Below are 57671 nucleotides of genomic sequence, written 5' to 3'. Positions count from 1 at the left end.
ACACGGCAATGCGCATGACACTGCCAGTATGAAAAAAACACTTGAATACGTAATTGAACATGTGCAAAACCTGGATAAAGACGCTATTATTTTACCTGCTTTGGGAAATAATGATTGTATGGCTCATAATACACCGGATGATATGACCTACGAAGTGTTTTATGGGTCAGCGTTAAAGAGGATCGACAAAGACAGTAGCATATACAAAACCTTTAAAAAAGGAGGTTATTATCAATACACCAAAGACGATCTGTCGGTCATTGTGCTTAATACTTTGCTTTTTGCTTCTTTTGTGCACGGACAGGACTCTGCGGCAAAACAAGAACTATGCTGGTTGGGAGCGGCATTACAAAATGCCCTCCAGACAAACCGGAAGGTTTGGATCGTATATCATGTCCCTCCCGGTATCGACAGGTATAATAACAGTCAGTCCTGGCATCAAGCTATCCAGGAAATGTACATTGATACAATAAAGAAATATGCCCCGATTATCAAATTTCAACTGGCCGGGCATACACATATGAACGATTACAGGCTGATCACGCATAACAAAACTATAATTTCTTACATTGATATCGCTCCCGGTCTGAACACGAGAAATGGAAATAATCCCGCATATCAGATTGTAGACTATAATGTACCGGATAAAACCATAAATGAAGTAAAAACCTATTTCACAAATGCTTCCTATCGCGTATGGGATTCTTTCAGCTTCAAAGATTTTAACTTCGATTTTCTGTTGAACTTTAAAGAAAATAACCCCAAAGGAGTAGCCTTCGTCCAGCATTATTCAGCAAATAGCGGCCAGGCGATGTCAAATGGTCATAAAATTATCTGGGACGACGGCTTTGCAGGAGGATCTGTCATCAAGGCCGATTAGTTGGTTGATTTGTTTGACTGGTGCGTCCTTAGAAATATTCTCTTAAATCCAAAATGGTCAAAACAATAATCTAAAAATTCAGGAATAATTTGTTTCGGCAATCCCTTTCGTCCGAAAAAGTCCTCAAACCTTTCCTGTTTTTACACTAATGTAACTCACATCCTACTTTCTTCCAGTTCACTATTGTGAAAAATAATTGCAATAAATTTGCGCAACTCAAAAGTTGCGTATATATTTGCAACCTGAGAGTTGCTCAATTGATAATTAGAAATGAAACAAGACATATTTCAAGCCATAGCCGATCCGACCCGCAGGGCCATTTTAACGTTACTGGCAATTCAGGCGTTGACCCCAAATGCAATGGCGGAAAAATTTGATATGACCCGTCAGGCGGTATCAAAACATATTAAAGTATTGCACGAATGCGAATTAATTAAACCTGAGCATAGCGGAAGGGAGATCTACTATCACTTTAATGCCAAAAAGATGCAGGAATTTGATCATTGGCTGGCACAGTTCAGGCAAAACTGGGAAAATCAATTTAACCAACTCGACCAATTATTAACCACAATTAAAACACAGAAATAATGAACAACGATCTGTTATTTGATTTTAACGTTGACAAAACCACCAAAACGGTTTACATAACCAGGGAATTTAACGCCGGGCAATCCTTGGTATGGGATGCCTTTACTAAAGCCGAGCTACTGGATCAATGGGGTGCACCTGCACCTATGCGCGCCAAAACAAAGTATATGAATTTTGAAGTGGGAGGGCGGCGATTTTACGCGATGATAAGCCCCGACGGGCAGGAGCGGTGGTCGGTTCAGGAATTTACATCTATTACCCCGAAAACCAATTTTAAGATGTACAACGCGTTTTCAGATAAAGATGAAAACCGCGAATTGCCTGGTTCTGAATGGGATTACAATTTCAGCGAACAAAATGGCAAAACCAAAGTACACATCATTATTTTCAATGAATCGTTTGAGCGTTTGGAAAGATTATTGGAGGGCTTCAAAATAGGATTCACCATTACTTTAAAAAATCTGGAAGAATTGTTGACCTCTTTATCACAGAAATCATAAAAAGAAAATTCACACTCACATTAAAATTTAAAAAAAATTATGAAAGCAATTAATCCCTGGATCAACTTCAACGGAAATGCTGAAGAAGCATTTACTTTTTACAAATCAGTTTTTGGCGGCGAGTTTACGAAGATCGTTCGCTTTAAGGACTTGGCGAGCGATGAATTTCAGGTACCGGAAAACGAAGCAAATAAAATAATGCACATTGCTTTACCGCTTGGCAAGCACAATGTATTATTAGCTAATGATGTTCCCGAATTTATGGGGCGTGTAAACGAAAACGAAAACAGATCAAAAATAGTCGTTAATGCTGAAAGCCGCGAAGAAGCGGACAGAATATTTAACGGATTATCAGCTAACGGCGATATTGAAGGGCCGATTGGCGACAGCCCCTGGAGAACTTACGCCGGAATGTTCCGTGACAAATATGGTATTGAATGGATCGTGGAATTTGACCCCAATTATTAAAAATCATAACAGCAGTCAACAGCTCGTGCTTTGAAAATTTTAAGGACGCTATAAAAGACACAATTAAACTTTACGCATTATTGAAAAGCTTGACTATCTGGCTAAAATAAAAAAACCTGCAAATCCAAGATTTGCAGGTTTTTTTAAAGCTTTTGGTAATGTTTCTTGTAGCACGTACGGGAATCGAACCCGTGATTCCTCCGTGAAAGGGAGGCGTCTTAACCCCTTGACCAACGCGCCGTTTACTTTGGGAGTGCAAAGGTAGAACCTCTTGATTTATTTTCCAAAAAAAGGTAAGAAAAAAATAAAAATAAATTTACACCATTTTAGAGTTAAGCAATAATTGGAAATTCATAAGGTTGGAAGTACCTTTGCACCGATTTTTTATTAACAAGCAAAAATCCAACAAATAATCATGAGTAAAGTTAAAGTTGCCATTAATGGTTTCGGGCGCATTGGCCGCCTTGCATTTCGTCAGATCTTCAATATGGAAGGTATTGATGTTGTAGCGATCAATGATCTTACTGAACCAAAAGTTTTAGCACACCTTCTTAAATATGATACTGCCCAAGGCCGTTTTGACCAACAAGTAAGTCATTCTGAAAATGCTATTACTGTTAATGGTCATGAAATTAAAATCTATGCTCAGCGTGATCCTGCTCAGATTCCATGGGGTCAGCATGAAGTAGATGTGGTTTTGGAATGTACAGGTTTCTTTACTGATGCTGAAAAAGCAAAAGCACATATTACTGCCGGGGCAAAACGTGTTGTAATTTCCGCACCGGCTACAGGCGATTTGAAAACAGTTGTTTTCAATGTAAACCACGATATCCTTGATGGTTCTGAAACTGTTATCAGTTGCGCTTCCTGCACTACCAACTGCCTTGCCCCAATGGCTAAAGTATTGCACGATAAATATGAAATCAAAGCAGGTCAGATGACTACGGTTCACGCTTATACAAATGACCAGAATACATTGGATGCACCACATGCGAAAGGTGATTTGCGTCGTGCCCGTGCTGCTGCGGAAAACATTGTTCCAAACTCTACCGGTGCTGCAAAAGCAATCGGTCTGGTTATTCCTGATTTGAAAGGTAAATTGGATGGTGGCGCACAACGTGTTCCTACCGTTACCGGTTCTTTGACAGAATTGAATACTATTCTGGGTGCAAAAGTTACAGCTGAAGAAATCAATGCTGCAATGAAAGCTGCTGCAAACGAATCATTCGGTTATAACGAAGATGAAATCGTATCAAGCGATATTATCGGTACACATTTCGGTTCTTTGTTCGATGCTACACAAACTAAAGTTGTAACTGTCGGCGATTACCAATTGGTTAAAACAGTTAGCTGGTACGATAACGAAATGAGCTATGTTTCTCAGTTAGTTCGTACCGTTAAATACTTTGCAGGTATCATTAAATAAGATTCAACACCTGATTATAATAATAAAGGGCTTCCATCGGAAGCCCTTTATTATTATTTGTATAATTGAATTATTCAAATACCTCATTCAGGATACTGAACGAATGTAATCTGGCATCCAGATCAAACACATTGGTGTTTATCATTAATTCATTGGCTTGCGTATCTTCAAGAAAAGCACTTAATCTTTGACGCAAGGTTTCTTTGCTTCCGGCAAAAGTGTATTTTGTCATTTGTGCCACTGTAGCCTGTGCCTGTAAATCCCATAAGCCATCCATAGAATCGACAGGAGGTTGCAATGGTCTTCTGTTATTGGTTATGATTCCGAGAAACATCTGGTAAATGCTTGTTGCCAGTCTGTTGGCTTCTTTATCCGTATCGGCAGCAATTACATTGATACATGGCATTACGTAAGGCTGTTGCAACTGTTTGGAAGGCTTGAAGTTTTTTCTGTATATTGAAATGGCAGTCATTAAATCGGTAGGTGCAAAATGAGATGCAAAAGCATAGGGTAGGCCAAAGGCCGCAGCTACATAGGCACTGTCTGTGCTTGAACCTAAAATCCATATCGGCACATTGGCGCCTTCTCCCGGAAAAGCCCTTACAAGTGTTTTTTCATTTGTATTCTGAAAATAACTTTGAAGCTCCAGTATATTTGGTGCAAAATCGTAGGGCTTATTAGCGAAATTTTTGCGCAATGCCATTGCTGCAGCCGGGTCTGTACCTGGTGCACGGCCTAATCCAAGCTCAATCCGGTTGGGGTACATTGTTTCCAATGTGCCGAATTGCTCAGCAATTGCCAATGGTGCGTGATTTGGCAGCATAATGCCACCGGAACCAATTCGTAAAGAATTTGTTTTCCCCGCAACATGTCCAATCATGACCGCTGTAGCAGAGCTTGCAATGTGTTGCATATTATGGTGCTCGGCAAGCCATAAACGTTGAAAACCCAGTTTTTCAATATGTTGGGCCACTTCCACCGTTCTTTCTATAGCACTCTGATAATTTCCGCCTGCTGTTACAACCGAAAGGTCTAATGCCGACAATTTTATTTTTCCCATTATCTGATTTTCTTATTTTAATAAGATACAAATATAGTACGGCGACAGCGCGCCAAAATTACTTTTACTCTATTACAGGATAAAGAAATTGCCTTATTAAAAAGCTGTAAGAATATTCATGCATTTAAATTCCTACTTCATTTCCATAATATCCGATTTCGGTAAAAAGCATTGTAATTTCTTTAACTAAAACTTCATGCCAAACAGCCAAATATCAGTTTTTCGTTTAAATCTACTTATCAGCTTTTAAACTGAGTTGAAATATATCCTTTTTTGGCCTTTATTATCTTCTGTTAGTTAAATAGTGGTTGCATCTTTGCATCGAACAACAAACGCAAGAGTACCAGTAAATTTTAACCGAACCAATCAATCAATAATAAATGAGAAAGTTATTAATGCTTGCCACGCTTTTAGTCTCGGGTGTTGCTGCATCTAATGCTCAGACTTCACAGACCGCAAATATAAGCGTCACTGTAAGTGATATTAAAACCATTACTATTAATTCAGGCGCTGCCCCCGGTTTTGCAATCAACTCAGCAGCAAATTTTACTGCAGTTTCAGGTGCTACAGGATTAGCAGCAAGTACTGCAACAAATATCACTGTTGTATCAAGAGGTGCTTATAAAGTAAAAGCGGTTTTGAGCGGCGATCTTACCAATGCTACCGCTACTAACGGAGCAGGAACTATCCCGGGAAACAAATTAGGTATCAGCGTATCTGGAGCAACAACACAATCGGGTGAAACAGCTCCGACAGTCATAAGTGCAAATACTGTTTTCACTGTTGGCGGTGGCACTATTGCCGATATCGTAAAAACTTCGAGTACGGGTAATGCCGGGGGTACTTTAGGTACTACTTTTAATGTCAATTATAAATTAGCAAATTTTCCGGGTGTTATTAACCTGGCAACAGGATCCTTTACTGCAAATGTGGTTTATACCATTGAAGCGAATTAGGTTTTAAATATGGTGATTTTAGAATTAGGTTCATAAGAAAATGTCTGCAAATTTTTGCAGGCATTTTTCTTTTATATGAATTTGAACATTTGATATTGTCTTCGCTACTATTTTACTATCTATAAATATCCGCTTTTGATTATTATGTTATTTTTCGGGAGAATACAGCTCTTAAAAGTTACCGAAACAAAGGATTATCAATTTTTTGTTTAAAAATATTAATTCGTGGATAAACTGAGATCAATTTTATCTTTTTTAATCCATTTCACACAATTATAACGTTTAAGGGAGTTGCATCTTTGCATTACCAAACAACAGCAAGAATTGCGTCAAGCAAAAACCATTGAACTAATTAATAAATCAACAAAAAAATGAAAAAGATCTTAATGCTTGCCACACTGATAGTTTCAGGAGCAGCAGTATCTCAGGCACAAACATCCCAAACTGCAAACCTTAGTGTTACAGTGAGTGATGTAAAAACAATTACTATTAATTCCGGCGCTGCTCCTGCGTTTGCATTAGCTTCTACTGCAGATTACACAGCAGTTTCGGGCGCTACCGGTTTGTCAGCTTCTACGCCTACGAATGTTACTGTCGTGTCAAGAGGCGCTTATAAGGTAAAGGCTACTTTGAGCAATGACCTTACAAACGCAACAGCTACAAACGGTGCAAGTTCCATTCCCGGAAGTAAATTAGGCATCAGCGTATCTGGCGCTACAACCCAATCGGGTGAAACGGCTCCGACTGTTATCAGTACCAATACCGTTTTTACAAATGGCGGCGGAACTATTGCCGATATCATTAAAACTGCAAGTGCAGGAAATGTGGGCGGTACATTAGGAACAACATTTAGCGTTAACTACAAATTGGGTAACTTCCCGGGTGTTATTAACCTTGCTACGGGTTCATTCACCGCAAATGTGGTATATACTATTGAAGCAAACTAAACATTCTTCATAAATTAGGTTTTTTAGGTTCAGTTAAGAAAATGTCTGCGATTCTTTGCAGGCATTTTTTTTATCAGAAAAAATTACATTGTTGTAAATAGATAGCTCAAAGCTTACTTACGTGAATCACAAATTACGAGTATTGGAACAGGGCTCATTCAGGTAAATGTAAATTGCATCTAATGGAACAGTAGTTGAAAATACCATAACGTTTAAGCTTTAATTACATGAAGCGGAGTTAAGTCCGTAAAAAATATATACCTGCCCGAAGTGAGATTTTACCTGACTGAATATGGAAAAAAACAGAATAAACCATAACATATTTTAGTATGGTATATTCTTCTTCGTGTAATATTAAGTTAAAGAGTTGCCAGAATGTTGTAGCAGGTGCTATAAAATAAGAATTGTTATAGCCGTGCCAATGCTTTGTTAAGTACAATTTCATATAATTTGTAAGCAAGTGAAAACCTTTTCCGTAATGTAATGTCAATTGTACAATTTGACTATTTCTAAAAGGGATTATCAGTATTTTGGTTAAATGCTAAAATACACTGATAAAGTAAGATGAAAAGTATCTTTTTTAGTTATGATTTGACTTTTCTCAAAGTAGAAGCCGTTGCATCTTTGCATTATCAAAAAAGAACAAGATTTACCCAGTCTTAAAAAGAATTAACCAACTAACAATAATTAACCAAAACTAAAAACAACAAAAATGAAAAAGTTATTAATTTTATCCGCAATCGTTCTTACAGGCGCCGTAGTTGCTAATGCTCAGCAACCAGGAGTTTTAGATACGAGCAAAACTGCTACTATCGGTGTAAACGTATCTGATGTTAAAACGATAGAAATCCTTTCCGGCGATCACGCAACATTTACGCTTGCTACTGCTGATGACTATAACAATGCTGCAACTGCAACAGGTATCGTACCTGATGTTGAAACACAAATTAAAGTGGTATCGAGAGGCGGTTATAAAGTTAAAGCTGCGCTTCAAGGAAATTTGACTACAACTGCAACAGGAGCAGGTAGAAAAAATATTCCAGGTACAGCATTAGGTATTAAGGTTAATGGTACTCCGGCTGCTTCATCAGGAGAAACTGCTGCAACCCCTAATAATTCATTCAGAACTTTTGCTGATGGTGGCAGTGAGCTTACAGAGCTTGTCGCTTCTCCTGCTGCAACAGGCGGTACAAGAGGTACAACTTTCAACGTAGCTTATTTATTAAGTAGTTTTACAGATGTTGTTAACTTGGCTGTAGGTTCTTTTACAAACACTATGGTTTATACAATCGAAGCTAACTAAGCCGCGGTTTAATTTTCAAGCTCTTTATAAAAAAAAATGCTTGCGGTATAAAGATATCGTGAGCATTTTTTGCAAAAAGGATTCTTAATACAGCTTTTCAGGCTTTATTAAATGAAATGATGTATTTACTGTAAGTTGGCTTGAAGCGTAGATTTGAATTTCAATTCGGAGTTACAGCGATGTTATCTTACTTTAAATGCATCATTACATTTTCCTGAACCATCTTCCGGTTTTCTTTTGTTCATATATTATAGGTATGTCTTTATCAGAAACAGCATACATTTGTCATAGCATTAACAAATAACCTGCCAATAATAGTTTTAGCATCTCTTTCAATGAAAAAGCGTTTATTTTTCCAAATAATAATAATGACGGCAATAATAATATTGCCCCGTTTATTATTTGCTCAGATAAATGAAAGTAAAACTAACATTACGGTTTTTGTTTCTTCCATGCAAAGTTTAGTTATCAATCCTGATACGAGTACTTCTCCCCATAATATTTCGGACAATATTGATAATAACAATAATGTTCAGATTGGACGGATTAACCAGGTAAATGTTTTCAGCCTCGGTAAATTTGTATTGAAAGTAAGCGCAAGAGATGATTTTCACGATATTGACGGTCCGGAAATTCCTGCTTCGTCGGTGTATGTAAGTTCAGGAGCTATTGCACACAGTTCTTACAGTCCTTCGGATTACAGATTTGAAAAGGATGTTAACCTGACTTTGAACAAGCCGAAGGACCTCATTCACGCCCAGACTTCCGGTGCTCTTAATAATTCTTTTGAAATAGAATATTATGCCTCCGGCTTGAGTAACCAGGACGTACATAACGGGAATTTAGACGGGACTGTTGTTTATACCATTGAGGTGGAGTAAGAAAAATAGATTGAACTTTTTCTAATTCTATGAAAAGTTGTTTTTTTTATTTATTTTTCGTGAAATTTACCATTCTCAATAAGCCAAAATTTATGAAAAGTATCCTGTTTAGAATAAGTATTCTATTGGTGACCCTGTTTTTTTCGACGGCAGACGTTTTTGCTCAGGCGGGTATAACTGCATCTCCAAGCAGATTGTTTTTTAGCCCGGGAAATAAATCGGAACAAACAATAACAGTTGTTAATCCGAGCAGTGACAAAAATCTTGAGGTTGGTATTACGCTCAATGACTGGAAATATGACTCTTTGGGAAACAATGTGATATATACCGCAGGCGAATTAGATAACTCCTGTGCAAAATATATTAAAATTCTTCCATCTGCATTTTTCACCTTAGCCCCCGGTGAATCAAAAAATGTGATTATTTCTACAGCCGGCGTTCCGGAAGATGCAAATATTCCTGTAAGGACAGCAATGCTATATCTTACTCAGTTAAATCCGGGTGATGGTAAAAATGAAAACGGCGCTGCTATCAAGGTAACTGTAAGGATGGGTATAAAAATTTACTATTCATCTAAAGTAGGAGCAATACCTGAGCTGGAAATTTCCAATCTTGAAACTAAAGATGAAAATGGTGCAGTAAAAGGGTTGAGATTGAATTTTGATAATACCGGTCAGCTTTGGACAAGCGGCACTATCAAATTTGAATTTCTGAACAAAGGAACCGGTAAAAAGTACAAACTGGACCCTGTTGAGTTTTATACACTACCCGGCGATAAAAGAATTTATGATACGGCGCTTCCGAAAGGAATGGAAAAAGGAAAATATACTACAACCGCTATTATTAACTATGGTCAAAGTGATGAGCTAAAAATTGCTGAGATAGACTTTGATTATTGATATTAAAATTTTTTGAAGAAATGGCTCATAGAAAATCTCTTTATAATGTGTGTTTTTATAAGCCATTTCTTTGCCTTTTACTTTTAGCAGGCTTTGAGAAGGCCGCTACTGCACAATCTGTTCAGGCAAATACCCAAAATTACGTAACCATAAGCGATACATCCCAATTGGTGTATGGTGCAACCTTTCCCGTAGTATTCAAAATTAGTTGCTATGGCGGCGGAGCGGTATTGCCCAACTGGAAAATGACTATCCAGCCATTAACAGCTTATCTGATTCCCGCACAGACATCGAGCGAAGTTGCCCAGTTTGGTCCTGCACCCAACTGGCCCATAAAATATTTCGGAGTAAAATTCAATCCCGGCAATTCACAAAGCTCATGGAGCAATGGTAATTCTACTAATCTGATAGGTGCCGTTTCTTCCACTATTCCGCTTTCAGGATCTGAACTGACACTGGTACAGCAATCTAATTATGCAATGGTAGCAAGTGATTATTTCAGTATGGCTTATGATTTTGTTTTGTTGGGAAACCGTCAGATGCTTTTGTTGCACAGAGATAATTACTCCGTTGTACTAAGAGTCAGGCTATATAACCAGAGCAATACCCTGTTGAGCCAATATGACCTCAACCTGCAATTAGGTATATGGCCTCAGTACAACAGTATTCCCGTAAACGTGCCGCAATACCCTAATCTGATACAATTACAGAACGGCAGCGGTAACGTATCACTTGGTTTTTCTTCCGACCTGTCTTTTTCCCAGGGTGTCGAAGCAACCGTCAGCGATGGATTAAAAGTGTCTTCCAATGACGGCCGTTATGAAATCAAGGTGCAGGCTGCTGCAAATTATTTCAGCAAGTCGGGTGCTTTAACCACCATTCCTGTCAATACTTTAAAACTAACGCCGACCCAGGGCAGTACGGTAATATCGACTTCTACCTATACTCCTGTAAACCTGAGCAGCAGCCAGCAAACGCTTATAACCAATTTAGGCTCAGAAGGGCGTGTTAATTATTATAATCTGAACTACAGCACGAAATATAATTCCAACCAATCGGCATTTATAGGCATAGAGTCGGGGGTCTATACCACTCAGGTCACATTCATAATGAATCCGCTCTGAGTCCTATAAACCTTTTAATTTTACGGCGCCCGGCACCATGTTATCGATTTTTAAGAAGAGGAAATTCAGCATCAAACCCATCTGCATCTTATTTTTTATGATGCTGCATGTTGTTTATGGCTATACCCAGGATTCTCTTGATTCAAAAAAAATAGCAATAAGCATTTCCGAAACAACACTGAAAGTTGATAATAAAGATCTTAAAGATATTACTGTCCATGTTAAAAATTCGGATACGCAACCCTTTAAAGGATATCTTTATCTGCACAGCGCCAAAGGTGCAAAAGTAGCAACAAAAGACAGTGTTCCCGTTAACCTGCAGGCAGGTCAGGAGATTTACGTTCCATCTAAAATTTATGTCAACCAGGGTACGCAGGAAGGCAATATATATGTAGGTATAGCTTTGCGTACTCCGAATCAGATTACAATTGATACCATTACACTCAAGCTTATTCTTGCACCCAGCAGGCTCCTTACCGCAAGTATTGATAACGAAGACATGGTACTTCCGAGAGTGGGCTCTTACCTGAATATCCCTATCAGGATAAATAACCGTGGTAACGTTACGGAAGGAGGTATAATTGTAATTGCTTTTCCATCTGTTTTGAAAGATAAAACCAACCGTTCCATTTATTTCAGGCTCGAGCCTTTTAAAGATACCGTAATTGTTTTTCAACGGAAAGTTTCGCGCAATATGTCGAAGCTCGGCTATATGAACGTGACCATTAACGGCATTTATGATGACGGTAATATATTTGCGACCAACCTGATTACTTTTCAGGATTTGTCAAGCAAAAGAAGCTTTGACCAGAACCTGAACGAAAACAGCATGCACAATAACGTTATTTCGTTGGGTGTCCAGAATGCTTTTGATGCGGGTGAAACCTATAATATACGTGCCAGAGGGTTTTATGATATTAAAGATGGAACAGTAGGGTATAACTTTAACCTGATGAAATATAAGGAAGGTGTCAAAACCCTTACTATCAACGGCACCAACTTGGATTTGACCTATAAGCGCGTAGGTATGCGTGTAGGTAATATTACGCAGGGAGGCGAAATCAGCTTTGCCGGTACAGGCGCAGAAGTTTTTGCCTATGCAGATTCAGCGCATCATAACAAGGTAGTGGCAGGTTATATGGACAAGTCTGTCAATATTTATTCCAGCGACGGGCAGACAAGTTACGGCAGGTCCGCATGGGCGGGTTATAAATATGAAAAACAGACCCTTACCAGTTTTACCTCTTTCACGCATGATGTGGATGAAGCTGCAAACATTAATAATGATCTGGTAGTAAGCAATCTTTCCTGGAAATCAAGCGAGCATTTTTCTGCTGATGCGAAAGCTGCTGTAGCCAACAGTACTTCTACCATTGGCAATAACCTGTCGTACAAGTCCATGTCTGGTGCATTCAATTACTACGCTTATTTCTTTAAAAAGCTGAATCTTACAGGTAACAACTCTTATGCAACAGCCTATTATCCGGGTACAAGGCGGGGTACTTTATATTTAAATGAAGCAGCCTTTTTACGTCTTGATAAATCTACCATCAGCACTTCTGTTGTTTATTCAAATGCATCACCAAAATACTTGAATCAGGCTAACCTGATAAACAGTGAAAACACCAATACCACACTTGATCTTACTTATGGATTGACAATGGGTGCATTCGGCTTTTCACTTACACCTGAATATTATACCGAAAGAGGCAACTGGTTTTATAACAATGTTATTCAGGAAGGAACAATGACCGCAGAGCGTATGTCTGCGCTTATTACTTTCAACCCCGTGAAAATGCAGCAAAATCTTTTCTTAAAAACAGATGTCGGCCTTTATAAAACAGGATTCAGCAATGAGAAGAAAATGCAATTCAGAAGTATGCTCTCTTACAGCTACAGGAGTTTCAGGCTGACCGGCAACCTTCAGCAGGGCAACTTTTATCTGGGAGAAGCCTTTCAGGAGCATTTTGCCACTTACAATTCATTCAGGCTAAATATTGCGCCTTCCATGACTGCTTTTCTTTTCAATAGGGCTTTAAGAGTAGATGGCGGCATTGCTTATAACAAAGATTATTATTCCAAAAGCTTTCTGATGAACTTTAACCTGCTGTTTAATCTGGGGCCGATGGCATTCTATTCAAACGTGCAGTATAATATTTATGGTAATTCGCATTATTACAGGAATATTCAATTTGGTGTCAATTATTATCTGCCTGAAAGCCAGCCCGGAAAAAATATCAATAAAGGCAAGATTGAATTGTTCTTATTCTACGATCTGAATATGAACGGCAATTACGATAAAGGCGATTCCCTGGCTTCCGGTATTGTCGTACACATCGGCAAGGCTATTATGATGTCGGGTGGAGACGGGAAACTAACGTACAACAAGCTACCTCCCGGCAATTATTCGGTTTTTATGCCTACCCAAAACGGATGGTACGGCCACGATTTGTTTATTCCGCTTAAAGAAAAAGAAAGCAAATCTTTCTACATAGCATTAAGCCAGACGGGTACCGTGCATGGAAATATTAATTATCAGTTTGATTCTACCTACAGTATTTCGATGACAAAGGATAAAGCCTGGCAAAGTATAGTAGCAACAAATAAAGACGGACAAAGATTTGAAACCAAAACAGACGAAAATGGTGATTATAATCTTTATCTGCCTGTAGGTACTTATACGATTAATGTTGAAAATCTTCCCAATCAGGTTGAATTGCTGTTGAAAAACAATAATGTGCAACCGCTTCAGGTTGAATCTGGCAAAATCATAAATGGTGTTGACTTTATCCTCAAGGTCAAGCAGCGAAAGGTGGAAATCAAGAAGTTCGGTAAGCAGAAGTAGCGGCTTACTCTAATAAGTTTTTACCAATGCCATTACCTTAAGGATTGACTATGTTTAAAACTTGTTTTCTATCTTATTCTTTCAACACAATCTTTATCTGACACTGGTTGTCTATGTATCTATGTGGTTTAATTAAACACGACTTATCCCGCCTGGCGGGATAGGCACATAGCATTAAGGTCTGTAAAAGAAAAAAGCAGTTCAGGATAGCAAAGCTTTGAAGCTTAGATTAATGACGTTGAGTTTTTACCGCTGATTTCAATTGCTTATTTTCTCTGTCATTTTCCTGCAGGCATCTATATCCTTCCCGATATATGAAATGTGATTGTCCGGGCGTAATAAGATATAAAATTCAGTATTGTTTCCAAAAAGCGTGGCAGGAATTTCATTGAAGGCATGAAATGTCATTTTGATAGGAGCATCTTTCAATGGATTCTGAATATCTTTTTTCCCGAAAAACAGTAATTTGAAAACGGGCTCTGTCAGATAACTGAATATGTGTTTGCCATCGGCAAACACAAAGTAATGCATCCGGTCGCCGGCCCTTACTTTTTCGACAGCGCTTTCTAAAGTCAGGTAACTTTCAGGATAAGCAATGCCTGTTTGTGATAGCAATGGAAAAATCCGCTGTTTTATAAACCTGCTTTTTGAAAGTACGGAAAGGAACAAGGGAAAGAAAGCAAGCCTGATGGTGTTCCAGAAAGGATTAACGCCCGATATCACATCAAACATCCTGTCGGTGGTTTGCAGCAGATGTTTTGCATTCCCGCAGCGTTCGGTATTATAGGTTTTTAATACATTGTCATTTACCTCACCTGTTAATGTGTAAGCAATTTTCCATGCTAAATTGTAAGCATCTTGTATCCCAGTGTTCATGCCCTGTCCGCCTGCAGGCGTATGAATATGTGCCGCATCTCCCGCCACAAAGCATCGTTTGTCCATAAAAGCATCTGCCATGCGGCTGTGCACTTTATAAGTTGAAAACCATCTTAGTTCCGTAAACTCTATCGGAGAAACGATTTCTTTCGTAATAAGCGGCTTTATGTCTTCAAAAGTATATTCGGCTTTAGTCTGCTGATGTTCCGGTACAATACCCACAATACGATAATGTCCCGCACCTTCCATCGGAAAAAAAAGTACAAACCCCTTCTTTATCATATACATGTACAGGTTATCTTCATTAATTACCGTACTGGAAAGCACTACATCCGCTACATAAAACAATTTGGGTTTTGTACTTCCCGAAAATGTGAGGTTCAGCTGATGCCGTACTACACTGCCTGCGCCGTCACAACCCACCAGATAATCAGCCTCTATTTCTTGTGCTCTGCCGCTGCTATCTTTATAATAAACCAGCACCTTGTCTGCTTGCTGGTCAAAATATATCACTTCCGATTTCCATTGCACCTGTTTTCCTTTCTGAGAAAGATATGCTGCCAAGAGATGTTCAGTTTTACTTTGTTCAAGCGAAAGTGCAAAAGGAAACCTGCTCACGCCTTCGCCCAGATCCTTGAGGTCTATGGCCGCTTTGCGTTTGCCTTTATAGAATAGATTCATGCCGGTCGTTTCACGGCCTAGTTTCATAGCTTCTTCAATAATGCCAAGCTCCTCAAATATTTCAAGGCTACGCGCCTGTACCACTACCGCTTTGGATAGATGAGTGGTCGCTTCATTCCTTTCAAGTATTATAAAATCAATATTGTGCCTTATTAGCTGGGCAGCCAGGCTCAAGCCCGTAGGCCCAGCACCTGCTATCACTACCTGCGTTTTATGGATTGATGAATGTTCCATCAGTTGATTTTCTTTTAATAACCTTTAACGGAGCCATTTGTTCTTTTCTATATCCTTTCGCTTGTAAAGTGGTGAAATTAATAGTTGGTTTGGCTTATTTGAATGAATTGGAAACAGAGGCAACCAATGGATTGTAAATAAGCGAATCGCTTTGTTGGTATTCCATTATTGCAAAAGCAAAAGCTTCCTTTAACAAGATTGTCTTTCGGTAAAAAATTTTATTGTTCTTCAGGCCTGAAATAACATATAGCTTTTTGCCGAGTTTTTGATAAGTGATATCGCTGCCGGTAGTGTCAAGTTCTTGTATGTCGTTTTTAAATTGATCCGAAAGACTTATTTCGTCGCCATCAGGCGTTTCATTTCTTCTGCCAAATACAGTTAAAACCACAACATTTTTATTGTCCATAAAATCATTGCCATCACCGCTCTGGCTTTCAGATTGCATTTCAAGTATATCCTTCGGGTAATCGATGCAAAAGCCAAAACGGCTATTGCAATATTGCCCAAAACTGTGTTGAGTATTATTGTTATTGTCCGAAGCAATAGATTCGGTTTGAGCGGGTGTTTGCTGATTACACGAAAGGAGCAGCAACAAAGGCCCCAAAACTAAAACACACAAAAGCCTTTTTATCGGGTTTAAAATCATGGTGTTAAATATTCAAATCAGAATTGCTGCTTACATCGTTTTCTTCTTTATTTTAATAATTGTTTCCTGAAGCTTATCCGGCTCGGTATTGAATACGGTATGTCCCGATTTTTTCATCCAGTAAAGATCTTTTTGAGGGGCTTTGAAATAATCGTAATAGTCTTTCACCAGATTATGCGATTCGTATTTATCCGCATTTCCTTCAATAAAGTAAACCGGGCAATCATAAGTTTTTGAATGGTCGAACATGCTTACTCTCACAGACTCTTTCCATAACCGGAACCATATATTCATCCAATTATAGTAATTGGTTTTGAAGTCGTCTTTGCGCGCAAATTCAACATCGTTCTTAATAAACAGCCATTTTTGGAAAGTGAATAAATCCTTTGTTGTTTCCAGCGGCAGGTTTATTTGATTTATTTCATTCAAAGCGGTTGAATCGCCTGTATTTTTTGCCCAGTCTTTCAGCATATGCAGTGTTAATACTTCAGCTTTGCCTTCGTCTACAATCGGGCTGATGCCTACATAGGCATACAGCAGTTCCGGATGGTTTCGTGCAATGTCGAAGCCAAGTACAGAACCCCAGGAATGTGAAACCAGATACAGCTTTTGGCGGTTATATTGATGCAGTATATACTGAATTATCTGTTCCGCATCGCTTATCATTAAGTCAACACTTAAGGGTTGGTTTCCTGCATTTAGCTTTGCAGTTTCTCCCGTCTGCCGCTGATCCCAGTTGATTACTATAAATTCATCTTTCAGCTTGTCTGTAAAGCTTTCAGCGCTTTCTGCTAAAGACGTTCCGGGGCCGCCATGTAGCAATAACAGTATGGGCTGTGCACTGTTATTTCCTTTTATGCTTATAAACTGTTTTATACCATTGATTTCCGCTACTTCCGTCGTGTCAATCTTTTGCTTTGTATTGTCGTTGCCGCTCTGACTTTTAGAAATAAAAGGAAAGAGCAGGAGCATCAGGGCTATTAGTATTACTTTTTTCATCCGGTTGATTAAAGTGTTAATCATAAAGATATCCGATAAGAGTGTAAAGAAGCATTGAAGTTAATAATTATTGGCTGTAATGACATTGAATGCTTCCTTTATAATCAGAAACCTTTGGAAAACAGTGTATTGGAATGATGTTTGAATGCTTGGTAAATAATATATGAAAATATATCTATTGTACTTTGAAAAGAGATATAACCGCCTTATATTTATCCCGTAAAAAAATCAATAACCAATTCACCAACTAATGAAACAATTCAAAGTACTACTGTTCGTAGCGCTGCTGATGCCTTTTTTGACCACGGCACAACAAACCACGCAGCCAAAACTTCAAACAAAAACCTTATCGTCTGCCATTGTACGGGGCGTAAGCTTCGACACTTTTAAAGCTGTTTCGGCATTAACCGATACCAGCCTGAAAACCATAGCCGCCGTTGCCTGGCAACTCTGGAAAATGGAACAATGGGCTACACTGGAAACCTTGTTCAAGGTAAACAACCTGAATGGCGGATGGCCGCCCAATAATGGCGCTGTTTATTCAAAAATAGTAACGCTCGACTCAGGAGTGCTTGTTGACCGCTATGGCGGCAAGGTTGTTGACGGCGTGTTTACCGATCAATGGGGAAGATTTGTGGCTCCGGCGGGTGAACCGTTTAAGGATCGTTCATTGCAAGATACTGCAAGGACATATCCTTACCATGTTTACAGGATTATAAAAACAATTCCGAATGTAAATGAAGGCACCGCTATTCCATGGTTTGGACAGGTTGGGCTGGGTCTTCAATATCAATTGCCTTATACCATCAACGATTTGGTACAAAATGGTTACCTTCAGAATATACCGGACGTAACACAGCCACGGTAGTTATTGATTTATGATTACAAAATATGCCATTGAAAAATCGCTGCTCTTTGACGGCTTCGAAGGGGAAGCCCTGGCAGGTTCGTTTGAATTGAATACCCACATCGAAGCAGGCGGCCCTGTACGGATAGCTGATTTTGCCGGTAACAGATTTGAAGACCTGAAAGGCACTATTGATAGTGCTGATTATAAAGCTATTTTAAAGACCGGCAATTTTACCATTGATGAAGGTTTCCTACATTTGCTGAAGGGGAGCAGCGGTTTAGGATTATTTTTCTGTAAAAGAAATGATGCCATTCTTGTTTTTGCTTTTGGCGAAACGCAACCCATGCGCTATAAACTTTATTTGGAAGGTGTTTGGGTAGTTGTATGATAATAATGGCTTAGAATAAGCTATTGATTTTTATCTGAATAAATTAATAATCAATTAGTTATCTACTTTGTTTTTATATATGAAAATATGTAAGCTCCATGTGGAAGTTTATGGATGATTATACCTCGGCCGGAACAATCATTCTGTTGCTTCTATATTGTTCTGACAGACATATTACAAAGCTAATGTTTTTGTACAAACGCTTCGCAAAATCCCCTTAGAGAGACTATGTGGGAATATGAAATCCTTTACGATAGATAATGTGAAGATGTACCAAAGCAGCCTTTTACATTCAGCGAACAGAAGGTTGCCGCAGTAGAAACAATTAATCAAAGCAACCTTTCGATTCGTAATTTTCAAGGAATTTGACAATATATTCAATTACGATGAATTGAAAGAAAAAAAGTACCTGTATCTCTCGCCAAATTTTGTATATGTCGTCAATGGTCTATATACCGCATGTCAATGTATTGTATTTCGATTGCGGGCAGGTTTGCCTTCATCCTCCATTGTTTTACATTTATCCTCAGCGCATTATGTAATTGGCATCTATAACCTGTTACTTGCGGCCGATAGCGTATGTATTTGCACTCATGCTATCTTTATTTAACATCACTGACCTGTTGGTGGTTTTTGCATAATTATAACAGTATAATCAATAGAATAATTAAATGCTTCTTTTACATATAGATGAAAACATTCAATATTCATAACTACACAACTATGTTGTTTTGTTGACTTTAAACAATGTGTTTGTAAATCCATAATTCACAATTTTCTACAAAATGAAACGCCTTTTTAATCTTAATTAAACTTACTATTTAATAAATATGATATTTTCAGTTATGTTATAATGTTTAGCTAATTTATTGAATTATTTATTTGCTTTATGTGATTTTTAATACAAGTATCTTACAAACATTTCAGAATCGTTTCCATTATAGTTTCAAATCTTTTCTAACTAAAAAAACTAACGATTATGAAAAAAATTACATTACTCGTAGCGGCTTTCATCTTGTTTATCGGAGTAACATTCAGCCAGACTCCCCAATTGGTAAACTATCAGGCAGTAGTAAGAAATGCGGCCGGAAACCCGGTTACCAACCAGACGGTATCATTGAGGTTTACCATCCATGACGGCACCAGTACCGGAACGGTGCTTTACCAGGAAACACAATCTTTATCGACTAATGCATTAGGGCTTGTGAACATACAGATAGGAGGCGGAACACCTGTAACAGGAACTTTTAATACAATAAACTGGGGCACCAATAATAAGTACCTGCAGGTAGAAGCTGATATTACGGGAGGAACGACCTACCAATCTCTTGCAAATGTTCAGCTGGTAAGTGTGCCTTATGCATTGAATGCACTGACAAGCAACGACAACAGATGGAGTATTACGGGCAGCAATATTGTGAACAATAACACAGGCAATGTGGGTATAGGCGGAACGCCCAATACAAGCGCCAAGCTGGATGTTTCTTCCACAAATACGGGTATACTGATTCCGCGTATTACATTCACCAACAGGCCTGCTACTCCTGCAACTGGTTTATTGATTTATCAGACAGATAATACATCGGGCTTCTATTATTATAACGGCACTGCCTGGGTAAGGGTTGCAAACAGTACGGATATAAGCAGTACCGGAGCCATCCTTCCTTTTGCATCAGGTTTACCTGTTGTGGTAACTACTGTTGCGGGGGGGCTTGCCGGTACAGGATCTTTAGTAGGCTTCGGCAGTTCTGCTACGGGTGTAAGCCTTTTAGGTACTACTATTGATTTGACCGGAGCAGGTGGTACTTTACTCAATTTTGCTTTTGTAGCTCCAAGGTCGGGAACCATCAGCTCCATGACTGCACACTTCAGCCTTACTGCCGCTGTATCTTTATTAGGTACCAGCGTTAATATCAATGCCCAATTATACAGTGCGCCATCAGGAAGCAATACATTTTCACCTGTTCCGGGAGCAGTTGTAACGCTTGCTCCGGGATTATCCGGCGTGAGCCTGGCAATAGGCACTACTGCAACAGGAATTACAACAGGATTGAGCATACCTGTGGTTGCAGGCAACCGTTATCTTTTAGTTTTTTCATCTACCGCTTCCGGACTCAATTTGGTTAATACAATAGCGGGTTATGCCAGCGCAGGTATTAACATTAACTAACCGGTACCGGGATTTTCTAACCTGAAAAACTAAAATATTATGAAAAATTCGTCCATATTTATACAATTGCCGGCTTTACTCTTTGCATTATGTTTTTCAATGCAGCAAGGAATGTGTCAGTCAGTTGATCAGTATATCATTGCTTCTGCGGGAGCTACGACTATGCTTTCAGGCGGTAACAGCCTAACTTTCACAACCGGTGAGGCAATCATAACCACTGCAGGGAGCAATCCTATAATGTCACAGGGCTTCAATCAGCCTTCGCTGAATATCGTGCCTTTACCTGTGCAAATGACTTTCAGCGGCAAAGCGGAAGAAAATGCCAACTTGCTTTTATGGGAAACATACCATGAGGAAAACAATAATTACTTTGCTCTTGAGCGCAGCATTGATGGTATAAAGTTTGTTACCATAACCAGGGTTGCTACCAAAGCACCCGGTGGCAACAGCGCAGGCAAGATTTCTTATTCCTATACTGATGAAGCTTATGCAAACGGTATTAATTATTACAGGCTGAAGCAGGTAGATATCAACGGGAAATTTGTGTATTCTCCTGTAGTTAAATTAAACAATTCAAGGGCTTCGCTTGCATTTTCGGTATCGCCTAATCCTGCAATAAATATCATTCAGATTTTGGTGCCGGAACCGGGAACAATATCTGTCATTGATATAAACGGGAAGGTGTTATTGAAAGAGGATATGCAATCGGCAGGCAACCTTGATATAAGCAGCATCAGCTCAGGAGCCTATTTTATAAACTTCCGGGGAATAACGACAAATGCTTCTTTAAGGTTTGTAAAAAAATAGTATTTCCCTCTATGTTATAAATCATTGCTTTTCATAAATCCATAACGGTAGCAGCATGTCATATTTATGATATGCTGCTTTTTTTTAGCGATGGATTGCAGGTAGGGTGCAAACCGGTATTATAACTTAATATCATTGCCAATATTCATCAGGGTGTTGCGTCGGAACAACTTGTCGGGTCGCCGATATTCCGATACATTTTACCGAATATCTTTTCAGGCAGAAGGCCTGCCAATATACATTTGCGTATCATTTAACCAACAATATGGTACATCCGATTTCATCTCTCATTAAAAATTCCCGCTTTGCAGTCGAAGCTACAGGGCTTATCAAACACTTCGGTGATAATAAAGCGGTGGACGGCGTAAGCCTCAACATTGAAGCAGGCTGCATTTATGGCGTGCTCGGTCCTAACGGAGCCGGAAAAACCACTACAATAAGTATGCTTTCCACTTTGCTGCGGCCTGATGGCGGCCATGCCTCTGTTTTCGGCTACGATACGGTACGCGACGCACATATTGTACGTCAGCTAATCGGATTAACAGGCCAATATGCATCGGTAGATGAAAAGCTCTCCGCTACGGAAAATCTCTATCTTTTTTCCCGCCTGTTGGGTTTAAGCAAAAAGGATGCAAGGAAAAAATCGGCGGATTTACTGGAATCATTTGACCTTATGGAAGCTGCGAAGCGTCCGCTGTCTAAATTTTCGGGTGGTATGCGTCGCCGTCTTGACCTTGCTGCGAGTCTTATTGCTCAGCCGCCGTTAATTTTTCTGGATGAACCTACTACGGGACTTGACCCGAGGACACGCCTGCAAATGTGGGACACGATTCGGCAACTGGTAGCTTCAGGTTCTACCGTATTGCTTACTACGCAATACCTGGAAGAGGCTGACCAGCTTGCCGATCGCATAGCCGTAATAGACAGTGGGCAGGTCATTGCAGAAGGCACGCCCGCCGAACTGAAAGCGTCCATAGGTATTGCAGCATTAGAGCTTCAGTTACGTTCGCGGGATGATGCCGGAACTGCAGATGATATCATCCGACAGATACTTGGAATCGATTGCCATATATCTCCCGAAGGCAGGATTACCGCACCGCTGGCCGATCCAGACTTAATCACGGATATATTGATGGCGTTCCGCACGCATCAGATTGAACTGGTGGAAGTAAGTGTAAAATCGCCAACGCTCGATGAAGTATTTATGGCCATTACAGGCAAAGAGAAACAAAAACCAATCAATGCATAATTCAGAATATCATGGAAATAAATACAATTGCTGCACAGCAACTAAATAAAAGGCCTACTGTAGCACAAACCATTCAGCAGTCATTGACGATGGCTTACCGGGGTTTACTGAAAGTACGCTACACACCGGAGCAACTGGTAGATGTGACAGTGCAGCCCATCCTCTTCACGCTTATGTTCACCTATCTGTTTGGCGGCGCCATCTCTGGCAATGTACACAATTATCTGCCTATCATTATTCCGGGCATTCTTGCCCAATCTATTCTCACCGGCACCGTTACCATTGGTGTACAGTTCCGCGAAGACATGGGAAAAGGTGTATTTGACCGGTTCAGGTCTTTGCCAATCGCACGTATTGCGCCCCTCGCCGGGGCTTTGCTTGCCGATACCATAAGGTATGCCCTGGTAACGATCCTTACTTTTACTATGGGATATCTGATGGGATACCATCCATTGGCGGGCATAAAAGGCATCATGCTGGTAAGTGTATTGGTCATCTGTTTTGCATGGTGTGTAAGCTGGATATTTGCATTGGCAGGCGTGATAGGCAGGAGCGCATCATCCGTTCAGGGCATCTCAATGATGATTCTTTTTCCGCTTACTTTCCTTTCAAACGCATTTGTACCTGCAAACACTTTACCATCCGGATTACAATGGTTCGTAAAGTTCAATCCTGTATCGCATCTGGTTACAGCTATCCGGGAATTGCTTAATCAGAATGTGATTGGAATGGATTTCTGGCTTACGATAGCCGGAGGATTAATAATCCTGATGATATTTATTCCTTTAACCGTAAAGGCCTATATGCGGAAAGCTTAATTACTCGGTAGTTATGAAAAGGGCTGTCAGATTTAAATCTGACAGCCCTTTTTTACATCGGGAATATTATTCACTTAGTCACAGGCAGCTTAGCAAACAGCGATAGAAAAATTGTTCTTATGGTTGGCTTTAACTGTTTCAAATAAGGTCCGTAAGTAGTTATACGTAAGTATTTTTTCGTAATTACATATCTAATTTTTCAGTATTTCTACTCTTGTATTCAAATTCATGTCATAATACCTTTGCTTAAATATTGAAGCATTAATATACAAATTTATTAATAAACCTACAGCTATGAAAACAACATGCTATTTCTTTCTGATGTTGATTTTTGGAGCAAGTTATACGACTTATGCTCAAAGCGATTTTTGGGTGCTTGTAGGTACTTCCGAGAATTATCATTCTCTCAATTTAGGAAGTGCGGGATTGAACCGAGATTTAAATTCACTTACAAGACGCAATGACATTACTGTTGACTATAATGGATTTAGTTACGGAACCTTAAAGTTAGATATGGGTATAAAACATTGGTTTTTGGGAGTTGCATGGACTTATGACTTATCTCCTTATCCGGAAATGGATAATTCTTATTATGAAGGCATAAATACCGGAACCTATGCGGTGCCGGATAATGTCAATATATCATTAAATAGAGATCAATTAGAAGGCAGGCTCGGATTTGGTCATTTTGCAGGAGATGACATGGATGATGCCTTTTTGGGTTACGGGATTTTTTTATTTATGGGAAGTCAGAGTTCAACTATAGAAATAAACAATTATACAAAACACGACTTCTCGTATAAAGATATTTACGTAAAAGAAGGAAGCCTTTTTAATGATTTTACAACTCAACGATTGGTATATGGTGTTGGGTTAACTGCATTTTTCACATTAGGAACCGGCCCCACTTCTGTGGGTTTAGGAATAGAGATTAAATATTCTCATTGTAATAATGGTAAATGGAAAACAAATGACAGCAATGTTTCATGGTCTCAATCTGGTTATAACGTATTTACTATAAACTTCTGTCCTCAAATATATCATAATTTGGATCAATAGAGCGTATTCAAGCATGTTTGCTTATTCTTCATAAATATTTTTTTCATCAATTTTTACATTTTATTTTAAAACAACAAAACATGAAAAGATTAATCTATGTTTCATTGGCAGTGTTTAGCCTGCTATTTATTACTTTGCAGGCAATGCAACCTGCATCTGCTTCAGCAAGCCTTAAAACTACGCATAACCATGCAGATGAAAAATGTAACAGGTGTAATGGAAGCGGGAGTTGCTCTACTTGTTCGGGGACTGGTAAAATTCAGTGTAGCACGTGCGGTGGTAGTGGTACAATTACAAATAGCGATGGAACTTCCAGAACCTGTTCCAGTTGTAGTGGTAACGGAGGCTGGTCCTGCTCATCATGTAACGGCTCAGGAAAATGTTCTGCCTGCAATGGAACCGGCGTTATATAAAGTAATATAGTTCCGGATATTTAAACTTTAAGCTGACCGATAAAGATCCTTTCGAATACGCCGAATTGCGATGAGTTCCGCTACAGTATCATCACTATAACCTTCGAGTAATATCAGTGTATTGTCATCAGTATTGCTTTGATGAATTTAATAAATAAATTCCCTTTTCCTTCTTTGGTTTTTAAGGTAACATCTTATCATAGCAGATGACAAAATTATAGAATTGAGAACTGCTCATTCGACAAGAAAAACCTTAATAGAAAGAGGCCGGCTTTTTAGCCGGCCTCTTTCTATTAATAAATCTACGTGTGTTTTCAATTTGATATTAACAAGTAGAACGGACGTTGACTTTCTTAATATCCAACGGTGTAAAACTTCTCATGGAAACTACTGTTTCTTAATCAAACATTCTCAACCCCAATAAACCTTCAACTCTATTCACTGTAAAGACTGATTAATCATATTAAATCGTATACACCCCCACAAGTCCTGAAAGGACGACATAGAAAAAGATAGGGTGAACCCTATGTTAAGAACAACGTAGAAAAGGAATATAAAATTGTAATTCTATATTATAAATGCTTGGCTAATTTAATGCTTTGACCATTAGATAATCTGATTATGTAAATACCCGGAACCAATGATGCAATATTTACCTGTGTTTGTTTTGTATTCAATATTCCTTCCTGAGCAGCCTTACCATCTGAAGTATATATAATATAGTTTACGGGTAAGGGGCTGTTACCTGCATCAACTGTAAAACTATTACCTGTCACAGGATTGGGGTATATGCTATAACCGCTATTTATTCCCTCTGTCACTACTTTTGCAACCTCGCTGTAGGTAGGTTCTTCATTAGTGTAAGTTGTTTTCAAGCGATAATAAACATCAGCCGCTCCCATAGCAAAGGCGTCATTAAAGTTATAGCTGCTGTTTCCCTTGCCGGTTGCTTTCACAGTACCAATAGTTTTGAACTCGATGCCATCAATGCTTTTTTGTACATTAAAGCTAACGGTATTAAGTTCGCTTGCTGTTTTCCAATCAACGGAAACCATGCCATTTTTTGCTGTTGCATTAAAACTTATCAGTTCAAGCGGAAGCGGGGTTGTGCTGATTTTGCTGATTGTACTGTTACCTGTGTTTGCAGTGTATATATTTCCGCTGGCATCAAGAGCTATACTGTATGGAGTAGCCAAAGATGATAAAGTCCATGTCTGTAGAATAGCACCTGCGCTGCTTATTTTTTGAACAGTGCTGTTGTTAATATTGGCTGAATAAACATTTCCTGATGCATCGGTCACTATTGCATACGGGCCTGTACCGGCTCCTGTCGATGCCCAAACAGAGGTCATTACGCCGGCGGCTGTTATTTTGGTAATGGTATTATTGTTTGAATTTGCAACGTATATAATTCCTGTTGAAGAAACGGTAATACCCCATGGGTTCGCGTCGCTTGCCAATGTTGCCCATGCTTGTGTCACTACACCCGCAGATGTTATTTTGCTTACGGTACTATTATTCAGATTGGCTGTATAAAGGTTTCCGGAAGCATCAATTGCTATAGATGATGGACCGGCGGCAACGTTTAATGTAGCCCATGCAGCAGTGACAGTTCCTGCCGGCGTAATCTTACTGATCGTATTATTACTGAAATTGGCAGTATAGATATTGCCGGATGCATCCTTGGTCATTGACATAGTTCCGGAATTGTTAGCCAGTGTAGCCCATGATTGTGTCACCACACCAGCAGAAGTAACCTTGCTTATTTTGTTGTTACCATTACCGGAATATACATTCCCGGATGCATCTATAGTCAATGCGGCGGGGGCTGCACCTGCAGCAAGCACACCCCAGTTCTGAGTTACGGATCCTGATGGAGTTATTTTACTTATAGTGTTGCTACCTTGATTAGCTGTGTATAAATTACCGGAAGCGTCGAGAGACACCCAGGCAGGTGAAGCTCCTGCCGCAAGTACTGCCCAGTTTTGTGTTACCTGACATTTAACTATCGAAGGGGTTGCCAAACAGATAGCTGAAGCAGCTATCAGAACAATGGATTTCATAAAAGATTAATTGCTTTGTTAAAAAAAGTGCAAAGCTATGACAGTAGGCAAAGCTCACAAAGGTAAAATGAGCATAATATAGTATCAGACATTAGTACATTATTAATGGAGTTTCTATTGCAGCGTTTGCAGGCGTGTATACATAAATTTAAGAGCAGATAAGTCCTTTTCTGCCCTTGAATTCTTAACAAAAGATTTAAGCTGAGTCTTGTTTTTCCCGGTTATCAATCAGGTGATTTGTGTTATCAATCCTGATAGGAATGGTGCGTTATTCGGAAGTGAATAAAAAAACAAGGCAGCAAAAATGCTGCCTTGTTTTTTGTGTCGGGAAGACGTGCTAAAATCCGAACCAGTTAACATAACCTGCAATATGGTTTATAATAAAGATAACGAAAGCGATGAAGTATATTTACTTATATCCTACCAAAAGATACACGGTTGATTTGTATCTTGGAGAACTTGAAGCATAGTTTTTGAATACCAAATGCAAGTAACGGTCTGAATAAGGAGTAAAGGTTATCCGCGCCAGACTACTCCGGTCGGTATCTTTTTGATATATTGTTCCATCAGAGCTATAGGCGTACAAATCAACGTCTGTTACATTGTCGTCATCAGAAAAAGCAACAACCGTACAGGTAGAGTTCTGATAAAATGTCAAATTGAGATAACAACTTTCGCCTTCAGCAAGATTACAATACGTATCCTGTGAAATCGTGTATCCTTCACCAATCAGCCATCCCTTTACAAAATTGTAAGTAAAGCTACCACTTTGGGCAGTGGCTTGCGAAGAGGAAAGTGCAGAAATTAAAAAAAGACAAAAAAATGTCCGTATTGTTTTTACATTAACATAGTGCGTTATGATTTTCATAAGATGATATTTATGGTTTAAAAAATGGTTTATAAGTGCTGTATTTTTCTCGATGCATTTAACAAAAAAGCGTATCTGTATCTGTCTTGTACGCAATAGGATTTTAGTTTGGTCAAAGACTATTGAGAACTATGTTCTGTATTGTTGCACAGACAAAATTATAATGATCAGAAGGGTGGTACAATACCTACTTATAAGTATATATTGATGGAAGTTGTTTTTAAACTTAGCTACCCGAACGAAAATAAAAACGGATTATCGAAACAGTTTTTTATTTCATTTGCAAACCTCATTTTGGATTATGAAAATAGGCCAACCGGTATGAAGCTTTTTTTTAGGTTGTTTGTAGCAATGAGTGTTTAAGAAAGGCGCTATAAGCTTAATGATGATAGTTAAACTACCTAGAAATGGGTATAGGCATCATCTTAAATTCGGGTTACGTTTGCCCATTTTTATTGTTTAAATAAAGCAGTTATTATGTTGCATGATGTTTTTATCAGCTATACACAACCCGATCGGAATGTGGCCTTCTTTATACATGATTTGCTTCAGGAAAATAAGCTTACCAGCTGGATAGCGCCTTCCCAAAGCAATGGTATCAAAAAAGGTTTATTTTTTGAAAGCCAGGTAGTAAACGCGATCATCAATAGCAAAGTATTTGTTTTAATATACTCAGATTACTGTAATCGTTCAAATGATATTATCAGGGAAATACGCCATCGAAACAATGGCCACAAGACAATAATTTTACGGCTTGATAAATCCGGATTCTGTACGGACCTTTCTTATTACCTCAAAAATATCCAATATATTGTTGTTACCCGTAATGGCCTGCGACAGGCAGCTAATATCTTACTGCAAGATGTAATGATGCTAACGGGGAGATACACAGAACCGGAAAATGGCACAACCGATGGCTTGCTTCTTCGTAAAGGAATCGAATTAGTCGAAGCAAAAAGATACGAAGAGGCTATTAAAGTTTTAGAGCAACATTCCGGAACAGTTACGGATAGCTGTGAGACTATGTTCTATTTATCACTGGCTCTTATTGGTGGTAAAAAAATAAGAAAACTGGATAGATTGCTGATAAGGCGGTTAGAGAATATACTATTGCCGGAGATATTTAATAATGAAAATACAGGTTTTATCAATGTGTTATTAGCTATCATAAAACAAGCGTATTACATGGAAAATGGATTTACTGTACCAGAGCCAGGTATTGAACAATTGATAAGCGGTATTGCCTTATCTGCTGAAAAGACAAAAGAACTACTTATTCATCTTAATAAGTCGGAGAGTAAAATATGGCAACAGGTTCTGATAAAAGATAAAATGTAATAATATGAATCAGTTTACAAGAGAGCGTAGGGAACTGGTCAATAAATATTTTATTGAAACACCGGAAAGGCCCGGCAGTGGAATCTGGATTGCCCTGATAACTGTTTTTATAGTACCTGTTATTAAAGGATATTTACAAGCAAGTCTATCAGGAGGATTTCTGATTATAATTGGTTTGACCGGTATATATATAGTAATACAGCAACTTCGTAAAATCATAAAACGATACAGGGCTGCTTGCAATAGGGGAGAGCCTAAAGCTACAGATAAGGAGATGGATGATTGGCTTGATATTGGCTGTAGCGAGATCGTTGAGGAAGCTAAACGGAGATTAGGCATTGAGAATGATGATATAATTGCATCACCTTTGATGCTTGACAGGCCTGGGGCTAAATCATCTGTAACTTCAGGCAATGACGGTAAATTACGTTTTAGTCACCATGACATTTTTTTACTGTTCTTAACAACTCACAAAATTGCTATATATATATGTGCTTTTGACCTTGAAATTGGTGAAATACTGGAAGATAGTACAACAGAATTTGCACTTAAAGATGTTACGAATCTTGAAACGAGAAAAGTTACCATGAACGCCGGGATAAGCAAGGTAAAGGGTTTGCAGACCCTGAGTTTATACACTTCCGGGAGTAATGCAATTTCGGTCGATTATCTTTATCCACAGGATGCGGAAAATACAATTAAGGCCATACGCAAATTATTGCAGGAATATAAGGATAAATATGGCAATTATTAGTTGATAGAAGCTTTCACACAATAACAGGTTACTGTTAAAAATCACCATTGTGTCATTTTCCGGTCAGGTACTGAAACATAAGCGGGCGAAACAACTCGAAGTATTGTTGTATGGATTTTAATTTCATGGCCATTTTCAGATTTCAAGATATCCGTTACCTGTTTATGCAAAAGCCTGATATGAATAAAGCTCATTCAGTTTGTTGAATGAGCTTTATTCATTTTTAAATTATTAAAAATGTTGAAAAAGACGGATTGCAAATAACTACCATTTAGGCTTTGGTTACTTCAGAAACATAGTCAGCATCTACAAGCATTGTATTATATAATTCTTCACGCAATATTTTAGATTCAGGTTTATAGCCATAGAAGCGAAAACCTGAAGCAGTTTCTATGACATTGTGTATGAATGCATCGGACATGTCCTGTGTGCAAAGCATACCATCAATTTTATCAAATACAAAGTCGTCCCCCTGACTATAAGTGCCGATATAACTCAAGCAATAAATGATTGCACAACAAATCAACAGCAGTCCGATAGGCCATTGATCCAGAATTATAAAAAGAACTGCAACCAGGAATACTAATACAGGCTCGACAAAAATTTCAAGCATGCGGATATTGGAGCTCGTTTGGCCAAACTTGATATTCTTTACAAAGGGCAGCAATTTACCGGCGGAAAGGCTATACCGCGAGTCATGTTTATCGGGCTTATGCTTTGATTCCAGGTTTCTGAAGTAGCTGAATACAATAAAAGCTGCTGTAAAAAGATACCATCCCCAATTGTCTTTAATCGTGTCAGACAATTTGTTGTTGTATTGATTTAAGAATGGTAAAAAGGGAAAGAAAAGCAAGAATAAGGCGAGTATAGTTACAGGAAAAAGATTAAAATAGCGGGCGCCCATATCCCGACGGATAAAAACCTCGATCAATAGTTTTGGATAAGAGGAAATGCTCAGGAAGAAATTAAGCAGAGCATCTTTGATTGGGTTTCTTCTTTGGCCGATTGTCGTGAAGTAAAGGTTTCTTTTCATTTTTTTTTGTTTGATTTAGTAATGATAGATATAGCAAAGGTTTCTTTTTATTGACTTATGGGCTATACCTGTCACAAGGTATTTTTTGATTGGAAAAGAAATGGGGAACTATTTTTGCCTGAAGTAAGAATAGGATTAGTTGTGTTATTATTTAGTTGCCTATATATACATTGCTCAATTTTTCACCGTACAACTTCATCTCGGGGTTTTATCAGACACTATTTATGCAACCTCTTTTCTCCTCGCCAAAAAATGTGCTACTATTTGCAGACTTTTAGGACAAAGGCTATTATTAAAATTTCTAAAGGATCTGATTTTGAACAGCTTCACACGAAAAGAGCATTGCTTTATCGGGGGTAGAAATTGATGATTTGGTAGACTTAGTAACACAAAATCTGTGTTGAGTTGGATATGGATGTAGTATTGAACAGGCCTTATAAAAAAAGACACACCGCCAATAACGACGGTGTGTCTTGCTCGTCGGGAAGACAGGATTCGAACCTGCGACCCCCTGGTCCCAAACCAGGTGCGCTACCGGCCTGCGCTACTTCCCGATCCGGTGATGTTTTCCTTTAACTATTAATAACGAATTGCCTGACCAAAGCATCTGAGATTCAGATTAAAAAACGCTTATCATATTTTGATAAGCGTTTTTTAATTGTGTCGGGAAGACAGGATTCGAACCTGCGACCCCCTGGTCCCAAACCAGGTGCGCTACCGGCCTGCGCTACTTCCCGATCCGATAAATCTCCACTGAAAATTTCAAAAGAAAAGTTCAGCGGTGAGGGCGGGATTCGAACCCGCGGAACAGTTTGACCCGTTCGGCAGTTTAGCAAACTACTGGTATCGGCCACTCACCCACCTCACCGTTATTGTTTAAGAACTTCGCTTCCTTCGTTAAAGGAGTGCAAAGGTAAGCGCTTGAAATTGAATTATGAAATTATTTGGGAAGAATTTTCATAAATATTTTTTCACTATTGGAGCTTTCATCATTGACCGGATATAGTTGTATAATACTTATAAAGAAGTATTTGTAACTACTTTTCGGCAAAGGGATTCAGATAATTCAGATGGCTATAATAATTGCGACGAAGGCACCTAACCAAAAGGCAATTTCAAAATCGCTTTTGGAGTTTAAGATTGGACGAGGAGTCGCGGTTTACGAGTCAGTAGTGATTTCAAATTCACTATAATCATCTACTTCCAGTAAAGCAGTTAATTGTTCATTCAGGCAAATTAATTGCTGCATCTTTTGATATTCATCTAAGCTTTTCAGATAAAAATCGGGGTTATTTAACTGCTCTAAAATTCGTTCTGCTTTGTCCGTGTCATAAAGAAATGGATTCAGAAACATACTTTCATGTGATTTGGTAATCTCTCCGCTAAATTAGTCAGTTTATTTCATATTTCCTTATCAAAAACTTAATTAATTTATAATTTAAACACTATTTCAGTGTTAGCCATTAAGTATTTATACCTACACTACAATGTCAATATTATCTTATTGTTAATTTATATCTTACCGGAATAATCTTTATTATTTAAAACCTGAACGATAAATGAAACGAATCTTAACCATTCTCTCCTGCTGTTGCGCATTTTGGGCGAATAGCCAGTCCTATTATCGATCCACAGCTGTAACTATTCCTGGAAACGGACAGGCAAAAACAGATACGCTAATGGTTTCCGGATTAACTACTGCTACTCTGAACAGTAGTTTTGGATTAGATAGCATCACGCTGAATCTGAGTTATAACAATGATGAAGATTTGCTGATAAGCTTGACAGCACCTGATGGTACTGTGTTGCAGTTGGCAAATAACCTGGGTGGCAGCGACAATAATTATACAAACACAAATTTCAACATGAATGTGGCCGACCTTGTGAATTGGAAGAGTGCTCCTTTTACCGGAAAAATGAGGCCGGAATCCTGGATGGGCCGTGTAAATAACGGGCAGAATGGAAATGGAAAATGGGTATTGAAGATAGTAAACACTACTACGGGATCGACAACAGGTACACTTGTCAAATGGGGACTTCATTTTGATCATACGCCTGCCCAGCCTGAGTTTTTCACACAATCAAACTTGCCCATTTTGGTCATAAATACCAATAATGTAGTGCCACAGCATAATATAAAGAATGAAGTAGATGGCACGATGGGCATCATTAATAATACAAATCAGGTGAATATTATTGGCAATCCGTTTAATGATTACAACGGAAATATTACGATAAAAGTAAGAGGCAGCAGCTCTGCAAGCTTTCCGCAACGTTCCTATACAATAACTACTGTCAAGCCAAATGGAGATGACAGCGATGCTGTGGTACTTGGATTAAGCAAAGGGAGCGATTGGGTACTTTATGGTGCATGGGACGATAAATCATTTATGAGAAATATTCTGACCTATCAATTGTCCAATGAAATGGGAGCTTATGCTCCGCATACACATTTATGCGAAGTGGTTTTAAATGGCGATTATAAAGGTGTATATGCATTTATGGAAAAAATTAAAAGAGGGGACGGCAGGGTAGAAGTTGAGAAAATGGGCAGCAGCACAGTTTCCGGGCCTGATCTTACCGGCGGTTATATTTTTCAGGTTGACAGAGCAGAAAGCCCTTCGGATCATTGGGTGTCGGATTATAAACCTTGTACGGATAACCGTGAAATTAATTTCGTTTATGAATATCCTTCCGACAGCAAGATTAACACTGCACAAAAAACATACCTTGCCGATTATGTAGATTCTTTTGAGTCGGCTTTAATGAACCTGAATTTGTATGATACAGTACTCGGCTACCGTAAATACATTGATGTCGGCAGCTTTATTGAACAATCTATTTTGCAGGAATTTTCTCATAATGTGGATGGATACAGGCTAAGCAGCTTTCTTCATAAGGCAAAAAACATGAAACTGAATGCCGGGCCTATCTGGGATATAAACCTTGGATATGGTAATGCAGACTATAATGATGGTTCTGCAACCGACAACTATGAATGGAATAAGCCCTGCTCTGACCCTGATGATAATCTCAACCCTTTCTGGTGGAAGAAAATGGCTACGGATACGGTTTACATGAAAGAATATCAATGCCGTTATACCACATTGCGTCAAAACGTTCTGGATACAGTCCATATCGATCATGTTCTTGATTCCATGAAAAATGTGTTATTGGTTCCTCAGGCGCGCAATTTTACCAGATGGCCTATTTTGGGCGTTTATCTCTGGCCGAATGAATTTGTAGGACCTACATGGCAATCTGAACTGGATTATTTGCATGACTGGATTCATACAAGAGTAAGATGGATGGACGGACAGCTTTATAAAACGTCTTGTATTCCAACACCACCGCCGCCGCCAACTTCTTTAGCCGAATTGAATAAGGAATCATTCCTTAAGATATATCCTAATCCGACAACTGATATCCTGAATATTGATGCACAGAATGTCATAATCAGCAGGGTTCAGATTTTCAATGTTACCGGACAATTGATATGGGATGAGCATACAAACAAATCGCAAATTGCTATTCCTCTCGGCAAGAGGAAATTTGCCGCAGGTATATATACTGTGAGCATGGAAACCAAGCTGGGAGTTGTTCGCAGAAAATTAGTGCTTCAATAAATAATTTTAAGGTGAAATAAATGAATAAGCCTTCGCAATTGCGAAGGCTTATTCATTTAAAGAGAATATTTGAATTAATCTAACTGACAGGTAGTTGTAACCTGGCCATTTACATTGTCGAATGCTTTACATTTTTTCTCTGCACCATCTTTAGTGCCGCTGATAGTCTTTGTTTCGGTATTGGTTTGTGAACCGTCAGGAAGAACCGAAACGCAGGTGCAGGTATAGTCCTTGCTGCAAGATGTTAAACCGGCTATGCCTACTAAAGCTACAAGTAGCATTTTTTTCATAAAGGATAATTTTGGACGCTAAAATAATTATTTAAAATTAAAAACTGAAAATTTGTACAAAAGGATTTTTCTATCCCCTCAATAAATCAGGATATAATGGTTGTAATATCGATCGGATGGGTTAATGTCTGATGAATAGGGCAGCGATTGGCGATGTATAACAAACGTTCTTTTTGTTCCTGTGTAATATTTCCCTGCAGCAATATGGTTCTTTCCATAGTGCTGCTTCCTGCCAGCCTGTTGAACGTTACATTAACTTCCACACCCGTTAGTTCGGTCCAGCCTTTACGGTTGGCATACATCCTTAAAGTTGCAGCGGTGCAGGCTCCCAGAGAGGCAGTCAGCAATTCATCAGGTGAAAATCCCAAATCTTCTCCTCCTGCAGTCGTAGGTTCGTCTGAAATGATGGTATGATTGCCCGTTGTTATTGTCGTCTTGTAATTTTGCGTTCCGATAGCTGCTTTTATATGTACCATTATTTGAGTTTTAAATTTGAAGGTTCAGGAGGAAGCGGCACAAAATCGGTTTCACCCGGAACGGGTACGAATGCCTGTTCTTTCCACATTTCCTTTGCTTTTTCGATATGTTCATGGTCTGTAGCCACAAAATTCCAGTAAATATACCTGTCTTCCGGCAAAGGCTCCCCGCCAAAAATATAAACGGTACTATTGGCTGCCATCGTAAAAGTGCAGAGCTTACTGTCTTTGGCTACCAATAATTGTTTGGGCTCAAAAGTATGTCCTTCGCCGGTTACGCTACCATTCAATATATATAAGCCCGCTTCGCCGTACAAATCATTTCCGATAGTAATTTCCTGTTCCGTTTCGGATTTTATTTCCAGAAAATACAAAGGGCTGTAAACCGGTACAGGTGAAGCTTTTCCCTTGAAAGTACCTGCAATCAGGCAATACGAAACATCCCCTTCCTGCCATTTAGGTAGATCTTTTTCATCTGCATGAAAAAAGGAACATTCCATCTCTTCCAGATCTTTTGGCAAAGCAACCCAAATCTGAAGCCCGTGAAGGGTTTTATCACTATGCCTTAAATATTCAGGTGTACGTTCGGAATGCACAATGCCTTTACCCGCCGTCATCCAGTTCACCTGTCCGGGAAGTATTTCAATTTCCGTGCCCAGGCTATCTTTGTGCATGATATTGCCTTCAAATAAATAGGTGAGGGTAGAAAGGCCTATATGCGGATGTGGCGGCACATCCATGTTTTCACGTTCCGTCATTGTAGCCGGCCCCATATGGTCAATGAAAATAAAAGGGCCAACCATTCTTTTATCCTTGAATGGTAATAAACGGCCTACCATGAAGTTGCCGATATTTCTCGGCCTTTCTTCTATAATGAGATTGATATTTGACATATTGACAAAGAATTTTATAGTTTAAACATTATCTGCGGTTCAAAATCTACTGCGGTTTCTCCAAATACGATCTGATGTTTGGCATTCCTTGTATAAGGAAATTCAAAACGATAGGCAAAATCATCATTGGTATGTTCCGCATGTATCTTCACAACTTTGGAATTGCCTGTAGCAGCGGGATCATCGCTCGCATCCAGATAAAAAATACAAACAACTTTATAAGTGCCATTCAGTGCATTGACGCTCAGCTGATCTTCCAATTCCGCAATACTGTAAGTCTCTCCGTTTTTTGGCGCAACATGAATGTCGGCGATACTATCGTTTTGTAAAATGACGGTAGCAAAAGGTTGAAAACTGCCCCGTATCCTTAAACTGTCCTCAACATCATCCATCGAAGCATCGATTACTCTTTGTATGTCTGTCATTTCCGGAACGTCCGGATCATAAGGCGGATAAGGATTTTCCTGTGCAGTACACTGTTGATGCCACATTACAAATAATAACATCAAAAAAACGTAAATGATTTTTGTGGGGCGGGACATAGATTGATACGCTGTTTTATTTATCTGAATTATTTTATCTGATTTCTTATTTACCATTTCCAATTAACTTATCTCAACGGCTTTCCCTACTTTTGCATCCAAATTTAACATTAACCATAACAATATGAGCAAATTTTCTCAGCACAATTTTCACAATGAAAAAGCATTGATCAGAGTAGACTTTAATGTACCGATCAAAGACGGTAAAATTACGGACGATACGCGTATCAAAGCTGCATTGCCTACTATCCAAAAAGTATTGAATGACGGCGGAAGCGTAATTCTGATGAGCCATTGGGGACGCCCGATAAAAGATATGGCCAAAAAGCCGGAACTTACGGAAGCAGATTTTTCATTGAGTCGCATTGTGAATCACCTGAGTAAATCATTAAACCTGGATGTTCAGTTTGCAGAAAATTGTATCGGTGATGAAGCAACAAAGAAAGCCGCTGACCTGAAACCGGGAGAGGTTTTGTTGCTGGAAAACCTGCGTTTTCATAAAGAAGAAGAAAAAGGAGATGCTGACTTTGCAAAAACGTTAGCGCAATTGGGCGACGTATATGTGAACGATGCATTTGGTACGGCTCACAGGGCACATGCTTCTACCGCTGTTATTGCACAATTCTTTGATGCTGATAAAAAGATGTTTGGTTTGCTGATGGAAAGTGAAGTGCTGGCAGGAGAGAAAGTTTTGCACCAAAGCGAAAGGCCATTTACGGCAATCGTAGGCGGGGCTAAGGTTTCCGACAAGATTGTCATCATTGAAAATTTATTGAACAAGGCTACAGACATCATTATCGGTGGCGGTATGGCTTATACCTTCTTCAAGGCACAAGGCGGTAAGATCGGCAACTCCCTTTGCGAAGACGACCGTCTGGAGATGGCGCTTGCATTGCTGAATACCGCAAAAGAAAAAGGTGTAAACATTCATTTACCCGTTGACAGCCTGATTGCAGATAAATTTGCACCGGATGCCAATACGGATGTCGCAGATAACAAATCTATTCCTGATGGCTGGATGGGCCTTGACATCGGACCAAAATCAATTGAATTATTCAAACAAGTAGTTTCGACTTCCAAAACCATTTTATGGAATGGACCAATGGGCGTGTTTGAAATGGAAAAATTCCAGGCAGGTACCAAAGCCATTGCAGAAGCCGTTGTTGTTGCCACCGAAAATGGCGCCTATAGCCTTGTTGGTGGTGGGGATAGCGTTGCTGCCGTAAACAAATTCGGTCTTGCAGATAAAGTAAGTTACGTTTCCACAGGTGGCGGCGCTATGCTGGAATTTTTTGAAGGAAAAGAATTACCTGGTATCGCAGCTATCAATAAATAAAAGCGTGGATGGCCGGATAAAGCCGGTTGTTTAAGAAGCTCAGATTAAAATGCAGTGCAACGATAAGTTGCACTGCATTTTTTGCAACATTTCATATCAGATAATAGTCTTACGGCTGCTCAGCATATTGTCCGGATCCTGGCAATAGGTTTCTTTTATCTCCTTCAGGTGGTCATAACTTTCCTGAAAATAAACGCGGGTAGGGACGCTATCGTCTTTAAAACTGATGAATGCACCGTAAGTGCCCGGTATATCATAATTACGGCAGACTTCCAGCCAGTCCATAGCACGGTTTACATAAGGCTGTACGAGTGGATTTACAACACCGTCATTCTCCCACCAGGCCTGGTACTGTACCGTATAATAACATTTTTTATAAGGGAAGGCACTACCCATAGGATATTCATTGTCATGATAGTTGTAGTTTTTATAATATTCACCGGTAATAGCGCCGAGTGTAAAGTAGGTGCTCATACCTTGTTCTGTACCTTCTGTATATAAAAGATTCGATTCAAGACTTTCGATCAACTTTTCTCTGCGGGCTTTTGCAATAGCTGCATCATTTGTAACAGTAGCAAGACGCGAGGTTATTTTATGGGGAGCAGGCAAATCTATTTCAGGAGGAATAGCTTCATAGTGTTTAGGTAAAGATGCAGTATTGTACTTGCCCTCCAGGCGCAGGTTTTTATGCTTTTTCGTATCCCATTTCACTACTCTGTCCCAGGCAGAAAAAGTACTCCATGAACGACGGTTCTTGTCTGGAACCGCAGTAAGCTTGCCCGATGCACCGTCACTTACATTGTTGGACAATACTGCGTCGATACTGTCCTCGAATTTTATACCGTAATTGCCATATTGCTGATGTGGGAACCATTCATTTTCAATGATGCTTTTCAAATTATCTTCAAATGCCTGTTGGCTGCTGAACTGCGCTTTGCTGCCGCTATAATAACCATAGAAAAAACAATCGTGCAGGGATTTTTCTACAGGAACAGTGTCCTTTGCATCTTTGTATTTAGCTGCGATTTTAAGATTGGTGCCAAGCAGGTCCTGATTTTCATTATAATCAATAAGCTCTTCCCAGCGTTGAAGGATGTCAACCGCAGGTGGAATATTTCCATCAGCCTGTTGCCAGGAGACAGTGAATTTAGTGGTGTAATCCGGCAGCGTGAATGTTTTATAGAAAAGCTCGGTAACCACGCCGTAGCTCATGCCACCACCACCACGCAATGCCCACAGCAGTTTACGGTCATCTTCTTGAAGATCTTCCACAGGACAACCGTTATATTCGGGAATCAGCCTATTATCCATAATCGTTTTGTAAGAGCCATCACCCAACACAATAGTAACACCGGCAAGGCTTTCGCAACCCATGCCTTTCTGACGGGTCCAGGGGCCCCAGCCGCCGCCGAAGGTAAAGCCTGCTATACGTACAGAATAGCAAGTGCCATGAGGCAAGCCTACATTTTGCGCATTCATCTGCTTTATCAGGTCTATGAACATAATGCCGGGTTGTATAACGGCATAATTCTGTTCTGCATTGATAGTAACATCCACCATCTTTGAAAGATCAATCACAAGCGCATCAGTGCCTGAGGATTCGCCTTCATGATCATGGCCACCAGAGCGCACTCTGAAAAGTCCCTTATAATTATATTCTTTGATACATTTAATGACTTCTGATACTTGTGCGGTGTTGGTACAAAACACCATTGCTGTAGGGCGCAACTGAAAGTAGGTGTTGAAAATTTGTCTTTGGGTATTATACTCATAATTTGTTTCAGGTGTATCGTATAATATTTCAGGCATGTTATCTTTGGGAAGATAGGTTTTCAGGATCTCAATGATGCCGGGGAGTGTGACTTCCATAGGTAGATTGGTTTAGTGTTTGGTGATGGTTAAGATTTAATTGTTATGAGAAATATTCTATAGCAATATTTTTTGCTTCGCAATACTACTCAATGGAATTTACAAAAGCAAGCAGGAAGGGGTGGGGAAATTTCCCCTTTTTTATGAATGCAAAACAACCGGATAGAGCTGCAAAACCGGGTCTTAATATTTTGTTTATACGTATAAGGTAATCTATGCTAAAGAATATCTTTGTGTCAAAATAACTCAATATCCTTCAATATGCATCATCAGGAATTTGGTCCACCGGAAATACTGCAAGACGCCATTAAGTGCTTTTGGTATGATGTAAGAGAGCTTGGAGAACAGCAAACAGGTTTTGAGGTAGTGCCTGATGGTTATGCTGAAATTATTTTTTATTTCGGAGATGTTCTCAACATTTCTTCTAATGGAAACTTGCGTCAATTACCATCTCCCTTTATGATGGGATTACTTAATCAACCCGCTCTTTTTTATACAAAAGGTCGTTTTGAAATCATTGGTATCAGGTGTTTTCCCTGGACAGTATTCGATTTGCTTGGATTGTCTTCCGGTAAAGATGGGGTGCGTACTTTTGAGCATCCTATTGCAAAGCTTCAGCCTGCATTAAAAGAATTAATGGATGCAGGCAGAGTAGAAGAAGCAATCACTCAGGTAGAACAATATTTTCTTGCTGCGCATTCGTATGTTCACATGGATAGTATGCTGTTCAAAGCAGGTGTTGCCATAAGGGAAACAAACGGCAATATGCCTGTAACCCGATTAGCTAAAACAGCACATACTACGGTTCGTACACTGGAAAGGAAATTCAAGCAATCATCCGGCTATACTATGAAAGACGTTTCAGGGCTGGTACGCTTTGAGCAGGTGCGAAACCAATTATGGCTTGACCCCGATTCCAATCTTGCCGGCCTGGCACATGAGCTGGGTTATACAGATCAATCTCATTTAAGCAGGGAATTTAAACGTTATAGCGGAGCTACTCCAGCGGCTTTCGCACGAAATGCAAAGAAAGATAAGCAAGTTGCAAGCAGCGATTTTGTCGCATTTATACAAGCCTGACATATTAATGTTCCGGAATTTTGCATCATAATTAAACGATGTAAATTCATGATACTACAAAATAAAAAAGTAGCCATTATAGGTGCAGGACCCGTTGGCCTTACAATGGCCAGATTATTGCAACAAAAAGGCGTTGATGTAACCGTTTACGAAAGAGACAAGAATGCGTTGACCAGGATTTCAGGCGGCACACTCGACTTGCATAAAGGTTCAGGGCAGGACGCGCTGAAAGAAGCAGGATTGCTGGAACATTACTATGCAATGGCTATACCTATGGGAAGGACTGTAGTTGATACACAAGGTAAAGTGTTATTGTCTAAAAAGCCTGCAATCGAAGAGCAGTATGACAATCCTGAAATAAACAGAAATGATTTACGGAAAATATTGCTTGAAAGTTTGAATAGCGATACTGTTGCTTGGGATAGGAAATTTACAGGTCTTATAATAAGTAACGGGAAATGGCTTTTGCAATTTGAAAACGGAACGGATGCAACCGCAGATCTTGTTATCGGCGCTAACGGCGGCATGTCTACGGTGAGGAAATACATTACAGATGCCGAAATTGAATATACAGGAACTCTTATTCTGCAAGGTGAAGTATCGGAACCTGAAATCGAATGTCCGGAATTTTATCAACTTTGTAACGACACTATACTAATGGCCGCAGGTAATGGCAACTTGTTAGTGGCAAACTCCAGAAACGGCGGTATATTGACTTACAATGTAATCTTTAAAAAACCGCAAGAATGGAATAATGTAAATATAAGAGACAGTCGGGATGACATCAGGAAATTTCTTTTGAACAGATATACTGACTGGCATGAATGTTACAAACAACTGTTTCGCGCCACATCTTCTTTTATTGTATGGCCAACGAGAAAAATATCTTTGGACACACCCTGGAAAAATGAACGGCCATTACCTGTAACGCTCATTGGGGATGCCGCACACATAATGCCTCCCTTTGCAGGTCAGGGTGTAAATACGGGACTAATGGATGCATTGATTTTATCAGATAACCTGACTAACGGAAAGTATCAAAGCATAGAAACTGCCATCAGCGATTACGAAAAAAAGATGATGGTTTATGCAAAAGAAGCGCAATTGGAGACAAGCAGGAACGAAATTGAAATGTGTAACCCTGATTTTTCTTTCAGGAAATTTTATCAATAAATTCCACAATAGATTTGCAAAGTCAGAAAGAATTTTTGGATAACAGGTTTCTCATGAAGATGGAGCAAACTAATTTTGCTACCCGCTTTGCCATGCTGCGCGACAGATTCGGTACATCATGGATGTTGCTTTGTTAAAGCTAAAAATGTTAGTTTTTAACTCGGAAAGATTTTACTATTTCGTCAAATACTTGCTTATATTTTTTCAAACCACCCGGATTTACTCCTGCTGTAATGTTGCACGAAACTCCATTATTGGCAATGCTATAATAAGCCATTTCTCTTTTTATGCCATTTTGAGCTCGATTATATGTGTACCAAATGCAATTTTTCTCCGAAACAGGGAAGCTTCCATTATCAATTAATTGAACATCCATATTATTTAGCAGCTCTCCTTTAGTGCCGTCTACATAAGCTTCATGAGATTTATTACGCATAAATTCGTTTGTTACGTTTATAATCGGACGAAGGTTATCATTCTCTTTAATAAGGAAAGTTATTTTGTTGCCTTCCAAAATTGTATCTACTCTGAACCATCCTTCAGGCAGACTGAATTGAAAATTTTCACTGCCTATTTTCGAGTCGGGAGATCGCGACATTTCTCTTAAAATCTCAGCAGGTTTTTTTTCTTTGTTGCTTATGCATGAATGGAAGCTCAGGCATATCATCATTGCTATTAAAAAATAACTCAATTTCATGTTTTTCCTGATGTTGTGATTTTGATATTATAAGCGAAGTTAACAACAAAGAACTATAGATAATTAACAGAAATACCGAAGTCCGAATTTTCTTTTATATCCATTATTTTTGATAAAGCAGATATTTAAAAATCTATTCAAGATGTGAAATTTCAAAGTGAATATGAATTATACACAAGGCATTGAGTTAATGAATGACTTATTTCAGAAGTTGAATGCGAAGCAACAAAAAGCAGATTCTTTTGTAGTAGGGGCACTACATATTGATTATCCGGGACGTAAAAAGAATGGCGATTATCGGTTATCAAAAGATGGAGAAGCCCCGAAGCATACCGATGTTGTAAAGCTTATATTTGATATTGCGAATGAATGCAACTTTGATGCCTTGATTGTTGCATTAGGCGATTTATATAATAACGGCCTGGCTTCCATTACAGACACATTCGCTCAATCACAGAAAGAACTGATTTATTGGATCACTCTGCAGGAAGAAATCAATTATCCTCAACCCCGGTATGCCGGACGAAGATTGCCTTACCAAAGATATTATGAAGCTATTCTGGCAAGATTAGGTAAATGCTCTCTTGATGATGTTATTCAAAGGACGAATAATCACGGAAAGCGTAAGCCTGCATTGTTCACAAACATTGGTAATATCAGGATCCCTTCATTCTATTTTTAAATTGCAGGTTTATTTTACAAATACTTGATCGTTTGTCTGGTTTGTGATTAGCAGCTCCGTCAAAGTTCCTCTTTTTTCAGAATTGGAATTGATGCTTCTTCTTGCTTCCACACGTTGAATATTGAAATCTGCATACAAGTCATCGAAAAAATTATCAGATTCATTTTTCCCTTTTACATCCGAGTTACTTAAAATCCATGTATGGTTCAGCGTATCAAGTTTTGAACAAAAGTTTCTTAATCTTACTTGCTCATTATCGTTAAATTCATCTTTGGCATAGGAATTGAAACTTGATGTTTCGCTTAATGGCTTATAAGGTGGATCAAAATAAAATAATGACCTTTTGTTTGCGTAATCAAGCGTTTGTTCAAAGTCACCGCAAAGCATTTCAACTTTTTGTAGGGCACGGCTTACTGCCATAATATTCTCTTTATCGCAAATGGTTGGCTTTCTGTAACCGCCCATCGGTACATTATATTCGTTCTTTCGGTTCACTCTGTATAATCCGTTAAAGCAAGTCCTGTTCAGGAAAATAAACAAAGCAGCTTGTCCTGTTTGTTCCTGCGTCCTGGAATTGTACAATGCCCTTTTTTGATAGTAATAATATTTTTTGCTTTCTTCATCTCCCTCCAGAGCGTGAAATTCATTTTGCAGGATTTCAAGAATGGAAATCAGCTCCCCGGGATTTGAAGCAATAGATTTATACGTATTTATTAAATCCTCGTTTACGTCATTAATAACAGCCTTTTCCAGATGAGGAAAGTCATTCAAGATTCGGAAAAGAACTGCGCCGCTGCCAATAAAAGGTTCAATGTATGTGAATTTTGTTTTTATTAAATCCTGAGGTAAAATCCTTTCAATATCGTTTATCAATTGGGTTTTTCCACCAGCCCACTTCAAAAACGGTTTTGCAATTTTATTTGTCATTCTGTTTGCCGGTTCTGTTATAAAATCCAAATTTAAGATTAAAATTTTCGCCACAACTTTTAAACTTAAAATGTATCGTACGGTTCCATATTTCAAAACAGGTCATTTAAACTCGCTTTAATTATTTAATGTCGTTTTCGGTTCTCACCGATGATTGACCGAAATTTGAAAAGCCAATAATGTTTTGGATTACTTTCGTTGTTCAGAGTTTTAAATTTAACTTTTATATAGTCAATGATGATATTTTTGTTAATAGCGGTTTTGATTATCCTCGTCGCTATTTTGTTCATGCAGCTTCCGGCATTCGGTAAAACACCAGGTGGTAAAAGGTTACAAAGAATACGTACATCACCTCAATTTCATAAAAATACGTTTCAAAATCAATCTTATACGCCTGCGCTGACAGGTGGTGCTACTATAACAGGTGTAATGAAGGATTTTTTCTTTGGCAAACATGAAAGAAAAGTTCCGTCTATGCCTGTGCCTTCCGTAAAAAGCAATTTAAAAAATAGCAATCCTGATGAACCCACCATTACCTGGTTTGGGCACTCTTCTTACCTTTTGCAAATAAATGGCAGGAATATTTTGGTCGATCCCGTTTTCAGCGAACGTACTTCTCCTGTGCAATTTGCAGGAACAAAGGCTTTCCCCGGCAGCAATATTTATAATGCAAACGATATGCCTGATATAGATGTGTTACTGCTGACGCACGACCATTACGACCACCTGGATTATAATACTGTTATAGCGTTAAAAGATCGCATCAGTATGATTGTAACGTCTTTGGGCGTAGGTTCACATCTGGAAAAATGGGGCATACCTGCTGAGAAAATTAAAGAATTGGATTGGTGGGAATCGGATGAAATAATGAAAGACTTGCGGTTTACAGCTGCACCCGGACGGCATTTTTCCGGCAGAAAATTCAAAAGAAATCAGACATTATGGTCATCTTTTGTTTTGGAAACCGGGAGGTACAGGTTGTTTTTAGGTGGCGATTCCGGTTACGATACTCATTTCAAGGAAATAGGAAACCGTTTCGGTTCTTTTGATCTTGCCATTCTGGAATGCGGGCAATACAATACTTTTTGGGCAAATATCCACATGATGCCCGAAGAAACAGTACAGGCTGCCATCGATCTTCATGCCAAAGTTTTAATGCCAGTGCATTGGGCAAAATTTGCATTGGCAACACATCCCTGGGATGATTCTATAAAAAGAGCAGTTAAACAGGCAAATATATTGCACCAACCTTTGCTTACGCCTATGATTGGACAGAAGGTTTCTTTAAATCGTAGCCCCGAAAATGAAGCCTGGTGGGAGAAGATAAGTTAAAGCCTACCTTAAACTTCTGCCATTGCTATTTCAGGAATGAAAGCGCTCATGGCTTCTACAATTTCCTCAGCGCCATCTCCATAAAGCATGGTCTGATGATTGCCGCTTACTTTCAGGTAAGTCCCGTTTTGCAGCAAGCGTACCGATTCTTTTGCTTTATAATCGGGTAGAAGTGGTTCGTTCAGGTTGTAGTTGTCTGTTGCATTGATTAAAAGTACAGGTTGCGTTACATCGTTGAAAAACCTGCGCCAGGGCTGATTTGAAACACCAATAGTTACTTTAATGATATTTGCCAGACTTGAATATGTTCTTACTTTCCCATCAGGCAGTGTTTTTACATCTGCCCTGTAATAAGTTGTCATCACCTCATCCCAGAAAGTCAGCGTAGGAGAGGCCTTTGTATGTTCTATATAGGCTTCAAACGATGCGAAAGTTTTGTCCAGTCTCTTAAATACCGGCATCAACATTTGTCCCACCTTGGCATTCATTTCCGCTGCTGCATCCAATATAACTACTTTTTCTATCCTTTCGGGAAAATGGACAGCCAGATAAATACCAAGCAACCCGCCAAAAGAATGGCCGGCAATCGCAACCTTTTCTAAACCGATTTGGTCCATCATGCCGATAATATCTTTGGCATGATGTCTTATACTATAATTATACGCAGGTTTGTCGCTGTGACCGCGGCCCCGCAAATCGGGAATATATAAATGGTATTTTTCTGCTAATCCCTTACAAACTAACCCGTCAAAAGTATGAGCATTGGCCGTAAGGCCGTGAAGTAATATTAATGGTGTAAGGTTATTTTTTGTCTTGTATTCTATAAAATGTAAACGAATCTTATTCGTATATATAAAATGATCTTTGTATGGCATAATGCTAAAACTCGACTATAATTCTAAATAATATCTAAAGGCCCTTTTAAAATGAATGCATTACTTGGGACAATTAAAAGTAGTTAAAAAAATAATAAAAATTTAACCGAAAGAGCTATATTTATTTCTGACAGAAGAATATAATCATATATAATAGTGGAGTATAGAATTTGCGTGTGTGAACTATTGTTCAGATGGTAATTTAGAGGGAATTAATTTATGTTCAATAAAAGAATACAAAATGATTTTTTTAGTAATAATTAGTAAATTATTGACATTTTTTATCAATATTGACCATTCATTATGAATTTTACTAATTGAGTGCGATTTTTGGCACGATATTGGATATAGTTATTATAGAAAACCAAACGAAGCCTCTTAAAAAGGTTTCACATGAACCAAAATGTGTTAGCCAATTTACCAATTTTCGTTTATTGATTTTTAATAACTATATAAATTTACCCTTATGAGCAACAATTTTGTTCTTCTCGCCCAAAAATTCTGTAATGAATATTTTTGCGATACCAGTTTAAATCAAAATCAATTTTTAGACAAAGTGCATGAATTGATTAAAGACGTTCATTCAATGGATGAAAAATTATTACTTCTGAATGAAGTAATAAGAATCAGCAAACTGTATTGTCATGAAGGATTGCTGAATGATACCAATAACAATCTTGGCAGATTGGCTCTGGCAAATTAAAAGGTCTTGAGTTGCGTTGTAAAAAGAAAACAACGCAACTTATAAGCCCGAAATAATTTCCAGTGAATCCTCAATCATCCGGTTGACCGCGGCAGCCGGGTTTTTGGAGAAAGTTTTTGTTTGCCTGTTGGCAATAATACTATTAATGGAAATACATTGGTGGCCCATTAATTTTCCAAGGCCATATATTGCAGACGTTTCCATTTCGAAATTGGTTATCCTGTGATGTCCGCCACTTTCAAAATCAGCCAGCTTGTCCACCAGGTTCGGAAAGGTCAGCGGCAATCTTATTCTCCTTCCCTGAGGTGCAAAAAAGCCGGGGCAGGTAACTGTTATTCCATGAATAAAGTTCCCGCTAAACTTATTCAATAATTGAATACTTCCTTCAGCAATATAGGGCTGAACAGGATTTCCATGCAATAATGTATGGTTTTTAAAATCATTGAGAATATAACTTTCCTCTGCATTATACTCATGTTTATAGTAATGCAACAGATTGTCGAGCCCGATGCCAAAGGTAGAAACCACCACTTGATCTGTTTCTATATCTTGCTGCAATGCTCCGGACGTACCCAGCCTGATAATTTTAAGGCTATGGGGAACAGGCTTTTCCGTACGGCTGTCCAAATCAATATTCACAAGTGCATCCAGTTCGTTCAATACAATATCGATATTGTCAGGGCCAATACCTGTGCTTATTACGCATACCCTTTTATTGCCGATATAACCCGTATGCGTTATAAATTCCCGATGCGATTTCTGCACCTCGATACGGTCGAAATGTTTTGAAACTTCCTGTACCCTTCCCGGATCACCGACAGTAATGACGGTATCCGCTATTTCTTCTGGTAGTAAATCCAAATGGTAAATACAGCCTTCCGGTGTTAATATTAATTCTGAATTGCCAAGCATAAACCTAAAATTATTAAATGAAATTCCAGGCTCCAAATTCCCGAAAAATATTGAATATCATACCATATACTTCAAATCTTTTCGAAAAAATAATCTTGAAAACAATTTGGAAAATGGATAAACATCCTTACTTTTGCACACCTTCAAACGGTAGGGTATCGTGGCCGAGTGGTTAGGCTCAGCTCTGCAAAAGCTGCTACAGCGGTTCGAATCCGCTCGATACCTCTCTTGAAAATCCCGCTATTTTGCGGGATTTTTTGATTTAGAGGTTTTTTAAGGCCTTAATCAATCAAAATGCGTTTATTTTGTTGAAGCACATCAGGTATCTTTTCTATTACAGGAAGATTTGTGTTTTATATTTTATTAATTACATGGCAAAAAGCAATTTAAATAAATCTATATATCTCAAAAATAAACCCGCCACCTTCGAGTATGCAATCGAAGACAAGTTGACGGCCGGTATTGTATTGACCGGTTCCGAAATTAAATCTATCCGCTTAGGCAAAGTAAGTTTTAACGACAGTTATTGTTTCTTTTTTCATAATGAGCTTTGGATTAGAAGCCTTCATATTGCAGAATATGTAAATGCAGGCTATGCAGGACATGATCCGATAAGGGAGCGCAAACTCTTGCTTACTAAGAAAGAAATTAAAAAATGGCTGCAAAAAATAAAAGAAAAAGGCTTCACTATTGTCCCATTATCCATTTATATCAATGAAAATGGTTATGCAAAGCTGGACATCGGCTTGGGAAGAGGTAAAAAACTCTACGATAAAAGAGACAGCATTAAAAATAGGGAGGCAGAAAGAAAATTAAAAACCAAAGATTGGTAATTGTTAAATTTCTGTTTTTTGTTTTGTGATGAAAAATATCTAAGCAATTGATTTTCTTTTGTTTAACGATTATTTGGCAATAATTTCTCCTTTTATTCACACCTTATTTTCTCCATTAACCTAATTTTGGCATGAGATTTGCTATATGTATATTAAACTTTTTGCCTTAAACAACGTTTAAGGAGTTAGAGTTACTGAAACGCAAAATTTAAACAAGTAATAATTAAAACAAACAAGTATGAAAAAAACAAGATTATTCCTGACAGCTTCTTTATTGGCTATTGGTTCTTTATCAGCTGTAACAATGACTTCGTGTTCAAAAGATGATACAACATGTGCCGTTGGTTACGAAGGAAAAGATTGCAAAACATTGAGCCGCGATAAATTCATCGGTCAATGGCAAGGACACGAAGATTGCACAATAGGTACTGATGACTATTCCATCACTTTGACAGCAAGCGGTACCAGCGAGGTTAAATTGATTTATACAAATGTATATAATCAAGCCTTTACCGCTACCGGAGAAATGACAGGAACAAATGGTTTTACTTTTTCTGGCACTGCTGCAGGTACTTCAGGAACTGTAAACTTTAGCGGAAACGTATCATTGGACCAATCAACCGGTAAATTAACTTCTACCTACATGATTAAAGATGGCGTAAATCCTGACAATTCATGCACTTTTACAGGAACTAAATTGTAAGTTCTATATTTCAGTAAAAAGAAAAGGCAACCTTATTTAAAGGTTGCCTTTTTTGTTATATGCCCTATCCGATTACACAAATAAAATCCTAAAATTACCTCCGATATGAACTTTTTCGAAAAAAAACACAAAAATGACAAAACTCCCCAAAAGACTTTATAACCAGTAAGTAAGGTCAGCATAAAATGCTTAAAACAGGCAAAAACATGGTTTTGTCCGAATTTAGTGGTTGGAAATTATAGATAAAATCAATACTTTTGAATGCTTCGATAAGATTTTTTTAATAACCTAAACTAAAAAATTAGCATCTTATGCAAAAAATCAGAGTGGCTTTGTTGATGATTGGAATGTGTGCATCTTCATTTTTTGTAAAAGTCGTAAAAGGAGCAGAAGGTTCAAAAATAAGTGTCTCCAACCTTTATATCGCCCAAAAGGCAGATGGCATTTATGGCCGGATTGATTTCGGTAACGAAGAGCCATTATCCAAAGATGTTTTCAGAAGCGCTTACACAGGCTTCCTTAATCTTAAAACTGCAGGCAAAGTAGGCCAGCAATCTTCCATTATTACTATTTGTGATTTCAGCCTTTCTTCCAATGTGAAAAGACTTTGGGTTATTGATATGGATAATTCAAAAATACTATTTCACAGCCTTGTGGCGCATGGACAAGGTACAGGCGACGAATTTGCCAGAAATTTTTCCAATAAAGAGAACTCGCATCAAAGTAGTATGGGCTTTTATGTTACAGACGAAACCTATACAGGAGACAATGGTTATTCATTGAAGCTAAAAGGCATGGATGCAGGTTATAATGATGCTGCTTACGACAGGTCTATTGTAATGCACGGAGCCGATTACGTTTGCGAGTCATTTATAAAATGTAATCAACGTTTAGGTCGCAGTTGGGGTTGTCCTGCTATTCCGAGAGAAATTTCGGCAAAAGTTATCAATACCATTAAGGATGGCAGCGTGCTGTATATTTACTATCCTAATCAGAATTACCTTGCAAAGTCTGTATGGCTAAACAAAGCTTCTCAGATTTCAGAACAAGATATGCTGCATCAGCAATTGATGGTTGCCAATGCAAAGCAAAATACTGCTACAGGAAACAATGTAAGCCAGGCTGTAAAATCAACAACAGATTCCAATACTTATCAAGGTGTAACACTTTCTGTTGGTACGCAACAATAGTAGACACTTCTAAAGATATATTTTGATAAGGGACATTCCTGCCGGAATGTCCCTTATTATATCTGGTCATTTAAGAACTGATACTTTACCAACGATTCGATAACTTTTTACAGTCATTGCTGATGAACACTGTTGTTGCCTCATTTCAGGGAAATAACAGGATGCTATTGTAGTAAACCATACAGATTATTATTAAAGAACTCATAAATTTCAAGTAAGTATAAGGTTACTCAATAACTTATCAGTAATACAGATGGCTGTAAGTGTTAACCATTAAGGATTGTAACTAACTTGCGCCCTAAAATATGTAGGTACAGTTTTTCAGGTTTTTTGCCTGAAAATTGTAAAAGAAAAAAGGATTATGACCAATGTTATAATTACAGGCGGAACAGGAACAATAGGAACAAGGCTAAGTAACCTTCTGATAAAACGTGGATATAACGTCATTATATTTACAAGAAATATCAGCAACAAAAAACCGGATAAAATCTCTTATGTCCATTGGGATGTAGATAAAGGCATTATTGACAGGGAATCTATTGAAAATGCCGATTATATCATCAATCTTGCAGGCGCTTCCGTTGCCGAAAAAAGCTGGACTGAAGAACGTAAAAAGCTTATCCTTGAAAGCCGGGAAAAGGCTGGTGCCTTATTGGTAAAGGCTTTAACGGAAATACCCAATAAAGTAAAAGCTGTAGTTTCTGCTTCTGCTTCAGGATATTATGGCCCCGACAATTTACTTTCCTTAAATGATGGCTTCACAGAAGATGATCCTGCGGGTACTGATTTTCTTGCAGCAGTCTGTAAACAATGGGAAGAAAGTATTGAACCCGTTACGGAGCTTGGAAAGCGATTGGTTATTCTCAGAACCGGCCTGGTAATGAGTAAAAAGGGTGGGGCTTACAAAGAGTTTACAAAACCATTGAAATACAGAGTTGCCGCAGTGTTAGGTAATGGGCGCCAGATGCAAAGCTGGATTCATGAAGATGATATCTGCAATATGTACCTGTTCGCTATTGAAAATGAAAAATTATCGGGAGCTTACAATGCAGTTGCTCCGCAACCGGTAAACAATAAGACATTAATATTCAGTATTGCCCGGGCTTGTCATAAATTCTTTATTCCTGTTTTTGTTCCACGTTTTGTAATAAATATCATGCTTGGAGAATTAGCAACAGAAGTGTTGAAAAGTGCCAATCTGAGCGCAAAGAAGATAGAACAGGCAGGATTCAGTTTTATGTATCCTGAAATTATGGAAGCTGCAGAAGATCTGTCAAACAGGTAATCTTATAATTATACCATTAAAAGGTCATCAGTTAGCTGATGACCTTTTTCATAGTAACTCAATTTCGTTTCCTGAATATACAAAACACAAAATGCTGAAAAGTATCGAACGGTGTTTTATGGTTTTCGGTTAATGCATCCGTTTTGATGAAATCTTTCTCAAACTGAGCTGTCAGCGCAGCTTCTGAATACTGTTTGATGTCAATGCCGCTGCACTTTTTCGGTCCTTTTTCAGAAAATGTTCCTACTATCAATACACCATCCCGGTTTATATTTTCAGATACAATTTTAGTGTAAGTATTAATATCATTATCATCGAGCAGAAAATGAAAAGCAGCTCTGTCGTGCCATATGTCATATTTTTCAGCAGGCTTAAAATCGGTTATGTCAGACACTATCCATTTAACATCATTGGCTTTATCTCCTAAACGCAATCTGGCTTTTTCAATGGCAGCTGCAGAAATATCCAGTACGGTAATGTCTGTATAACCCGATTCCAGCAGAAAATCCACGAGAAAACCATCGCCACCGCCAACATCTATAATTTTTGCCGTCAGTGGCATGCCGCTATTTATAATAAGATTTAAACAAGTTTCAGGTTTTGCCTGATGCCAGCTCACTTCCTGCTGACCTTTTGTTTGATATATATTTTCCCAATGATTTTTTCTGTTGAAAATTGCCATGTAATTTTTGTTGAAGCATCATCTGTTTTTGTACAAAAAAACCGGATCAACAATGACCCGGTTTCCTTATTACCTTATTCAATAACAATTAAGATTTTTTAACTGCATTGGGTTTTACTTCTTTAGTAGTTTCAGGTTTTGCATCTTTAGATGTTGCTGTTTTTTTCTCTTCTTTTTTGCAGCAACCTTTACCTTTTTCACATGCTTCTTTCTTTTCTTTGGCACAAGCTTCTTTTTTGCCTTTGCAGCATTTACCGCTTCCTTCACATGCATAAGTAGCTGTTCCCAATAAAAATGCGGCGCCTAATAATAACGTGAGTTTTCTCATTTCAATTCTTTTTAATTGATCCAAAGATAGTGGTTTCTGTAATTCAAAACCGGTGCTATGATTTCATTAACAAATTGTATATTTAGGTCTGAAATTGTTTAACCTTAAATCCCGGTCATGCATAGCAAGCTTCGAACCTTTTGCGCATTTGTTTTAATCTTGTTTACAGTTAATGCCAACGGCCAACTTCCGGAAAGCGAGGCCATTACAGAAAGTCCGGCTTATGGAAACAATATTATTTCCGTTGCCCCCTTTTCTGCAAACAACAAAGGGCTTAACATCGGTTTTTCCTACGAAAGATTTTTTAATATGGATATGGATGGGAGGTTTAGCCTTTATGTTCCGATATTATACAATTCACATGCTGCCGAATATCATGAAAGAGATAAATATGCTGAGAAAAATCTGGGTATTTACTTAGGGCTCAAATATTATACCGCCGGCAGCCATGCTCCGGTCAGATATGCGATGGGCGTATTATTCGGAAATATTACGAGTTACAGGCATACTGTAGAAATTTATTATCCCGGTCCCGGAGGAAATATTCCGCAGGATAGACATTCCACTTATACCTTGACAGGATGTATGTTTCATAACTCACTCAATGTTTTTTTCGCCGGAAAATTTTCTTACTCTATGGAACTTGATTTAGGTCTTGCGGCAGAATCAGGCAATAATTATGGTGACGAAACATTGCCATTGGCTTTATTTCAAATGAGTTTAGGATACAGGTTTTAGACCTTTTAGATTTAATTAAAACTGGCGCTGCATTTAGAAAACAAGATTGATCTCCCGGAGGGATGCAATGTCGGTAGCCTTTTGTTACCTGATTGACAATTGTCCTGTAAGGACAACATTACAACACTAATTATCATTTTTGTTTTGGTAATCTGACCCTTACAGGGTCATGAAATAAAACTCCTGATATGATGCTACCAATATTACATCCCTACGGAATGGTCTGAACGATTTAATAAGCTTGTTGGTTATCGCTGCTTTTTCTTTTAATGGCCCGGCTATAAAACCTGTGAGGTTTCAAAACCTCACAGGTTTCTGATGAAGCAATCTCCTTTAGTTTTTAATCATGCTCTGCTCACAGAAGGTTGGGGAGAGGCATTTAATTCCCTATTTTTGCTTCCTTGATTTTTTAACATGGAACTTAGCAAAAATTACGAACCACAGGCCATTGAACAGAAATGGTACGAATATTGGAACAACAAAGGATACTTCAATAGTGTACCGGATGAAAGACCGGCTTATACCATAGTCATTCCGCCGCCCAATGTAACAGGCGTGCTGCACATGGGACATGCTTTGAACAATACTGTTCAGGATATTTTGTTGCGCCGTGCAAAAATGCAGGGCTTTAATACTTGCTGGGTGCCGGGCACCGACCACGCCTCCATCGCTACGGAAGCGAAAGTAGTAAACATGCTGAAAGAAAAAGGCATTGATAAGAATGACCTGAGCCGCGATGAATTTTTGAAATATGCTTACGAATGGAAAGATAAATACGGCGGCATCATCCTGCAACAATTAAAGAAATTGGGTTGCTCGCTGGACTGGAACCGTGTAAACTTTACTATGGATGATGCTTATTACAAAGCAGTTATCCGTGTGTTTGTAGAGCTTTATAACAAAGGCAATATTTACCGTGGCGTAAAGATGATCAACTGGGATCCTCAGGCATTGACTGCTTTGAGCGATGAAGAAGTATTGCACAAAGAAACCAACAGCAAACTAACCTACGTTCAATACAAAATTGACAGCGAGAAAGAAGAATATATCACTATAGCAACCGTTCGCCCTGAAACCATTTTGGGCGACACGGCCATCTGTGTGCATCCTGACGATGAACGTTATGCGCATCTGAAAGAAAAGTTCTGCTTTGTACCGTTAATCAACCGCCGCATCCCTATCATCTTTGACGATTATATTGATATGGCCTTTGGTACGGGCGCTTTGAAAGTTACGCCTGCACATGATATTAATGACTATAATCTTGGCCAGAAACATCAGCTGGAAGTTGTTGATACCTTAAACCCGAACGGAACCTTAAGCGAAGCTGCTCAGCTATATATCGGCGAAGACCGTTTTACAGTGCGCAAAAAGATTGTAGAAGACCTTAAAGCTTCCGGCAATTTCGTAAAGCAGGAAGATTATACCAATCAGGTAGGCGTATCGGAAAGAACCGGTGCGGTAATTGAGCCGAGGTTGTCTATGCAATGGTGGTGCGATATGGAAAATATGGCGAAACCTGCTTTGGATGCGGTTATGGATGGCGAGATAGATTTTTATCCTTCCAAGTTCAAGAATTTGTATCGTCACTGGATGGGCAATATTAAAGACTGGTGCATCAGCCGTCAGCTTTGGTGGGGGCAGCGCATTCCGGCATGGTACGATAAGAAAGGAAATATCTATGTAGCCGAAACAGAAGCAGAAGCAATTGAAAAATACAAACTCCAAAACCCAAATTCCAATATTGACGAGCTGCGTCAGGAAGAAGATGTACTGGATACCTGGTTTTCAAGCTGGCTATGGCCTTTACAGGTTTTTGGCTGGAATGAAGATGCTGATAATAAAGAACTGGATTATTATTATCCTACGCAGACTTTGGTAACAGGCCCGGATATTATTTTCTTCTGGGTGGCACGTATGGTAATGGCTGGTTATGAATTCAAAGGCAAGAAACCGTTTGAGCAGGTTTATTTCACCGGCATCATCCGCGATAAGCAGGGAAGAAAAATGAGTAAGCAATTGGGTAATTCACCTGATTTGTTACAACTCATTGAAGATTATGGTGCCGATATCGTTCGTTTCAGCGTAATGATTTCTTCACCTGCAGGCAGCGATATTCTGTATGATGAAGCATTTTTGGACCAGGGACGTAATTTTTCCAACAAAATATGGAACGCCCTGAAGCTGATCAAAATGTGGGAAGGCCGCTTAGATGCCGATAAGACAGACGATAACCAAAGCCAGTTTGCCATTGATTGGATGCAGGCAAGAATTAACGAAGCGCGTCAGCATATTGAGGGCTTGTTTGCCGATTTCAAATTGAGCGAAGCATTGAAAGTAACCTATTCTTTAATCTGGGATGATTTCTGTTCCTGGTATCTGGAATGGGTAAAACCTGCGCTGAATGAGCCTATGAACCAAAAGGTTTATGAGCAGACTTTAGATATTTTCGAAGATTTGCTGCAATTATTGAATCCATTTATGCCGTTCCTGACAGAAGAGATTTTCCATTTGTTACGCGAACAAGCGAGCGATTTAATCGTTAGACAATTACCGGAAGTAAAAGCGAACAATGATACCGCATTGCAGCATGGCCAATTGTTACAGCAAATGATCACCGCCATCAGAGATGCCCGCAATAAAAATCAGTTGAAGCCGAAAGATGTCATTTCTTTATTTATAGATTCCGATAATGATACTTTTTATAAATCGGCAGGCAATATTTTACAACGTCAGGTAAATGCAGATAAGTTGGAACAAACCAAGGAAGCAGTTGCCGGAACGATGGCTATGGTGGTACAAACAGAAAAAGTTTATATCCAGAGCCATGCGGAAGTAAATGTGGAAGCACAACGCGATAAAATGGCCGAAGAGTTGAAATACCTGCAAGGCTTTTTAATAAGTGTAGATAAGAAACTGAGCAATGAAAAATTTGTTGCAAATGCCAAACCCGAAGTACTTGCAAACGAAAGAAAGAAACAGGAAGATGCTTTGGCAAAAATTAAAACCCTTGAAGAAAGCTTAAGTCTGATGGAAAATTGATAAATTAGCGAACCTAAATTTTGCTTGAATGAAAAAGTACCCGGGCATATTATTATTGACCATAACGTTGTTTGCAGCTTTTAGTTTTCAAACCAATCCGGCTGCCAAGAAGAAAAAGATTGATTTCAAAGGAAGCACCTTTCTTGCAGGCGGACTTGCCGGCAATGGTAAAATCTCTGCGAAGGAATTTGAATCTTTAATGAAGCAACCATTGGTTTCAAAAGACAGTCAGGGCGTTTTGCATGCAGTTGCAAGTTATAGTTTTACCTATGCAGAACGTGGTGCTTATGAAGACAGCACAGGTACCTTAAGAATCATGACAGACTATTATACC

Annotated in this window: 55 protein-coding genes and 5 tRNA genes (2 of these 60 only partly in view); 37 read left to right on the top strand and 23 right to left on the bottom strand. The window is 38.8% G+C overall.

Annotated elements, in window-relative coordinates; all coding sequences use genetic code 11:
* From F0919_RS17160 to F0919_RS17145, 4 genes are all read left to right on the top strand, one after another.
* Positions 1–880: the 3' portion of a metallophosphoesterase family protein gene (locus F0919_RS17160; RefSeq protein ID WP_150034014.1), read on the top strand. The gene continues 221 nt to the left of window position 1, outside the view; 880 of the gene's 1101 nt are visible here — the last part of the coding sequence; its start codon lies off the left edge, out of view; it ends in the stop codon at positions 878–880.
* Between the two features lie 270 nt (positions 881–1150).
* On the top strand, positions 1151–1468 hold the full coding sequence (locus tag F0919_RS17155; RefSeq protein ID WP_150034013.1) for an ArsR/SmtB family transcription factor: 318 nt from the start codon (positions 1151–1153) through the stop codon (positions 1466–1468).
* The gene (locus F0919_RS17150; RefSeq protein WP_150034012.1) at positions 1468–1968 is read left to right on the top strand and encodes an SRPBCC family protein; all 501 of its coding nucleotides are present in this window, start codon (positions 1468–1470) and stop codon (positions 1966–1968) included. The genes F0919_RS17155 and F0919_RS17150 overlap by 1 nt, the downstream gene beginning before the upstream one ends.
* A 39-nt stretch (positions 1969–2007) precedes the next feature.
* Positions 2008–2436, top strand: coding sequence for a VOC family protein (locus F0919_RS17145; protein ID WP_150034011.1), 429 nt, complete (start codon positions 2008–2010; stop codon positions 2434–2436).
* A gap of 168 nt (positions 2437–2604) precedes the next feature.
* On the opposite strand, the gene F0919_RS17140 is transcribed toward F0919_RS17145, so the two are convergent.
* Positions 2605–2676, bottom strand: a tRNA-Glu gene (locus tag F0919_RS17140).
* Between the two features lie 175 nt (positions 2677–2851).
* Here F0919_RS17140 and gap point away from each other — a divergent pair.
* Positions 2852–3862: a type I glyceraldehyde-3-phosphate dehydrogenase gene (gene gap / locus F0919_RS17135; protein ID WP_150034010.1), complete on the top strand. Its 1011-nt coding sequence runs from the start codon at positions 2852–2854 to the stop codon at positions 3860–3862.
* Between the two features lie 70 nt (positions 3863–3932).
* Here gap and F0919_RS17130 read toward each other — a convergent pair whose 3' ends face one another.
* Positions 3933–4922, bottom strand: a complete 990-nt coding sequence (locus F0919_RS17130) for an LLM class flavin-dependent oxidoreductase (protein WP_150034009.1) — start codon at positions 4920–4922, stop codon at positions 3933–3935.
* A 380-nt stretch (positions 4923–5302) separates the two neighbouring features.
* Between F0919_RS17130 and F0919_RS17125 the strand changes: the two genes are divergently transcribed.
* The 7 genes from F0919_RS17125 (at position 5303) to F0919_RS17095 (ending at position 13877) form a co-directional block, all read left to right on the top strand.
* Complete coding sequence (locus F0919_RS17125) at positions 5303–5878, top strand: hypothetical protein (RefSeq protein ID WP_150034008.1); 576 nt, start codon at positions 5303–5305, stop codon at positions 5876–5878.
* Between the two features lie 371 nt (positions 5879–6249).
* On the top strand, positions 6250–6825 hold the full coding sequence (locus F0919_RS17120; protein ID WP_150034007.1) for a hypothetical protein: 576 nt from the start codon (positions 6250–6252) through the stop codon (positions 6823–6825).
* Between the two features lie 712 nt (positions 6826–7537).
* A complete protein-coding gene (locus F0919_RS17115; RefSeq protein ID WP_150034006.1) occupies positions 7538–8128 on the top strand; it encodes a hypothetical protein in 591 nt (196 codons plus the stop codon).
* Positions 8129–8496: 368 nt separating this feature from the next.
* On the top strand, positions 8497–9009 hold the full coding sequence (locus F0919_RS17110; RefSeq protein ID WP_150034005.1) for a hypothetical protein: 513 nt from the start codon (positions 8497–8499) through the stop codon (positions 9007–9009).
* Positions 9010–9101: 92 nt separating this feature from the next.
* Positions 9102–9908, top strand: a complete 807-nt coding sequence (locus F0919_RS17105; protein ID WP_150034004.1) for a fimbrial biogenesis chaperone — start codon at positions 9102–9104, stop codon at positions 9906–9908.
* A 20-nt stretch (positions 9909–9928) separates the two neighbouring features.
* Complete coding sequence (locus tag F0919_RS17100; protein WP_150034003.1) at positions 9929–11032, top strand: hypothetical protein; 1104 nt, start codon at positions 9929–9931, stop codon at positions 11030–11032.
* Between the two features lie 97 nt (positions 11033–11129).
* Positions 11130–13877 (top strand): carboxypeptidase regulatory-like domain-containing protein, encoded by a 2748-nt coding sequence (locus tag F0919_RS17095; RefSeq protein ID WP_150034002.1) that lies wholly within the window; start codon positions 11130–11132, stop codon positions 13875–13877.
* Positions 13878–14135: 258 nt separating this feature from the next.
* Here F0919_RS17095 and F0919_RS17090 read toward each other — a convergent pair whose 3' ends face one another.
* The 3 genes from F0919_RS17090 to F0919_RS17080 form a co-directional block, all read right to left on the bottom strand.
* Entirely contained in the window at positions 14136–15668 is a 1533-nt protein-coding gene (locus tag F0919_RS17090) for an FAD-dependent monooxygenase (protein WP_150034001.1), read from the bottom strand.
* Positions 15669–15762: 94 nt separating this feature from the next.
* On the bottom strand, positions 15763–16314 hold the full coding sequence (locus tag F0919_RS17085; RefSeq protein ID WP_150034000.1) for a hypothetical protein: 552 nt from the start codon (positions 16312–16314) through the stop codon (positions 15763–15765).
* A 30-nt stretch (positions 16315–16344) separates the two neighbouring features.
* Entirely contained in the window at positions 16345–17313 is a 969-nt protein-coding gene (locus tag F0919_RS17080) for an alpha/beta fold hydrolase (protein ID WP_216629445.1), read from the bottom strand.
* A gap of 250 nt (positions 17314–17563) precedes the next feature.
* Between F0919_RS17080 and F0919_RS17075 the strand changes: the two genes are divergently transcribed.
* The 8 genes from F0919_RS17075 (at position 17564) to F0919_RS17040 (ending at position 25077) form a co-directional block, all read left to right on the top strand.
* Positions 17564–18181 carry a TNT domain-containing protein gene (locus tag F0919_RS17075; protein ID WP_150033999.1) on the top strand — a complete coding sequence of 206 codons (618 nt, stop codon included), beginning with the start codon at positions 17564–17566 and terminating at the stop codon, positions 18179–18181.
* A 10-nt stretch (positions 18182–18191) separates the two neighbouring features.
* Entirely contained in the window at positions 18192–18551 is a 360-nt protein-coding gene (locus tag F0919_RS17070; RefSeq protein ID WP_150033998.1) for a hypothetical protein, read from the top strand.
* A gap of 979 nt (positions 18552–19530) precedes the next feature.
* Positions 19531–20721, top strand: a complete 1191-nt coding sequence (locus F0919_RS17065; RefSeq protein WP_150033997.1) for an exosporium glycoprotein BclB-related protein — start codon at positions 19531–19533, stop codon at positions 20719–20721.
* A 39-nt stretch (positions 20722–20760) separates the two neighbouring features.
* Positions 20761–21528: a T9SS type A sorting domain-containing protein gene (locus F0919_RS17060; RefSeq protein ID WP_150033996.1), complete on the top strand. Its 768-nt coding sequence runs from the start codon at positions 20761–20763 to the stop codon at positions 21526–21528.
* A 265-nt stretch (positions 21529–21793) separates the two neighbouring features.
* Positions 21794–22777, top strand: coding sequence for an ATP-binding cassette domain-containing protein (locus tag F0919_RS17055; RefSeq protein ID WP_150033995.1), 984 nt, complete (start codon positions 21794–21796; stop codon positions 22775–22777).
* A gap of 11 nt (positions 22778–22788) precedes the next feature.
* Positions 22789–23595 (top strand): ABC transporter permease, encoded by an 807-nt coding sequence (locus tag F0919_RS17050; RefSeq protein ID WP_150033994.1) that lies wholly within the window; start codon positions 22789–22791, stop codon positions 23593–23595.
* A 294-nt stretch (positions 23596–23889) separates the two neighbouring features.
* Entirely contained in the window at positions 23890–24654 is a 765-nt protein-coding gene (locus F0919_RS17045; RefSeq protein WP_150033993.1) for a hypothetical protein, read from the top strand.
* Positions 24655–24750: 96 nt separating this feature from the next.
* The gene (locus tag F0919_RS17040; protein ID WP_150033992.1) at positions 24751–25077 is read left to right on the top strand and encodes a hypothetical protein; all 327 of its coding nucleotides are present in this window, start codon (positions 24751–24753) and stop codon (positions 25075–25077) included.
* A gap of 562 nt (positions 25078–25639) precedes the next feature.
* On the opposite strand, the gene F0919_RS17035 is transcribed toward F0919_RS17040, so the two are convergent.
* Both F0919_RS17035 and F0919_RS17030 read right to left on the bottom strand, forming a co-directional pair.
* A complete protein-coding gene (locus tag F0919_RS17035) occupies positions 25640–27130 on the bottom strand; it encodes a virginiamycin B lyase family protein (protein ID WP_150033991.1) in 1491 nt (496 codons plus the stop codon).
* Positions 27131–27539: 409 nt separating this feature from the next.
* The gene (locus tag F0919_RS17030) at positions 27540–27998 is read right to left on the bottom strand and encodes a hypothetical protein (RefSeq protein ID WP_150033990.1); all 459 of its coding nucleotides are present in this window, start codon (positions 27996–27998) and stop codon (positions 27540–27542) included.
* Positions 27999–28475: 477 nt separating this feature from the next.
* Between F0919_RS17030 and F0919_RS17025 the strand changes: the two genes are divergently transcribed.
* Both F0919_RS17025 and F0919_RS17020 read left to right on the top strand, forming a co-directional pair.
* Positions 28476–29336 carry a toll/interleukin-1 receptor domain-containing protein gene (locus tag F0919_RS17025; RefSeq protein WP_150033989.1) on the top strand — a complete coding sequence of 287 codons (861 nt, stop codon included), beginning with the start codon at positions 28476–28478 and terminating at the stop codon, positions 29334–29336.
* A 4-nt stretch (positions 29337–29340) separates the two neighbouring features.
* Positions 29341–30090 carry a hypothetical protein gene (locus tag F0919_RS17020; RefSeq protein ID WP_150033988.1) on the top strand — a complete coding sequence of 250 codons (750 nt, stop codon included), beginning with the start codon at positions 29341–29343 and terminating at the stop codon, positions 30088–30090.
* Between the two features lie 271 nt (positions 30091–30361).
* Here F0919_RS17020 and F0919_RS17015 read toward each other — a convergent pair whose 3' ends face one another.
* The 5 genes from F0919_RS17015 to F0919_RS16995 all read right to left on the bottom strand — a co-directional run bounded on the left by F0919_RS17015 (position 30362) and on the right by F0919_RS16995 (position 32477).
* Positions 30362–31123: a hypothetical protein gene (locus F0919_RS17015; RefSeq protein WP_150033987.1), complete on the bottom strand. Its 762-nt coding sequence runs from the start codon at positions 31121–31123 to the stop codon at positions 30362–30364.
* 480 nt (positions 31124–31603) lie between these two features.
* Positions 31604–31677, bottom strand: a tRNA-Pro gene (locus tag F0919_RS17010).
* 109 nt (positions 31678–31786) lie between these two features.
* Positions 31787–31860: transfer RNA gene (locus F0919_RS17005), tRNA-Pro, on the bottom strand.
* 42 nt (positions 31861–31902) lie between these two features.
* Positions 31903–31991 (bottom strand) — tRNA-Ser (locus tag F0919_RS17000).
* A 291-nt stretch (positions 31992–32282) separates the two neighbouring features.
* Positions 32283–32477 (bottom strand): hypothetical protein, encoded by a 195-nt coding sequence (locus F0919_RS16995; RefSeq protein ID WP_150033986.1) that lies wholly within the window; start codon positions 32475–32477, stop codon positions 32283–32285.
* Between the two features lie 205 nt (positions 32478–32682).
* On the opposite strand from F0919_RS16995, the gene F0919_RS16990 reads away from it, so the two are divergent.
* Complete coding sequence (locus F0919_RS16990) at positions 32683–34749, top strand: CotH kinase family protein (RefSeq protein WP_150033985.1); 2067 nt, start codon at positions 32683–32685, stop codon at positions 34747–34749.
* Between the two features lie 74 nt (positions 34750–34823).
* Here F0919_RS16990 and F0919_RS16985 read toward each other — a convergent pair whose 3' ends face one another.
* The 4 genes from F0919_RS16985 to F0919_RS16970 all read right to left on the bottom strand — a co-directional run bounded on the left by F0919_RS16985 (position 34824) and on the right by F0919_RS16970 (position 36950).
* A complete protein-coding gene (locus tag F0919_RS16985; protein WP_150033984.1) occupies positions 34824–35039 on the bottom strand; it encodes a hypothetical protein in 216 nt (71 codons plus the stop codon).
* An 86-nt stretch (positions 35040–35125) separates the two neighbouring features.
* Positions 35126–35515: an OsmC family protein gene (locus F0919_RS16980; protein ID WP_150033983.1), complete on the bottom strand. Its 390-nt coding sequence runs from the start codon at positions 35513–35515 to the stop codon at positions 35126–35128.
* Positions 35515–36408, bottom strand: coding sequence for a pirin family protein (locus F0919_RS16975; RefSeq protein ID WP_150033982.1), 894 nt, complete (start codon positions 36406–36408; stop codon positions 35515–35517). The genes F0919_RS16980 and F0919_RS16975 overlap by 1 nt, the downstream gene beginning before the upstream one ends.
* Positions 36409–36422: 14 nt before the next feature.
* Positions 36423–36950 (bottom strand): hypothetical protein, encoded by a 528-nt coding sequence (locus F0919_RS16970; RefSeq protein WP_216629444.1) that lies wholly within the window; start codon positions 36948–36950, stop codon positions 36423–36425.
* 124 nt (positions 36951–37074) lie between these two features.
* Here F0919_RS16970 and F0919_RS16965 point away from each other — a divergent pair, with 124 nt between their 5' ends.
* Complete coding sequence (locus tag F0919_RS16965) at positions 37075–38286, top strand: phosphoglycerate kinase (RefSeq protein WP_150033980.1); 1212 nt, start codon at positions 37075–37077, stop codon at positions 38284–38286.
* A gap of 96 nt (positions 38287–38382) precedes the next feature.
* Here the strand turns inward: F0919_RS16965 and F0919_RS16960 are convergent, their stop codons facing one another.
* Positions 38383–40155, bottom strand: coding sequence for an FAD-binding oxidoreductase (locus tag F0919_RS16960; protein WP_150033979.1), 1773 nt, complete (start codon positions 40153–40155; stop codon positions 38383–38385).
* A 261-nt stretch (positions 40156–40416) separates the two neighbouring features.
* On the opposite strand from F0919_RS16960, the gene F0919_RS16955 reads away from it, so the two are divergent.
* Together F0919_RS16955 and F0919_RS16950 are read left to right on the top strand one after the other, a co-directional pair.
* Entirely contained in the window at positions 40417–41235 is an 819-nt protein-coding gene (locus F0919_RS16955; protein WP_150033978.1) for a helix-turn-helix domain-containing protein, read from the top strand.
* A 48-nt stretch (positions 41236–41283) separates the two neighbouring features.
* Entirely contained in the window at positions 41284–42408 is a 1125-nt protein-coding gene (locus tag F0919_RS16950) for an FAD-dependent oxidoreductase (protein WP_150033977.1), read from the top strand.
* A gap of 148 nt (positions 42409–42556) precedes the next feature.
* On the opposite strand, the gene F0919_RS16945 is transcribed toward F0919_RS16950, so the two are convergent.
* Positions 42557–43105, bottom strand: coding sequence for a hypothetical protein (locus tag F0919_RS16945; protein WP_150033976.1), 549 nt, complete (start codon positions 43103–43105; stop codon positions 42557–42559).
* A gap of 163 nt (positions 43106–43268) precedes the next feature.
* On the opposite strand from F0919_RS16945, the gene F0919_RS16940 reads away from it, so the two are divergent.
* Positions 43269–43787 (top strand): hypothetical protein, encoded by a 519-nt coding sequence (locus F0919_RS16940; protein WP_150033975.1) that lies wholly within the window; start codon positions 43269–43271, stop codon positions 43785–43787.
* 9 nt (positions 43788–43796) lie between these two features.
* Here F0919_RS16940 and F0919_RS16935 read toward each other — a convergent pair whose 3' ends face one another.
* Positions 43797–44714, bottom strand: a complete 918-nt coding sequence (locus F0919_RS16935) for a DNA adenine methylase (protein ID WP_150033974.1) — start codon at positions 44712–44714, stop codon at positions 43797–43799.
* A 234-nt stretch (positions 44715–44948) separates the two neighbouring features.
* Here F0919_RS16935 and F0919_RS16930 point away from each other — a divergent pair, with 234 nt between their 5' ends.
* Positions 44949–46046, top strand: a complete 1098-nt coding sequence (locus tag F0919_RS16930; protein WP_150033973.1) for an MBL fold metallo-hydrolase — start codon at positions 44949–44951, stop codon at positions 46044–46046.
* A gap of 8 nt (positions 46047–46054) precedes the next feature.
* Here the strand turns inward: F0919_RS16930 and F0919_RS16925 are convergent, their stop codons facing one another.
* Complete coding sequence (locus F0919_RS16925) at positions 46055–46921, bottom strand: alpha/beta fold hydrolase (protein WP_150033972.1); 867 nt, start codon at positions 46919–46921, stop codon at positions 46055–46057.
* Positions 46922–47387: 466 nt separating this feature from the next.
* Here F0919_RS16925 and F0919_RS16920 point away from each other — a divergent pair, with 466 nt between their 5' ends.
* Positions 47388–47624, top strand: coding sequence for a hypothetical protein (locus F0919_RS16920; RefSeq protein WP_150033971.1), 237 nt, complete (start codon positions 47388–47390; stop codon positions 47622–47624).
* A gap of 39 nt (positions 47625–47663) precedes the next feature.
* Here the strand turns inward: F0919_RS16920 and F0919_RS16915 are convergent, their stop codons facing one another.
* Positions 47664–48536 (bottom strand): nucleoside phosphorylase, encoded by an 873-nt coding sequence (locus F0919_RS16915; RefSeq protein WP_150033970.1) that lies wholly within the window; start codon positions 48534–48536, stop codon positions 47664–47666.
* A 154-nt stretch (positions 48537–48690) separates the two neighbouring features.
* Between F0919_RS16915 and F0919_RS16910 the strand changes: the two genes are divergently transcribed.
* From F0919_RS16910 to F0919_RS16890, 5 genes are all read left to right on the top strand, one after another.
* Positions 48691–48761: transfer RNA gene (locus F0919_RS16910), tRNA-Cys, on the top strand.
* Positions 48762–48907: 146 nt separating this feature from the next.
* Positions 48908–49369: an SsrA-binding protein SmpB gene (gene smpB, locus F0919_RS16905; protein WP_150033969.1), complete on the top strand. Its 462-nt coding sequence runs from the start codon at positions 48908–48910 to the stop codon at positions 49367–49369.
* Between the two features lie 238 nt (positions 49370–49607).
* Positions 49608–50072, top strand: coding sequence for a hypothetical protein (locus tag F0919_RS16900; protein WP_150033968.1), 465 nt, complete (start codon positions 49608–49610; stop codon positions 50070–50072).
* 311 nt (positions 50073–50383) lie between these two features.
* Positions 50384–51262 carry a murein L,D-transpeptidase catalytic domain family protein gene (locus tag F0919_RS16895; protein ID WP_150033967.1) on the top strand — a complete coding sequence of 293 codons (879 nt, stop codon included), beginning with the start codon at positions 50384–50386 and terminating at the stop codon, positions 51260–51262.
* Positions 51263–51623: 361 nt separating this feature from the next.
* The gene (locus F0919_RS16890) at positions 51624–52547 is read left to right on the top strand and encodes a TIGR01777 family oxidoreductase (RefSeq protein ID WP_150033966.1); all 924 of its coding nucleotides are present in this window, start codon (positions 51624–51626) and stop codon (positions 52545–52547) included.
* Positions 52548–52605: 58 nt separating this feature from the next.
* On the opposite strand, the gene F0919_RS16885 is transcribed toward F0919_RS16890, so the two are convergent.
* Both F0919_RS16885 and F0919_RS16880 read right to left on the bottom strand, forming a co-directional pair.
* The gene (locus tag F0919_RS16885) at positions 52606–53229 is read right to left on the bottom strand and encodes a class I SAM-dependent methyltransferase (RefSeq protein ID WP_150033965.1); all 624 of its coding nucleotides are present in this window, start codon (positions 53227–53229) and stop codon (positions 52606–52608) included.
* An 88-nt stretch (positions 53230–53317) separates the two neighbouring features.
* Complete coding sequence (locus tag F0919_RS16880) at positions 53318–53557, bottom strand: hypothetical protein (RefSeq protein ID WP_150033964.1); 240 nt, start codon at positions 53555–53557, stop codon at positions 53318–53320.
* Positions 53558–53674: 117 nt separating this feature from the next.
* Between F0919_RS16880 and F0919_RS16875 the strand changes: the two genes are divergently transcribed.
* From F0919_RS16875 to F0919_RS16865, 3 genes are all read left to right on the top strand, one after another.
* Entirely contained in the window at positions 53675–54295 is a 621-nt protein-coding gene (locus F0919_RS16875) for a hypothetical protein (RefSeq protein ID WP_150033963.1), read from the top strand.
* 414 nt (positions 54296–54709) lie between these two features.
* The gene (locus F0919_RS16870) at positions 54710–57337 is read left to right on the top strand and encodes a valine--tRNA ligase (protein ID WP_150033962.1); all 2628 of its coding nucleotides are present in this window, start codon (positions 54710–54712) and stop codon (positions 57335–57337) included.
* Between the two features lie 28 nt (positions 57338–57365).
* On the top strand, positions 57366–57671 hold the 5' portion of the coding sequence (locus tag F0919_RS16865; RefSeq protein WP_150033961.1) for a hypothetical protein. 165 nt of this gene lie beyond the right edge of the window; the window shows 306 of its 471 coding nt (coding positions 1–306); the start codon lies at positions 57366–57368; its stop codon lies beyond the right edge, outside the window.

The sequence above is a fragment of the Taibaiella lutea genome, from assembly GCF_008629695.1.
Taxonomy (GTDB): domain Bacteria; phylum Bacteroidota; class Bacteroidia; order Chitinophagales; family Chitinophagaceae; genus Taibaiella; species Taibaiella lutea.
Note: the sequence above shows the minus strand (reverse complement) of the source record. Positions and strands in the feature narration are given on the sequence as shown.

What these genes read in the sequence shown, in the direction of transcription:
- F0919_RS17155 (WP_150034013.1), top strand. Translation starts at nt 1,151, where the DNA reads ATGAAACAAGACATATTTCAAGCCATAGCCGATCCGACCCGCAGGGCC.
- F0919_RS17150 (WP_150034012.1), top strand. Translation starts at nt 1,468, where the DNA reads ATGAACAACGATCTGTTATTTGATTTTAACGTTGACAAAACCACCAAA.
- F0919_RS17145 (WP_150034011.1), top strand. Translation starts at nt 2,008, where the DNA reads ATGAAAGCAATTAATCCCTGGATCAACTTCAACGGAAATGCTGAAGAA.
- gap (WP_150034010.1), top strand. Translation starts at nt 2,852, where the DNA reads ATGAGTAAAGTTAAAGTTGCCATTAATGGTTTCGGGCGCATTGGCCGC.
- F0919_RS17130 (WP_150034009.1), bottom strand. Translation starts at nt 4,922, where the DNA reads ATGGGAAAAATAAAATTGTCGGCATTAGACCTTTCGGTTGTAACAGCA.
- F0919_RS17125 (WP_150034008.1), top strand. Translation starts at nt 5,303, where the DNA reads ATGAGAAAGTTATTAATGCTTGCCACGCTTTTAGTCTCGGGTGTTGCT.
- F0919_RS17120 (WP_150034007.1), top strand. Translation starts at nt 6,250, where the DNA reads ATGAAAAAGATCTTAATGCTTGCCACACTGATAGTTTCAGGAGCAGCA.
- F0919_RS17115 (WP_150034006.1), top strand. Translation starts at nt 7,538, where the DNA reads ATGAAAAAGTTATTAATTTTATCCGCAATCGTTCTTACAGGCGCCGTA.
- F0919_RS17110 (WP_150034005.1), top strand. Translation starts at nt 8,497, where the DNA reads ATGACGGCAATAATAATATTGCCCCGTTTATTATTTGCTCAGATAAAT.
- F0919_RS17105 (WP_150034004.1), top strand. Translation starts at nt 9,102, where the DNA reads ATGAAAAGTATCCTGTTTAGAATAAGTATTCTATTGGTGACCCTGTTT.
- F0919_RS17100 (WP_150034003.1), top strand. Translation starts at nt 9,929, where the DNA reads ATGGCTCATAGAAAATCTCTTTATAATGTGTGTTTTTATAAGCCATTT.
- F0919_RS17095 (WP_150034002.1), top strand. Translation starts at nt 11,130, where the DNA reads ATGATGCTGCATGTTGTTTATGGCTATACCCAGGATTCTCTTGATTCA.
- F0919_RS17090 (WP_150034001.1), bottom strand. Translation starts at nt 15,668, where the DNA reads ATGGAACATTCATCAATCCATAAAACGCAGGTAGTGATAGCAGGTGCT.
- F0919_RS17085 (WP_150034000.1), bottom strand. Translation starts at nt 16,314, where the DNA reads ATGATTTTAAACCCGATAAAAAGGCTTTTGTGTGTTTTAGTTTTGGGG.
- F0919_RS17080 (WP_216629445.1), bottom strand. Translation starts at nt 17,313, where the DNA reads ATGAAAAAAGTAATACTAATAGCCCTGATGCTCCTGCTCTTTCCTTTT.
- F0919_RS17075 (WP_150033999.1), top strand. Translation starts at nt 17,564, where the DNA reads ATGAAACAATTCAAAGTACTACTGTTCGTAGCGCTGCTGATGCCTTTT.
- F0919_RS17070 (WP_150033998.1), top strand. Translation starts at nt 18,192, where the DNA reads ATGATTACAAAATATGCCATTGAAAAATCGCTGCTCTTTGACGGCTTC.
- F0919_RS17065 (WP_150033997.1), top strand. Translation starts at nt 19,531, where the DNA reads ATGAAAAAAATTACATTACTCGTAGCGGCTTTCATCTTGTTTATCGGA.
- F0919_RS17060 (WP_150033996.1), top strand. Translation starts at nt 20,761, where the DNA reads ATGAAAAATTCGTCCATATTTATACAATTGCCGGCTTTACTCTTTGCA.
- F0919_RS17055 (WP_150033995.1), top strand. Translation starts at nt 21,794, where the DNA reads ATGGTACATCCGATTTCATCTCTCATTAAAAATTCCCGCTTTGCAGTC.
- F0919_RS17050 (WP_150033994.1), top strand. Translation starts at nt 22,789, where the DNA reads ATGGAAATAAATACAATTGCTGCACAGCAACTAAATAAAAGGCCTACT.
- F0919_RS17045 (WP_150033993.1), top strand. Translation starts at nt 23,890, where the DNA reads ATGAAAACAACATGCTATTTCTTTCTGATGTTGATTTTTGGAGCAAGT.
- F0919_RS17040 (WP_150033992.1), top strand. Translation starts at nt 24,751, where the DNA reads ATGTTTCATTGGCAGTGTTTAGCCTGCTATTTATTACTTTGCAGGCAA.
- F0919_RS17035 (WP_150033991.1), bottom strand. Translation starts at nt 27,130, where the DNA reads ATGAAATCCATTGTTCTGATAGCTGCTTCAGCTATCTGTTTGGCAACC.
- F0919_RS17030 (WP_150033990.1), bottom strand. Translation starts at nt 27,998, where the DNA reads ATGAAAATCATAACGCACTATGTTAATGTAAAAACAATACGGACATTT.
- F0919_RS17025 (WP_150033989.1), top strand. Translation starts at nt 28,476, where the DNA reads ATGTTGCATGATGTTTTTATCAGCTATACACAACCCGATCGGAATGTG.
- F0919_RS17020 (WP_150033988.1), top strand. Translation starts at nt 29,341, where the DNA reads ATGAATCAGTTTACAAGAGAGCGTAGGGAACTGGTCAATAAATATTTT.
- F0919_RS17015 (WP_150033987.1), bottom strand. Translation starts at nt 31,123, where the DNA reads ATGAAAAGAAACCTTTACTTCACGACAATCGGCCAAAGAAGAAACCCA.
- F0919_RS16995 (WP_150033986.1), bottom strand. Translation starts at nt 32,477, where the DNA reads ATGTTTCTGAATCCATTTCTTTATGACACGGACAAAGCAGAACGAATT.
- F0919_RS16990 (WP_150033985.1), top strand. Translation starts at nt 32,683, where the DNA reads ATGAAACGAATCTTAACCATTCTCTCCTGCTGTTGCGCATTTTGGGCG.
- F0919_RS16985 (WP_150033984.1), bottom strand. Translation starts at nt 35,039, where the DNA reads ATGAAAAAAATGCTACTTGTAGCTTTAGTAGGCATAGCCGGTTTAACA.
- F0919_RS16980 (WP_150033983.1), bottom strand. Translation starts at nt 35,515, where the DNA reads ATGGTACATATAAAAGCAGCTATCGGAACGCAAAATTACAAGACGACA.
- F0919_RS16975 (WP_150033982.1), bottom strand. Translation starts at nt 36,408, where the DNA reads ATGTCAAATATCAATCTCATTATAGAAGAAAGGCCGAGAAATATCGGC.
- F0919_RS16970 (WP_216629444.1), bottom strand. Translation starts at nt 36,950, where the DNA reads ATGTCCCGCCCCACAAAAATCATTTACGTTTTTTTGATGTTATTATTT.
- F0919_RS16965 (WP_150033980.1), top strand. Translation starts at nt 37,075, where the DNA reads ATGAGCAAATTTTCTCAGCACAATTTTCACAATGAAAAAGCATTGATC.
- F0919_RS16960 (WP_150033979.1), bottom strand. Translation starts at nt 40,155, where the DNA reads ATGGAAGTCACACTCCCCGGCATCATTGAGATCCTGAAAACCTATCTT.
- F0919_RS16955 (WP_150033978.1), top strand. Translation starts at nt 40,417, where the DNA reads ATGCATCATCAGGAATTTGGTCCACCGGAAATACTGCAAGACGCCATT.
- F0919_RS16950 (WP_150033977.1), top strand. Translation starts at nt 41,284, where the DNA reads ATGATACTACAAAATAAAAAAGTAGCCATTATAGGTGCAGGACCCGTT.
- F0919_RS16945 (WP_150033976.1), bottom strand. Translation starts at nt 43,105, where the DNA reads ATGAAATTGAGTTATTTTTTAATAGCAATGATGATATGCCTGAGCTTC.
- F0919_RS16940 (WP_150033975.1), top strand. Translation starts at nt 43,269, where the DNA reads ATGAATTATACACAAGGCATTGAGTTAATGAATGACTTATTTCAGAAG.
- F0919_RS16935 (WP_150033974.1), bottom strand. Translation starts at nt 44,714, where the DNA reads ATGACAAATAAAATTGCAAAACCGTTTTTGAAGTGGGCTGGTGGAAAA.
- F0919_RS16930 (WP_150033973.1), top strand. Translation starts at nt 44,949, where the DNA reads ATGATGATATTTTTGTTAATAGCGGTTTTGATTATCCTCGTCGCTATT.
- F0919_RS16925 (WP_150033972.1), bottom strand. Translation starts at nt 46,921, where the DNA reads ATGCCATACAAAGATCATTTTATATATACGAATAAGATTCGTTTACAT.
- F0919_RS16920 (WP_150033971.1), top strand. Translation starts at nt 47,388, where the DNA reads ATGAGCAACAATTTTGTTCTTCTCGCCCAAAAATTCTGTAATGAATAT.
- F0919_RS16915 (WP_150033970.1), bottom strand. Translation starts at nt 48,536, where the DNA reads ATGCTTGGCAATTCAGAATTAATATTAACACCGGAAGGCTGTATTTAC.
- smpB (WP_150033969.1), top strand. Translation starts at nt 48,908, where the DNA reads ATGGCAAAAAGCAATTTAAATAAATCTATATATCTCAAAAATAAACCC.
- F0919_RS16900 (WP_150033968.1), top strand. Translation starts at nt 49,608, where the DNA reads ATGAAAAAAACAAGATTATTCCTGACAGCTTCTTTATTGGCTATTGGT.
- F0919_RS16895 (WP_150033967.1), top strand. Translation starts at nt 50,384, where the DNA reads ATGCAAAAAATCAGAGTGGCTTTGTTGATGATTGGAATGTGTGCATCT.
- F0919_RS16890 (WP_150033966.1), top strand. Translation starts at nt 51,624, where the DNA reads ATGACCAATGTTATAATTACAGGCGGAACAGGAACAATAGGAACAAGG.
- F0919_RS16885 (WP_150033965.1), bottom strand. Translation starts at nt 53,229, where the DNA reads ATGGCAATTTTCAACAGAAAAAATCATTGGGAAAATATATATCAAACA.
- F0919_RS16880 (WP_150033964.1), bottom strand. Translation starts at nt 53,557, where the DNA reads ATGAGAAAACTCACGTTATTATTAGGCGCCGCATTTTTATTGGGAACA.
- F0919_RS16875 (WP_150033963.1), top strand. Translation starts at nt 53,675, where the DNA reads ATGCATAGCAAGCTTCGAACCTTTTGCGCATTTGTTTTAATCTTGTTT.
- F0919_RS16870 (WP_150033962.1), top strand. Translation starts at nt 54,710, where the DNA reads ATGGAACTTAGCAAAAATTACGAACCACAGGCCATTGAACAGAAATGG.